This is a genomic window from Alloalcanivorax dieselolei B5, assembly GCF_000300005.1.
In the GTDB taxonomy this organism is placed as follows: Bacteria; Pseudomonadota; Gammaproteobacteria; order Pseudomonadales; family Alcanivoracaceae; genus Alloalcanivorax; species Alloalcanivorax dieselolei.
Genome location: NC_018691.1, coordinates 4,100,001 through 4,155,824, shown reverse-complemented (window position 1 = coordinate 4,155,824; position 55,824 = coordinate 4,100,001). Strand labels below are relative to the sequence as shown.

The window sequence follows — 55,824 nt, the reverse complement described above, 5'->3', positions numbered from 1 at the left end:
TCGGCGACTATTCTCTCCGGGGCGCAAGCCCCGCTGCGTATGCTTCCGGTATATCCGGTTTTTCAAGGCCCCACGGCGGGGCCTTTTTTAATGGTGCTGCGCGGGCGGAAAAGAATGTCTCCATCGGGGCACGGGTCTGAGAGAACTCTCTACCAGTGAATCCCCTTGAACAGCCGCGAGAAGGCCGCCTGCTCGCGGCTGATCCGTTTCGGCGTGCGCTCGCGCCGCCCCACCGCCGCGGCGGAGTCGGAGAACAATTTGTAGCCGGTGTTCATGATCGTTTCCGTGGCCCGGGGGGTAATGAAATGCATCACCTGGCCGAGGATGCCGAGACTGGTGGCGATCCGCTTGGGTTGACGCACGATGGCGTCGCAGATCATATCCGCCGCCTGGCTGGGGCTGATGGTTGGCACGTGATTGTACAGCTTGGTGGGCGCGATCATCGGCGTGCGCACCAGCGGCATATTGATGGTGGTGAAGCGGATGCCCTGGTGAGCCAGCTCGCTGGCGGCGCAACGGGTGAACGAATCCAGCGCGGCCTTGGACGCCACATAGGCGGAGAAGCGCGGTGCGTTGGTCAGAACGCCGATGCTGGAAATATTGATGACGTGTCCGCTGCCCTGTTCGAGCATGCTCGGCAACAGACGCATGATCAGCCGCAATGAGCCGAAGTAGTTCAATTGCATGGTGCGTTCGAAATCGTGGAAGCGATAGACCGAGTTGACCACCGAGCGGCGGATGGAATGGCCGGCGTTGTTCACCAGGATGTCGACCCGGCCGTAATCCGCCAGAACCTCCTTCACCAGATCATCCACGGATTCCAGCTTCGAGACATCGCAACGGTAGGCCCGGGCGATGCCGCCCACCTGCTTGATCTCGTGCAGGGTCTCTTCCAGTTTCTCCGGAGTGCGGGCCACCACCAGCACGGTGGCGCCGGCGCGGGCCAGCTTCAGCGCCGAGGCTTTGCCGATCCCGGAAGTGGCACCGGTGATCAGCACGATCTTGTCTTCCACCTTGTCCGGCAATGACGGCAGCGGCTGCAATTCGTCCTTGCGCTGATCCCGCTCGGGGTCCAGGTGGTTTTCCCAGAAGTCCCACAGCTGCTGGATGTAGCTTTCCAGATCCGGCACGCCAATGCCGCTGCCTTCCAGAGCGGCCCTGGCCCGTTGGTTGTCGTACTGAGTCGGGAATGCCAGGAACTGAACAATGGTGGGCGGGATGTCCAGACTTTCCAGCAGCTGGTTGATCAGTGCTTTCGGGGTCAGCGCGTTGACGCCTTTTTTGACGAAACCAGGGACCGCATTGAAGACGCGGTTATCCAGGCGCACCGGCATACGTGGCGCCTGGGCGGCGCCGGCGATGATATCCATCACCTCGCTGAAGTTATAGCTGCGCTCGGCGGTCAGGTGAAAACACTGGCCGTTCCCCTCCGGCAGATGGGCGATGTGATCCAGGGCACTGGCGACGAAGTCCACCGGCACGATATTGAAATGGCCGCTTTCCACGCCCACCAGCGGGAACCAGTTGGGCAGATAATCCTTGAGCTTCTGGATCAGTTTGAAGAAGTAGTACGGGCCGTCGATTTTGTCCATTTCCCCAGTCTGGGAATGGCCCACTACCAGAGACGGCCGGTAAATGCGCCAGGGGATCCGGCTCTCCTGGCGTACCAGGGCTTCCGATTCGTGCTTGGTCAGCAGGTAGGGATTGTCCAGGCCGGAGGCCTCTTCGAACATGTCCTCGGTGAAGGTGCCGGGATAGAGTCCGCCGGCGGCCACCGAGGAAACATGATGGAAACAGCCGGCCTGCAGCTGTTCCGCCAGTTTCAGGGTTTGGCGGGTGCCTTCGATATTGGTGTAACGCTGGGTGTTCTCGTCGGCATTGAGATCGTAGATCGCCGCGAGATGGAAGAAGTGGTCGATCTGGCCGGCCAGGTCATCCAGGTCCCGCTTGCTCAGGCCCAGGCTCTTTCTCGTCAGATCGCCGGTAATCGGCACCAGACGCCGTTCTTCCACGCCCAGTCGTCGCCGCAGAGCCTCCAGTTTGTATTCGGAGCCTGGGCGAACCAGGGCGAAGACCCGGCTGTCTTCCCGTTTCAGAAGCCGGGCAACCAGAAAGCGGCCGATGAAACCGGTGGCCCCTGTGACGAAATAGTTCATGGCGGTCAATCCCTCGTTAGCACGCACGATGTGTTGTAGAGCCTGTTTATGATCCTGCCGGGCACCTGATCGATGATGCGCCCCTTGCCCGGGCGATGCCAGCACGAGCCAGCTTCGCTTTTACAACTAACAACTGTTCGTTATTTTGTGATCATTATATCTGGATGTCAACATCTGCCCCCGGCTGTTGCAAGAAGCCTGCCTTTTATGGCTATATAGGGGTAATCAATAACTAACAGTTGTTTGTTGAAAATGACGGAAACCCTGCGACAGAAGCAGAAAAAGGAAACCCGCGAACGGATTCTGGGCGCCGCCCGGCAACTGATGGCCGGAGGGCGGGGCCTGGACAGTCTGGGATTGCGCGAGGTGGCCCGCGAAGCTGGCCTGGCCGCCACGTCCCTGTACAACCATTTTTCCGACATGGAAGCGTTGGGGCTGGCATTGATTGACGAAGCCTGCTTTCGGTTGCGTGTCGCCATGTCGGAAGGGCGCCGCAGCATGATTGAGATCGGGCCGCGCCAGGCGATCCAGGAGTTGGTGGGGCGCTTCGGCCGTTTCATTCTGTCCAATGAAGGGGAGTTTCGGCTGTTGCTGCAACAACGGCTCGGACGCAGCCGGCGCTATCGGGCGCGTATTCACAGTGAGCTGCAGTTGCTGGTGGATGAACTGGCCGAGGATATTCGTTCCGTGGTGGCGGCCCTGGGGCGCCCGGCGGTGCCCGCCGAGCGCGAAGCGGAAGCGGCGGTATCGCTGATGTTTGGGCTTGGCGTGGCGATGCTCGACGTCTCCCCGGCGCGGCGTGAGGAATTGGCTGCCAACGCGGTGGAGCAACTGGCGATCCTGGCTCTGGGAGGGCGCCGCTGGGCTCAGGGCGAGCGCCTCTAGCCGTCACCCGGCGGCCCGATGCGGCGCCATCAGCGGGCCGGCGCGATTTGTGCTACAATACGCTTCTTTCCCAATCTATCCCCTGGAGCACAATGGTAATCGTCAAAGGGCTCATTCCGGTGCGGGATGATCTGCGGGATGACGCCTTGGCACTGATTCAGACCCTGGCCCGCGAAGCGCGCCTGGAGGAAGGCTGCGTTTCATACGAAGTCTACGTACAGGCTGATTCCCCCCGGATCATCATGTTATGGCAGCAATGGCGCAATCTGGATGCCCTCGAGCGCCACTTCGATTCCGACCACCTGGATGATTTTCTCGACCGTATCCCCGACATGATCGACGGTGAAGTGCATTCATTGCGTTTCGACGTCACCGGTGAAGAGGAGGATGAGATCGAGGACACCCCGCCACGCCTCGACATGGTATTGGGAGACGATACCGTCCTGCATTGAGGCGGTATGTCGGTTTCGGCCATGGCGGCGTCCATTCCTTCCTGAGACCCTGTCGGTGAATCCCCTACACTGGGGGAACCGGACGTGGATAACCGAGAACAAACGCTCATGAAGACCCGTATCGATTCCGTGGATGACGTGATCGCCAGTTTTGCCCGCCAGGGCTACATATGCGATCAACGCACCGCGCTGGCGGTCTATCTGGCCGCTCAATTGCAAAAGCCGATTCTGGTGGAAGGCCCGCCGGGGGTGGGCAAAACCGAGCTGGCCAAATCCGCCGCCGCCTTTCTGGAAGCGCCGCTGATCCGCTTGCAATGCTACGAAGGGTTGGATGAGAGTCGCGCCCTGTACGAGTGGAAATACGGCAAGCAGTTGCTCTATACGCAATTACTGCGCGACAAGCTCAGTTCCTTGCTGTCCGACACGGAGAACCTGGAACAGGGCATGGCGCGTCTCGGGGACCTGGGGGACGCTTTCTACAGCGATACGTTCCTGGAGCCACGGCCGCTGTTGCGGGCGCTGCGCGCGGAGGAACCGGTGGTGCTGTTGATCGACGAGATCGACAAGGCGGATCAGGAATTCGAGGCCTTCCTGCTGGAGCTGCTCTCCGATTTTCAGATTTCCATCCCGGAACTGGGTACGGTGCGTGCCCGCCATCGTCCCCTGGTATTTCTCACCAGTAACGATCAGCGTGAGCTGTCCGACGCGCTCAAACGTCGCTGCCTGCACCTTTACATCCCCTATCCGGAACCGGATCTGGAGCGGCGAATTGTCGCCGAGCGGGTGCCGGAACTTGGTGATCGGCTGCGTGAGCAACTGGTGAGTTTCATTCAGCATCTGCGCGAGCAGGACATGAAGAAACTGCCGGCCATCTCCGAAACCCTGGACTGGGCCCGGGCCCTGGTGTTGTTGCACGCCGACAGCCTCGAGCCGGAGCTGGTTGAGCAGACGCTGACCCTGATCCTCAAGAACGAGCAGGACGTGACGTTGGCGCGTGGCCTGCTGCCGCACTGGTTCAGCAAACAACGCGCGGGTTGAGGGTCGACCCATGGCCGATCGTCGCTTGCATGAGTTCGTGCGCGCCCTGCGCGGGGCGCAGATTCGTATTTCTCCGGTGGAAGTGGAAGAAGCGCTGCGGGCCGCGGCGCTGATCGGTTATCACCCACGCGAACAGTTCCGGGAAACGCTGGCGCAAACTCTGGTCAAGGCTCAGGTGGACCGGGCCCGCTTTGATCAGTGCTTCGATGATTTTTTCCACTTCGAATCCATTGAAGCGGACGGCGATGAAGACGCCGAGGTGGGGGCTTTGCCCGACACCACCGATGTGGACACCGGGGACCTCTCGGAAGCCACCGCCAATCTGATTGCCCAGTCGCCGGAGCAATTGACTCAGAGTCTTGCCGAGGCCGCCGCCCAGCAGGATTTTACCGCCATGCAAGTGATCACCCAGCAGGGATTGTTCGCCCGGCAGTTGGTGATGAACATGGGAATGGGGTCGGTGGACGACGATATTCTGCGTTTGGCGGCGTCACCGCGCCGTCGGGATCAGAACCGGGCGGAGCAGTTGCGGGATTGGCGCCAGCAGGTACGGGAGCGGGCCAGCCAGTATGTGCGGCGACAATTCGAGTTGCACGGTCGGGCCCATGGTCGTGCGCTCAGAGAGCACAGCATGCGGGCGGCGCCGTTTCGTGAACTGCGCGAATACCACCAGATTCAGGATCTGGTGCGGCGCATGGCGCGCCGCCTTGCCGCTTTGCATCAACGGCGGCAAAAACGCGCCAAACGCGGCGCCATGGATGCCCGCCGCACTTTGGTCTCCAGCCTGCGCTATAACGCAGTGCCGGTGCAGTTGCACTGGCGCGAACGGCGCAAGCTGAAGAGCAAAGTGTATGTGATTTGCGATGTCTCCGGATCGGTACGAGAGGCGGCCCGGTTTCTGTTGCAGTTCCTCTACGCCATGAACGATGTTCTGCCCCAAGTACGCAGCTTTGCCTTCGCCGCCCGCTTCGACGAAGTCACCGATGACTTCCGTCAGTACAATCCCGAGGTGGCGGTAGGGCGCATTCTCGACCGGGTTTCTGGCAGCGGTACCGATTATGGCTACATGTTCGAGTCCTTCCAGGAAGTCTGTGGCCGGGAGATCGACCGGCGCAGCACAGTGATCATTCTGGGAGATGCACGCAACAATGACCTGCCCGCGGGCGAGGAGCATCTGGCGGAAATCTCGCGCCGTGCCCGCCAGGTGTTCTGGTTGAACCCGGAGCACCCGTCACGCTGGAACAGTGGTGATGCCATCATGGCCAAATACGAACCTTACTGTCGGGCAGCCCGCCGCTGCGCCAGCCTGAACGATCTCAGTCGTTTCGTGGATTACTTGTTGCGGGCGCTAAACAATTCACAATAGTTGAAGTGAAACTTTAAAATGCGAACTGCTTCGCTCGCTTTTAACGCCATTTAACCCCGCTCCCGAACTCCCCCGGATAGCATAAGTCACACCGTTGTAACCCGAGTGGTTCAACTCGCAAGTAAGGAGTGACTTATGTTGACCCGGAAATTCGCGACAGCAGTGGCCGTTACTTTCTCGCTCACCGCGGGTGGGGCCTACGCGGCCGGTCCCTTTATCGGTGGCAACTACACTCAAATGCAATACGAAAACGAGGAGTACGACAGCGACACGCTGAAGATTGACTCCGCTGTTTTCCGTGCCGGGTATGAGTTCAACGACTATCTGGGAATGGAAATCCGTGGCGGCGTGGGATTCGATGAGGACTCCCGGGGTATCGTCGACTTTGAAATGGACAACATGTATGGCGCTTATGTGAAATTGTCAGCGCCTCTGGCGGAATCGGTGCATCCTTACATCATCGGCGGCTATACCAAAATGAAAGGCACGGTGAAGGCCGAGGGGAGCCTGGCGGGCATCAATTATCAAGTGGATGACAGCCGCCGTTTCGAGGATCAATCCTATGGCGCGGGCATTGACGTGAACCTTACCGATACCCTGGGAATGAACCTGGAATACATGCGTTACTTCGACAAGGACGAAGAGGAAATTTCCGGAATCAGCGTGGGTTTGCGCTCGGCGTTCTAAATGGTCGTTCTGCGGCAATCTGGAAGGCGGGGTAAGAACCTTGGGCAAGCTGAGGGATTACCCCGCTTTCGATGCCGCCATGCTGGATTGAAGGCGCGGCAAAAACGCCGAGCGAACCCCCAGGGCTTTCATGGTCCAGTAGTGCCCGCTCACCACTCTCTCCACCAGTAATGTCCGGGAAGAGGGCTGAAATGTCAGCAGCGCCGACAGCGGCGTCTTGCGTACCGTTTCCACTATATCCAGGTGGACCCGGGCATCGGCGAAGTTGACCGGCTCGGGAGAAAATCCGCTCAATATCAAAGGCACCCAGCGATCGTAGAACCCCGGTGGTGGATGACTGTCGGGCCGTCGCGCGCCCAGCTCAATCAGGCCGGCATCGAGGTGCTGCCAGTCCCCTTTGGTGGCGGCGTTGATCACCTTGCCGAACAATTCGATATCCTCTTCGCTCAGTTGTTTCACCGCGCCAAAATCGTACATCACGATGCTGCCATCCCGGCGGAAAGCAAAATTGCCGGGATGAGGATCGCAATGCACTGTGCCCAGCTGAAAAATCTCCGCCGCCAGGGCGTCAAACAAGCGCTCGCCCAACTGATTGCGCAGCGGTTGGTCGAAGCCGTTCTCGTCGTTGACCTGGTGTAGAGGGATGCCGTCTTCACGGCTCAGGGTGAGTACTGTCTCACCGGACAGGGAAGCGTAGACCCGGGGAATCACCAGCCAGGGCTGATCACGATGGAACTCGCGCAGGAGATTCAAGTTGCGCGCTTCCTGATGGTAATCCAGTTCTTCGTTGAGTCGTGAACGGATCTCCTGAAACACGGCATCCAGAGCAGCTTCATTTACCTTGAGCAGGCTGCCGAGTTTGAGGATGCGTTTCAGATGGCGCATATCCGAATCGATGGAACGGCGCACGGCCGGATACTGCACCTTGACTACCACGGATTCTCCGTCCCGGGTAACCGCGTCATGGACCTGGCCGATGGAGGCGGCCGCGAACGGTGTTTCGGAAAACTCGCTGAAATGGTCGCCGAGTTTGCCGCCCAGGTGGGTTTCCAATTGCCGCCGGATAACGTGGAACGGCATTGGCGCGGAAGCGTTCTGCAGTACCGCCAATTGCTCACTGATTTCCTTGGGCAGGATGTCTTGCATCTGCGAGGCGATTTGTCCCACTTTCATCACCGCGCCTTTCATCTCTCCCAATGTAACCGCGACCTCCCGGCCAATATGGCGCATCAGGGCTTCGCGGTTGGTCTCTCGCAGAGCGTCATCCTGGAACCAGCTCTTGACCTGATGAGTGGCCACGCGAGTGGCGATGGAGGTGGTCATGCCCGTCAGCTTAAGCAGGCGTCCGCCGCCGGCAAGCGGGTTGCGGATTCGTTTGGCCACGGTGTCCTCCAGGGGATCACGACGGTGTCGGGGCTCCCATGGTGCTCTAATCCGGCGAGGAAGGCGATGGGGGGGACTGGTGCAAAAAAAGGGGCCGATATCGGCCCCAGGTAAGGAGAGAAGTGACAGAAAATCAGATTCAGGCGCGCTCTTTCTCGCCAGCGCTGACCAGCTCATCCAGCAGCTTCTGGCCCTGTTCGCGCACGGTGGAAACGGCGCCCACACCCGCTAACACGAACTCGTTGCTGCTTTCCGCTTTCTCGCCGCGCTCTTCTTTGCCGGCGGCAACCAGGTTTTCGTAAAGCGCCTGGCGTTTTTGCGGTGCCTCGTCGATCAGTTGACGGGCGCTCAGGAGCAAGCCACGGCTGGCCAGAGCCAGTTTTGATTTGCCTTCGGCCTCGTCGCCGTAGGCTTGAGCACCGGCGGACAGATAGTGTCCGTAGAGCGCCTCGGATTTCTCATTGGCCTTGCTGTAAGCACCCAGGCTGGCCAGATAGAGGGTGTTGGCCAGGCTTTTGGCACGGTTGACCAGGTTGGCCCGTTCTTCACGCAGTTCTTTCAACTCGCCCATGGATCGCCTCTCGTCAGCGGGTCTTTTGGGGATCGACAAACGCCTCGGCGTCGTCGGAGAAAAAGGTTTGGCGAGAACGATTCGCCAAAGTATGGGCCTAGAGTAAGGGGCGGCCAGGCACGATAAGGTTTTGATTGTCAGACAATAAAACAACGTCTGTTGCCCGGCCTTGTGATGCGTATCAACCTGGCCCCGCCAAGTCGCCCGTGGCAGAGATTTCAGACCGTCCGTACACTGCCTGAAGAATAAAATGTCGAGATGGATTCCATGAGTGAAGCGTTTATTGCCAAGGTGCCGGAGCGCATCTGGGCGGGGGGAAGGCCGGCTCGAGCCCGGCAATGGGAAGCGGAATTCAACGTGGCCTCCTGGGTGCGGGTGACCGGAGCCCGGGGCCGGGTGGAACTGCGTGTGTGTTGCCTGGATGAAAAGGGCGAGCAGGCGGTGGTGGTCGACTGCGCCGAGGTCCAGGGGGAAGGCAGCGCGCTGCTGTCCGGGGTGGTCAAACTCCGGCTCAGTGACAGCGTGGAGCAGATCCAGGTGACCCTGGGCCTGTCCGATCCGTCCATGCGCTATGTGGTGGAAGAGTTATACATGCAGCGCCGGGGCATGGCATTGGATCCCCAGGACAAGCTGATTTCCAACTACTAAGCCGTGCCGCCCGCGGTACGGCGGGGTTTGGTGCTGGCCGGTCGCGGCTGGGGCCGGGGCGTCTTGCGGTCTTGTTCCAGCAACGACTCCGGCCAGCAGTGGAAATCCAGACCGGTGACCCGGTTCAGGTTTTCCAGGGCGGTTTCGGGGTCGCGCTCTTCGAGGCGTATGACCTTGCTCATGATGTCTCACCTGATCGTCGTCTCCATTGAATAGCGAGAACCGTGCCAGCCTCTTCTTTCTGATTATTTCCTTCTAAATCAGAGGGATATGTTATTTGCCCCGGGCGCCCGATGAGCCGGCGCCGCGCCCTGTGGCAGGATGTGACGGTTTTTGCCAGCCACCCCGGCACTTGCGGACGGCGGCGTGACGGTCAGGAATCCAGGAAGAAATCCGGCAGCAGCTGATCATCGCTCAGCGACGGATCCACCTTGTAGCGGTCCAGGTCCACGCCTTCCGCCGCCAGGACCTCATCATCAATAAAGAAGTTGCCGCTGCACTGGTTCGCCGGCTGGACCAGGATGGCGTGGGCGGCGTCGGCCATGATGCTTGGCTGGCGTGATGCCTGCACCGACTGCTCGCCACCGAGGAGATTGCGTACCGCGGAGGTGTTGATGGCGGTGCGTGGCCACAGTGCGTTGACGCCCACCCGGTTCCGGTACTCATCCGCCAGGCCCAGCACGCACATGCTCATGCCGTACTTGGCCATGGTGTAGGCCAGGTGGCGACCGAACCAGGCCGGGTTCAGATTCAGCGGCGGTGACAACATCAGAATGTGAGGATTCTCCGCCTGGCGCAGCAGTGGCAGGCACAACCGGCTGGCGAGGAAGGTGCCGCGGGCGTTGACCTGATGCATCAGATCATAGGACTTCATGCTGGTGCTTTCGGTGGAAGTGAGCGAAATGGCGCTGGCGTTATTGACCAGAATGTCCAGGCCGCCAAACGTTTCCTCCGCTTGTTGTACCGCGTCCGCCACATCTTCCTCGTGGCGAATGTCCCCCACGCACACCAGGGTCTTGCCGCCGGCCTCCTGCATTTCCTCTGCGGCGGTATAAAGCGTGCCGGGCAGCTTTGGGTGGGGTTCGGCGGTTTTCGAAAACAACACGATATTGGCACCGTCGCGGGCGGCGCGCAGGCCTATGGCCTTGCCAATGCCACGGCTGGCGCCGGTGATGAACAGGGTTTTGCCGCTCAGTGTCGACATGGTGTTCTCCTTTATGCGTGCCAGGGGAGTTTTACAGAGTACGCCTGCTGCCGGAGAGGTGGAAAGAGGGGCGTCACGGTTGACCGCAGGTGCCCGCCCGGCGGGCTTCAGGGGCAATGCCGGCCGGGGAGAGGGCTGGGTATGGTGTGTAGGCCTGTCATTTCAGGCCAATGCAAGAGATCAAGACGGGAACGGCAAGATGACAATTCTAAAAATGAATCCCGAAGAGTACGCGGTGTCCGCGGAGTATCTGATTCCCTTCATGGAGGTGATGAAGAAACGCGGATTCAGCGAAGAGCAGCTGCTGGACGGAACCGGTGTTCGCCGGGGATGCTGGCGCGAGGCGAAATCACGGGTGTCGGCGACGCTGTTGCGGCGGGTGGCCCGGCGCGCCGTGATGCTGACCAACGAGCCCTGGCTCGGGTGGGAGCTGGGAGCGGCGACGCCGTTGTCTTCCCACGGTTTCCTTGGCTATGCGGCGATGAGCAGCGAAACCCTGGGGGACGCCATTGAACTGGCGGTGAAATTCTTCCGTATCCGCAGCACCCTGATTCAGCTCGAATCCTTTGTCGAAGGCGACTGGGCGGTGTTGCAGGTCAATGAAATGCTGTCTCTCGGTGATCTGGCGCCGTTGCTGACGGAGAGCCTGTTCTCCAGTTTCCATTTCATGGGGCTGCAAATGCTGCCGGAAGTGGAACTGTTCGGTGAGCTGCGCTTTTCCTATCCGGAGCCGGATTACTTTCAAAGGCTGCGGCCGCTGATTCCGGTGCCGGTGTATTTCGATTGCGCCTACAGTCAGATGCGCTTTCCCGCGGAGCGTTTGCAGTACCGGCTGCGCTTCGCGGATCCGCGCCTGTCGCGTCTGGCGGAGGTGCAGTGCGAGCAGGAACTGGCCCATATCAAGGCGCCGCCGCCGCTGTTGGGGCAGGTGCGCAGAATCATTCTGGCGCGCTCGGGCCGGTTCCCCGGCGTCGAGGAAGTGGCCAGTGAGTTGCACATGTCCTCGCGCACGCTCAAGCGCAAGCTGCAGCAACTGGGGACCAGCTACCAGACGCTGCTCGATGATCTGCGCAAGGGGCTGGCGGTGGAATACCTGTCACAAAGTCGTCGTTCGGTGGACGACATCGCCGCCGCGCTGGGTTATTCCGATGCCTCCAATTTCGCCCGTGCGTTCCGCCGCTGGACCGGCAAGAGCCCGTCGGACTATCGCGGCTAGGGCGCCGGGACTGTGGGGCGTGGCTGGTAAAACGGCCGCGCTCAATGAAGGATCAATGAGCTGATGGCCCCGCCGAGGGCGCCCAGCAGCAGTGTCAGGGTCGCCAGGAAACCAAGCAGGAAGCCAGTGCCGCGATCACGGGGCTGTTCCAGATAATGATTGAAGTAGAGCTGGCGGCCGATCAGGAACAGGCTGCCCACCACCGCCGCCGCGCGCGGCTCCAGGTACCAGCCACATAACCATAACGCGGGCAGGAACAGCACCAGCTGCTCCACCGTGTTGGCGTGGATCCGGTGACTGCGCTCGAACAGCTCGTGTCCGGCCACGGCCGGCGCGCGGATCTGATATTTGACCCGGGCCCGTCCCACCATAAAACTGAACAGGGCGCATTGCAGCAAGGCAAGCACCGTGACGATGGCCACCCATTCCATAACCGTCCCCCCAGACAGAAAAACATGTGTCGCCGCCAGTGGCGGCACAGCCTTGATAGGCTCTAATAATTTTGGCGTATCATGCTAGCCTGGATGGCGTGGTATAGCGAGCCGTGCCCATACCAAGTGGAGAGGTTATGACAGCGGTGATATTGCACGAACGTCTGGCGGCGGATACCGGCGCCGTGGCGGAGGATGAGTTTTGCTGGATTCGCTGGCTGCGTGACGGCCGCTTCCCCTGGTTGGTGGTGGTGCCGCGCCGGGCGGATATCCGGGAGTGGCACCAACTGGCGGAGGAGGAACAGCACCGTCTGCTGAGGGTGGTCAATGGATTGGCGGCGGAGTTGGAGCGGGTCACCGGTGCCGACAAGATCAATATCGGGGCGTTGGGGAACCTGGTACCCCAATTGCACGTGCATGTGATCGCTCGCTTCCGTGATGACCCTTGCTGGCCGGGGCCGGTATGGGGGCAGGGGGTGCCGCAGCCGGTGGAGCGGACGCCGCGGTGGCTGGCGCGGTTGGCGTTGCCGGAGGGAGTATGGACGCGCTGATCCCGGTACCGGTGCAGTGTCCCCATTGCTGGCAGTATTTCGATGCCCTGGTCGATGTGTCCCAGGGGGATCAGGAATACGTGGAGGACTGTCACGTTTGCTGCCAACCCCTGGTGCTGACCGTCTTCCTGCCGAACCCGGAGACGCCCGAGGTTTCGGTGCGGCCGGAGAATGAGTGATCCGTTTTATGGTTCATCACGGGTGAGCGAGAGGAATGGAGAGCATTCCTCCAGCGGGGGGATCTTCTTCGGAGCTCCGTAGCCGGGTCTTGCGGGTCCCCCGGGTGTCCATGACCCGCCGTAAACACTCCCCTTGCCAGAACAACACCCTTTCGAAAAGAACCTTTATCTGTGTGCCTGATCGCCTAGCGGTCAATATGCCCCAGAGAACGATCCGGGCAAGCGATATCGCGCACCCGGCGCTTTAACTCGGTAATCTCCGGAAAGCCGCCGTCCCGGGCCCGGTCCCAAACCAGGGTATCGTCCACGGTAACCTGGAACACGCCGCCGGTGCCCGGGCGCAGGGCAACCTCATCCAGTTCCTCGGAGAAGGTGGAGAGCAGCTCCTGGGCGTACCAGGCGGAGCGCAGCAGCCAGTTGCATTGGCGGCAGTAGTGAATGCTTACTTGGCCGGCCATGAAACCGTTTACTCGCTATCGCCGGGGAAGTCGGCGCCAGCCAGAAAGGCCAGCATTTCCGGATCCTGCAGCAGGCGCTCGATGGCTTTGGCCAGGATGTCGTTGATCATCTGCCGGTTTTGCGCCAGGGACGGCGTGAACGGCGTCTTGTGCTCCACGCTGCTCTTGTAAGTGCCGGTGTGCGTGGTCGGACCACGGCGGGCTTCCGCCTGCAGCACCAGGTTCAGGTCGACCCGGTTCACCACCGAGCCCGGTTCCGGAATATAGTCCAGCTGTTCCAGGCGGACTTCCAGAGTGGTGGCGTCTCCGCCGGGATTGAAGGCGTTGAAGCCCAGGCTCTGCAGGCCGTTGCGGACGGTGTCGGCGATCGCCGCCTTGATGTCGTTGCTGGGGATCAGCAGGGCGGTTTCGTCGTAAACGCCGCCGCGGCTGCCGAACTCATTCTTGCCGCGGGAATCGACGCCAACAACCTGTACTGAACGGTTATGGCCAACGTTGGAGGCTTTGACCTGCACTTGCGGGTCCACCTCAATGCGCTGCGGGCTCAGGGCACAGCCGCTCACAACCAGGGCGGCAATCAGAACGGTCAGTAGGGAACGCATGAGTCTTTCCTCATCTATCTCGGTTCAGGGCTCTAATGGGTCCGTTTCAGGGATTCCAATGCCAGGGTTTGCAGAGCCTCTTTATAACGGGACTCGGGCACGGTCTCCAGTGCCGCCAGGGCGAGCCGGGTCTGTTCCTCGGCCACCGCCACGGTGTGGCTGAGGCCGCCGGAGTCACGCACGATGTGGATGATGTCCTGCAGGCGGTCCAGACCGCCAGTGCGGATGGCGTCCTTGATCAGTTTGGCCTGCTCCGGAGAGCCGCTGCGAATGGTGTGGATCAGCGGCAGGGTGGGTTTGCCTTCGGCCAGGTCGTCGCCCACGTTCTTGCCCAGTTCTTCCACATCGCCCTGATAGTCGAGCACGTCATCCACCAACTGAAAAGCAATGCCCAGGTGGCGGCCGAAGGTGGCGAAGGCCTCGGCCTGATCCCGTCCTTCGGTGGCGCCCAGCACGGCCCCGGTCTCCGCCGCGGATTCGAACATCTTCGCGGTCTTGTGGTGGATCACCCGCATATAGCTTTCTTCGCTGGTATCCGGGTCGCGGCAGTTGATTAACTGCAAGACCTCGCCCTCGGAGATGGTGTTGGTGCTCAGGGACAGGATTTCCAGCAGCCGCTGATCTTCCAGCGCCACCATCAACTGGAACGAGCGCGAGATCAGGAAATCGCCCACCAGCACGCTGGCAGCGTTGCCCCATACCGCGTTGACGGTGGGGCGGCCGCGGCGCAGGCCGGATTCGTCCACCACATCGTCATGGAGCAGGGTGGCGGTATGCAATAATTCGATGACCGCGGCAACATTGACGTGCTTGTCGCCGGAATAGCCGGCGGCGCGGGCGCAGAGCAGACACACCAAGGGGCGCAGACGCTTGCCGCCGGATTGGATAATGTACTCGCCGACCTCGCGGATCAGGGGAACATCCGTATCCAAATGGTGTTGGATGAAGCTGTTGACCGCCTCGAAATCGTCGGCGACGTTGGAACTGATGGCCTTAAAATCCATGGGGCAGCAATCCAGCAGAATGAGCGCGAACAGCGGGCAATGCTAGCAGGGGGCGGCGGGCAGTCAAGAAAAGCCGGAGGCGGGCAGCCGATGGCCACCGTTCGACGGCGCCGGGCTTGAGTCGCGGCCTGCTTTGACGTACACTTCGCGGCCCTTTTTAGTCATCGTCCAACGGGCCCCCAAAGTGACCCCTGTCTCCTGTCGTATGGACAAGATAGGCAAGTCCGCCCGCGAGGATCATCTGGAGTAAGACGGATGTACGCAGTCATCAAAACCGGTGGCAAACAGTACCGCGTGGAGGAAGGTGATATCCTTCGCGTGGAAAAAATCGAAGTGGGCACCGGTGATACCATCGATTTCGACCAGGTTCTGCTGGTTGCCGATGGCGACGACATTAAAGTAGGTCAGCCGCTGGTGGAAGGCGCCAAGGTCAGCGCCGAAGTGGTCGAGCAGGGCCGCCACAAGAAAATTCATGTGGTCAAGTTCCGCCGCCGCAAGCATCACCGCAAGCAACAAGGCCATCGTCAGTGGTACACGGCGGTGAAAATTACCGGGATCCAGGGCTGATTCTGGTCAAGGCAGGAGGATTGAGACATGGCACATAAAAAAGCCGGTGGTAGTACTCGTAACGGTCGCGATTCCGAAAGTAAACGCCTTGGCGTGAAGCGCTATGGTGGCCAGCTGGTTCAGGCGGGCGAGATCATCGTTCGTCAGCGTGGCACCCGTTTCCATGCTGGTGTGAATACCGGTATCGGTAAAGACCACACCATCTTCGCCAAGGCTGAAGGTCGCGTTAAGTTTCAGGTGAAAGGCCCGAACAACCGCAAATATGTGGTGATCGAACCGGTCGCCTGATCCCCGCGGATCGGCCTGAAAAACCCCGCGAGGTTCACTCCCGCGGGGTTTTTTATGGCCGCCATACAGGTGGCCAGCCTGCGCGCTGTCGCGGCGGTGAATTCACCTTGCGCCTCGCGTTAAACTATCCCTTACGATTTCCAAGAGTCCTTCACCATGCAATTCGTCGACGAAGCCACCATTGATGTCCATGCGGGCAAGGGCGGTGATGGCTGTCTGAGTTTCCGTCGTGAGAAATATGTGGAATTCGGCGGCCCCGACGGCGGCGATGGCGGGGCCGGCGGACATGTGTTCGTGCGGGCCGACAGCAATCTCAACACCCTGGTGGATTACCGCTACGAACGCATTTTCAAGGCGCGTAATGGTGAGCCCGGCAAGGGGCGCCAGATGACCGGTAAATCCGCGGATCACGTGGTTCTCACCGTGCCGGTGGGGACCACCATCATTGATGTGGATACCGACGAGGTGCTGGCGGACCTGGCCGGGGATGGTGATCAGGCGATGGTGGTGCGTGGCGGCCGTGGCGGCCTTGGCAACGTGCACTTCAAGAGCAGCACCAACCAGGCGCCGCGCAAGACCACCAAAGGTACCCCGGGCGAATCTCGGCGTCTGCGGCTGGAGCTGAAAGTGCTGGCGGATGTGGGGCTGCTGGGCATGCCCAACGCCGGCAAGAGCACCCTGATCCGCGCCATTTCCGCGGCCAAGCCCAAGGTGGCGGATTATCCGTTCACCACCCTGGTGCCGAATCTGGGGGTGGTGAAGGTGGACCGCTATCGCAGCTTCGTGGTGGCGGACATTCCCGGCCTGATCGAGGGCGCGGCGGAGGGGGCGGGTCTCGGTATCCGCTTCCTCAAGCATCTGGCGCGTACCCGGTTACTGTTGCATGTGGTGGATATCGCCCCGATGGACGGTGATCCGGCCGATCATGTCGATGCCATCGCCGATGAGCTGGACCGCTTCTCTCCGGCGCTGGCCGAGCAGGAGCGCTGGCTGGTATTCAACAAGATCGATCTGATGGCCGACGACGAGGCTCGTGAGCGGGCCGATGCCATCGTCGAGGAGCTGGGTTGGGAAGGGCCGGTGCATTTGATTTCCGCCGCCGCCGGAGTCGGCTGCGAGGAATTGGTGTACGCGCTGATGAACGCCCTGGAGGATCGCCGGCGGCTTGAGGAAGAGGATCCGGAGTACGCGGCCGGGCAGCGGGAGCTGCGCTCACGCCTGGAGCAGGAGGCGCGCGAACGGGTTCAGGAGATCAAGCAGGAAAACCGGCGCCGCCGTGACGACAATGATGACGACGACGATGACGATGACCACGATGTGGAGATCGTCTACGAGCAATAGATCGTAAACAGGCTCTTAAGGACGACGGTGCACCATGGCGCGACGCGCACGTTGGGTAGTGAAAATCGGCAGCGCCCTGCTGACCAATGATGGCAAGGGTTTGGACCGGCAGCTGATGCAGCAGTGGGTGGATCGCCTGGTGCGGCTCATGGACCAGGAGGTCGATCTGGTGGTGGTGTCCTCCGGCGCCGTCGCCGAGGGAATGACCCGGCTGGGCTGGCAGCGCCGGCCCGAGTCCATTCACGAGTTGCAGGCCGCCGCCGCGGTGGGGCAGATGGGGCTGGTGCGGGCCTGGGAAGCCTGTTTCCGCCGGCATGACCGGCACACCGCTCAGGTGCTGCTGACCCATGATGATTTATCCGACCGCAAACGTTATCTCAATGCCCGTGCCACCCTGTTGACCCTGCTGGGGCTGTCGGTGGTGCCGGTGGTGAATGAGAACGATACCGTGGTCACCGACGAATTCCGCTTTGGTGACAATGACACCCTGGCGGCGCTGGTGGCCAATCTGGTGGAGGCGGAGCGCCTGGTGATCCTCACCGACCAGGAAGGGCTTTATGACGCCGATCCCAGGCAAAAACCGGATGCCAAACTGATCCGCGAGGCCCGCGCCTCGGATCCCGCCATTGTCGGTATGGCGGGCGGTGGCGGTTCCGGATTGGGACGGGGTGGCATGGCCACGAAGGTGCGGGCGGCGCGGCTGGCGGCCCGCTCCGGCACCATTACCACCATCGCTTCCGGGCGCAGTCCCGATGTGATCGAAGCGTTGGGCGCCGGGCAGGCGCCCGGTACCACGCTGATGCCGGACACCTCGCCGCTCAATGCTCGTAAACAGTGGCTGGCCGGGCATCTGCGCATGCGTGGGAGGCTGATTCTCGACGACGGCGCGGTGCGCCGCCTGCGGCAGGCCGGTTCCAGTTTATTGCCGGTGGGTGTGGTGGACGTGTTCGGGCAGTTTTCCCGGGGCGAGATGGTGGTCTGCGAAAGCGAGCAAGGGGAGAGGGTGGCCTGCGGGCTGGTCAACTACGACGCCGCCGACGCACGCCGGATTTGCCGCAAGAAAAGCTCGGAGATCGCCGGGGTGCTCGGTTATATGAACGAGGAAGAGCTGGTGCACCGGGACAATATGGTGGTGTTCGGATAGTGTGGAAATGAGGGGGCGCCAGCAGGGACGGCGGCCATAAAAAAACCGACCGAAGCCGGTTTTTTTATGGAACGCTAGACTCAGGCGGCGGACATGGCCTTGATCTTGGCGTTCAGGCGGCTCTTGTGGCGAGCTGCCTTGTTAGCGTGAAACTTACCCTTACGGGTGGCCTTGTCCAGCACGGAAGTCGCCGTTTTGTAAGCTTCCTGAGCGGCGCCTTGGTCGCCGGACGCAATGGCCGCGTTCACCTTTTTCAGGTAGGTGCGCACCATGGAACGCATCGCTGCGTTATGCTGACGACGCTTTTCCGCCTGACGCGCACGCTTGCGTGCTTGCGGTGAGTTAGCCAAGGTCCTGCTCCTATAAAATCGGTAGTCTGTATTCAGTTCTGTATTCGGTACTGCCCGCGGCTACAAGCGGCCATGGGTTTTAAAGACGCGCAACTATGCCTATCCGAAACGCGCTTGTCAATGGGAACTGGCGCCCCGGCGGTGCATTCGCTACGCTTGCCCGGCTTTTGCGAGGCTGCCGTCCAGGGGGCGGCCTCTCCGCGGATTGTCGCTGCCGCGACGTCGAAACCCGCTCTCGACGATTTTTGAGGCTGATCAGGCTCTTAGGGAGACCATGAATGGAGCAACGGGCGGATCAAGGCGAAGCCGGCGCGCCTGAACCGGGCAGAAAGGGCGGTTTGCTGGCGTCCACCGTGGTGGTCAGCGCCATGACCATGCTCTCCCGGGTGCTTGGGCTGGTCCGGGACGTGGTGCTGGCCCGTCTGCTGGGCTCCTCCGCCGGCACCGACGCGTTCTTCGTGGCCTTCCGGATCCCCAATTTCCTGCGCCGGCTGTTCGCCGAGGGAGCCTTCAATCAGGCTTTCGTGCCGGTACTCAGCGAGTATAAGGCGCGTGGCAGCGCCGCCGCCACCAAGGCCCTGATCGATCGGGTGGCCGGTACTCTCGGTGGCACCCTGGCGGTGGTGACGCTGGTCGGGGTGGTGGGCGCGCCGTTGCTGATCTGGCTGTTTGCCCCCGGTTTTGGTGACGATCCGCAAAAACGGGCGTTGGCGGTGGAAATGCTGCGGCTGACTTTCCCGTACCTGTTCTTTATTGCGCTTACCGCCTTTGCCGGGGCCTTGCTGAACACCTGGAGCCGTTTCGCGGTGCCGGCCTTTACTCCGGTGTTGTTGAATCTGTGTCTGATCGGCAGCGCTCTGTTTCTGGCGCCTCATTTCGCCGAGGGGCGCATGGCCGTGGCGCTGGCCTGGGGTGTGCTGGTTGCCGGCGTCGTACAATTGCTGTTCCAGTTGCCGTTCCTGGCCCGTCTGCATCTGCTGCCGGTACCCCGTATGGCCTGGCGTGACCCCGGAGTGCGGCGCATTCTGGCGCTGATGGCGCCGGCCCTGTTCGGGGTGTCGGTCAGCCAGATCAACCTGTTGCTGGACACGGTGCTGGCGTCGCTGCTGCAGACCGGTTCGGTGACCTGGCTGTATTACTCTGATCGCCTGGTGGAACTGCCGTTGGGAGTGCTGGCCATTGCCATTGGCACGGTGATCCTGCCCAGCCTGTCCGCCAAGCACGCCTCCGCCTCCACCGAAGCTTTCTCGCGAACCCTGGACTGGGCGTTGCGCCTGGTTCTGCTGTTGGGGATTCCGGCGGCTCTGGCGTTGGCGGTGCTGGCCGAGCCGCTGTTGTCGACCTTGTTCCGGCACGGTGAGTTCGGCGTTCGGGACGTGGAGATGGCGGCGCGGTCGCTGCGCGCCTACAGCCTGGGGCTGGCGGCCTTCATGTTGATCAAAATCCTGGCGCCGGGCTATTTCGCCCGGCAGGATACCCGCACCCCGGTCAAGATCGGCATCATCGCCATGATCGCCAACATGGTCTTTAATCTGGCGCTGGTCTGGCATCTGCAGCATGCCGGGCTGGCCCTGGCCACGGCGCTGTCCGCCTGGCTCAACGCCGGTCTGCTGTATCTCGGGCTGCGCCGTTCCGGGGTATATCGTCCCGGTGATGGTTGGGGCTGGCACTGGGCACGGATGCTGGTGGCGGGGCTTGCCATGGCGGCGGTGACCTGGCTGCTGGCGGAGCGCGCCGGCGTCTGGCTGGTCGGCGGGGTGAGTGAAAGAGTGGGCTGGCTCGCCCTGGTGGTGGTGGCCGGGCTGGCGGTTTATGGCCTGGTGCTGCTGGTTCTTGGCCTCAGGCCTCGCCACTTGCGCCGATGATTCCTATAATCTGCCCTCTTTTACCTCTGGGGCATGGCCAATGGGCCGCCGACGGAGGCGGGCAGTGAGGACCGAATGCGACTGATTCGTGGCGTGCACAATTTAAGGCCGGCGCACCGTGGCTGTGTGGCCACTATCGGCAATTTCGATGGTGTGCACCGTGGACATCAGCGCATCCTGGACAAGGTGGTAGCCGAAGCCCGGGCCCGTGGCGCTCTGGCCACGGTGATGTTGTTCGAGCCGCAGCCGCAGGAGTTCTTCCTCGGTGATGAAGCGCCGGCCCGTTTGATGAATCTGCGCGACAAGCTGATCACCCTGGCCCGTTACGGCGTCGATCAGGTGCTGTGCGTGCGTTTCAATGACGCCTTCCGTAACCTGGAAGCCGAACAATTTGTCCGTGACATCCTGGTCGATGGTCTCGCCGTCGAGTATCTGGTGGTCGGGGACGATTTCCGCTTCGGCCGCGGCCGGGTGGGAGATTTTGCCTATCTGGAACAGGCCGGCGAGCGGTTCGGGTTTCAGGTTTGCGATACCGCCACCTGTCAGATGACCGGTGAGCGAGTATCCAGTACCCGGGTGCGCTCGGCGCTGGCGGCCGGTGACTTCGCCTTGGTGGAGCAACTGCTGGGTCGTCCCTATGACATCAGCGGCCGGGTCCGTCACGGCGACAAGATCGGCCGGACCTTGCAACTGCCCACGGTGAATCTGGCGCTCAAGCGGCAGGTCCCGCCGGTGCAGGGCATCTATGCGGTGACGGTGGACGGGGCGGGCCTCGAAGGCCAGCCCGGCGCGGCCAATGTGGGTACCCGGCCCACGGTCAATGGCGTGGAAAACCGCCTGGAGGTCCATCTGCTGGATTTTCAGGGGGATCTGTATGGCGCTCACCTGACGGTGCACTTTCATCACTTCGTGCGCCCGGAAGAGAAGTTCGCCAGCCTGGATGAACTGAAAGCCGCGATTCAGCGGGATGTGCAACAAGTCGAAACCTATTTCCAAGGGACATCATGACCGACTACAAGGCGACACTGAATCTTCCCCACACCGACTTCCCGATGAAGGCGGGTCTGGCCCAGCGTGAACCCCAGCGGCTGGAGCAGTGGGGTCGAATTAACCTGTATCGCAAGATGCGGGCCGCCGCCGAGGGTCGGCCCAAGTTCGTGCTGCATGATGGTCCTCCCTACGCCAATGGCGTGATTCACATTGGCCACTCCATCAACAAGGTGCTCAAGGACATCATCGTCAAAGCCCGTGGCCTGGAGGGCTTCGATGCGCCCTATGTGCCCGGCTGGGACTGCCATGGGCTGCCCATCGAGCACAAGGTGGAGCAAAGGGTGGGCAAAGCCGGCCACAAAGTGGACGCGCGCACCTTCCGTGAGGAATGCCGGTCCTACGCCGCCGAGCAGCTGGAGCTGCAGAAAGCGGATTTCATCCGCCTGGGCGTGTTCGGGGATTGGGAGCATCCCTACCTGACCATGAACTACGACACCGAGGCGAACATCATTCGCGCACTCGGCAAGATCGTCGACAAGGGCCTGCTTACCAAAGGCTTCAAGCCGGTGCACTGGTGCCTGGATTGTGCCTCCGCCCTGGCGGAAGCGGAAGTGGAATACCAGGACAAGAAGTCTCCGGCCATCGACGTCGCCTTCGCCGTGGTGGACCCGGCGGACTTCGCTGCCCGCTCCGGCGTGTCGGCGGAGCAGCCGGCCCTGGTGATCTGGACCACCACGCCCTGGACGTTGCCCGCCAACCAGGCGGTAGCAGTGCATCCGGAGCTGGAGTATGTACTGCTGGACGGCACCCAGAACGGCAAGCGCCGCCAACTGGTGGTGGCCGAGGCCCTGGCCGACGCGGTGATCGAACGCTTTGATCTGCAAGAGGTGACCCGCTCCGCGGTGTTCCAGGGGCAGGTGCTGGAAAACCTGGTGTTGGCGCATCCGTTCCTGGAACGCCAGGTGCCGGTGGTGCTCGGCGAACACGTCACCACCGACGCCGGTACCGGCTGTGTGCATACCGCGCCGGGACACGGTGAGGACGATTTCCTGGTGGGCCAGCGTTATGGCCTGGAAGTGGATTCCCCGGTACAGGACAACGGCGTGTTCCGCGCCGATCTGCCGCTGGTCGGCGGCTTGCATGTGAACAAGGCCAACGGGCCGGTGATCGAGGCCCTGGAAGCCGCCGATGCGTTAATGGCGTTGCAGACCATCACGCACAGCTACCCGCATTGCTGGCGCCACAAGACGCCGATCATTTTCCGCAGCACCGCCCAATGGTTCATCGCCATGGAAAAAGGGGATCTGCTGGAGCAGGCCCGCGCCGAGGTGGATCAGGTGCAATGGATTCCGGACTGGGGCAAGGCCCGCATCGAGGGCATGTTGCGCGACCGCCCGGACTGGTGCATCTCGCGGCAACGTACCTGGGGCGTGCCGATTGCCCTGTTCGTTGACCGCAACACCTCCGAGCCGCATCCGGAAACGCCGCGTCTGATCGAGGAGGTGGCGAAACGGGTGGAGCAGAACGGTATCGAGGCGTGGTTCGAGCTGGACCCGGCGGAACTGCTCGGCGCGGACGCCGAACGCTATACCAAGGTCACCGACGTGCTTGACGTCTGGTTCGACTCCGGCACCACCCATTTCTCCGTGCTCGAGCAGCGCCCGGAACTGACGGTGCCGGCGGACCTGTATCTGGAAGGGTCGGACCAGCATCGCGGCTGGTTCCAGTCCTCGCTGCTCACCAGCGTCGCCATGCGCGGCAAGGCCCCCTACAAGAGTGTGCTTACTCACGGCTTCACCGTGGACGAGCAGGGCCGGAAGATGTCCAAGTCTCTCGGCAATACCATCGCGCCCCAGGAAGTATGGAACGATCTGGGCGCCGATATCCTGCGTCTGTGGATCGCCTCCACCGATTATCGCGGTGAGATGACGGTCTCCAAGACCATCTTCAAACAGGTGGCGGACAGCTACCGGCGGATTCGTAATACCGCCCGTTTCCTGCTGTCCAACCTGAACGGTTTCGATCCGGCCCGGCACCAGGTGGCGCCGCAGGATATGCTGGCGTTGGACCGCTGGGCCGTGGCTCGCACCGCGCAGCTGCAAGAGGAACTGCGCGAGCTGTACGAAAGCTATCAGTTCCATCTGGTCTATCAGCGTCTGCACCATTTCTGTGCGCTGGAACTGGGCGGCTTTTATCTGGATATCATCAAGGACCGCCAGTACACCACCCGGGAAGACTCGGTGGCGCGCCGCTCCTGCCAGAGCGCGCTTTATCTGATCGCCCAGGCGCTGGTGCGCTGGATGGCGCCGATCCTCAGCTTCACCGCCGAGGAAATCTTCGAACACTTGCCCGGCGCCGATCGTCCCGAATCCGTGTTCCTCACCACCTGGTTCGACGGTCTGTTCCCGCTGGCCGGTGACGAGGCCATGGGCATGGCGTTCTGGGAACAGGTCCAGGCGGTCAAGCAGGCGGTGAACAAAGCCATCGAAGAAGCGCGCAACCGCAAGGAATTGCGCGCCAATCTGGCCGCCGAGGCCACCTTGTTCGTGACTCCGGAACTGCGGGCATTGCTGGAGCAACTGGGCGAGGAATTACGTTTCGTCACCATCACCTCCACCGCCACCCTCAAGCCGCTGTCGGAAGCGCCGGAAGGGCTCGAGGCCAGTGCCGTGGAAGGGCTCAAGGTGCAGGTGGTGGCGTCCGCCCACAGCAAATGCGCCCGCTGCTGGCATCATCGCGAGGACGTGGGCAGCCATGCCGAACATCCGGAACTGTGTGGCCGTTGCATCAGCAATGTGGATGGCCCCGGCGAGGAGCGCTCCTATGCATGACGTTGGCGGCGGCCGTGATGCGGACAACGTGAACATGACGAAGAGCGGTGCCAGGAGGCTGCCGGGGCAACTCGGCTGGCTCTGGCTGACCGCGTTGGTCATTGCCCTGGACCAGATTACCAAGCATATGGTGGTGGCTCGCTTCGACTTGTTCGAGCGGTTGGAAGTGCTGCCGTTCTTTAACCTCACTCTGGCCTATAACACCGGTGCCGCGTTCAGTTTCCTGGCCGAGGCCGGTGGCTGGCAGCGTTGGTTCTTCACGCTGGTGGCGCTGGGGGCGTCCGCGCTGATTCTGGTCTGGCTGGCGCGGCTTCGCGATGAGCGTTTGCAAGGCGCGGGGCTGGCACTGATTCTGGCCGGCGCTCTGGGTAACCTGTATGACCGGATCGTGCTGGGCCATGTGGTGGATTTCCTCGATTTCCATTGGGCTGGCTGGCACTTTCCGGCGTTCAATCTGGCCGATACCGCCATCACCATCGGTGCCGGCCTGATCATTCTCGACATGATCGTGGGAGGGCGTGGCCGCCATGAACGATGAGCTGCGTGTCGGGCCGCAAACCCGCATTACCCTGCATTTCGCCGTGCGCCTGATGGACGGTACGGAGATGGACAGTACTTTCGGTGGCGAACCGGCCTCTTTTGTCTGGGGTGACGGCTCCTTGTTACCCGGTTTCGAGCGCGCCATTCTGGGCCTCAAAGCCGGTGACCGGCGCAGTGTCTTCATCGATGCCCAGTCGGGGTTTGGTGAGTACAACGAGCAGAACGTGCAGCATTTCCGCCGTGACACCTTTGCCGCTCCCGATGGCATGGAAGTGGGCACGGTGATGAACTTCGCCGACGCCGCCGGGGCCGAACTGCCTGGCGTGGTCTCCGCCCTGGATGAGCAATGGGTGACGGTGGATTTCAACCACCCCCTGGCCGGCCGCGAACTGACCTTCGAAGTGGAGATCGTCCGTGTCGAACACGATGCTCCGGAGCAAACGGTGAAGCTCAGTTGACAGTTGATAGTGGACAGTTGACAGCGAAAACCAAATTCAAAGAGGCTAAGCCAGGACCTGCGGGCGCGGCCTCTTTGAGTTCAGTTGCGTTGGTTCCCTCTCGCGTGTTTCAGCTATCAACTGTCCACTATCAACTGTAAACTGGCTCTTATGGATATCCGTCTCGCCAATCCCCGTGGTTTCTGTGCCGGCGTCGATCGCGCCATCGCCATCGTCAACCGTGCCCTGGACGTGTTCGGGCCGCCGGTTTACGTGCGTCATGAGGTGGTGCACAACCGCTTCGTGGTGGACGGATTGCGCGACCGGGGTGCGGTTTTCGTCGAGGAGCTGCATGAGGTGCCCGACGACGCCATCGTTATTTTCAGTGCCCACGGTGTCTCCCGGGAGGTGCAGGAAGAGGCCGAGCAGCGGGCTCTGAAAGTGTTCGACGCCACCTGTCCTCTTGTCACAAAAGTGCATATGGAAGTCATCCGTTATGCCCGCGAAGGGCGGGAAGCGGTGCTTATTGGCCATGCCGGCCACCCCGAAGTGGAAGGCACCATGGGACAGTACGACACCTCCAAGGGAGGGCGGATGTACCTGGTGGAAAGCGAAGACGACGTGGCCACGCTGGACGTCGCCGACCCGGACTATCTGGCGTTCGTCACCCAGACCACGCTCAGCGTGGACGACACCGCCCGTATCATCGATGCCTTGCGGGCGCGTTTCCCCAATATCCTCGGTCCCAAACGCGAGGATATCTGCTACGCCACCACCAACCGCCAGGACGCGGTGCGTCAGCTGGCGCTGGAGTGTGACCTGGTTCTGGTGGTGGGCTCGGTGAACAGCTCCAATTCCAATCGCCTGAAGGAACTGGCGGAGCGCTGCGGTACCGAGGCGTACCTGCTGGATAATCCGGCCATGATCGACGCCGCCTGGTTGCAGGGCAAGAAAGCCGTTGGCGTCACCGCGGGCGCCAGCGCCCCTGAAGAACTGGTGCATCAGGTGGTCAGCCGGTTGCGCGAGCTGGGTGGTGAAAGCGCGGAGGAAATCCCCGGCCGCGAGGAGAACATCAGCTTCTCCATGCCCAAGGCATTGCGCGCCTGAAAAAAGGTTTGCGCTTTTTTTGTGTGAACTTCGTCACATATAAAACCCTGATTTTCTCAAGCCCCTGAGCCGTTCGGTACAGGCAGGCGACCGCTTGTCCGAGCGTGCTTGTCGCCCGTTTTACAATCGCTAGAGTGTCGACACCGAGTTCGCTTATTTGGGGGAAGACGTGATCGGCACTCGTGGGGAAAACGGCGGTTTCACCATCATCGAATTGATGCTGGGGATCGTGGTGGCGGGCATTCTGCTGGCCATCGCCGTGCCGTCATTTCAGAACGTCATCGCCAGCAATGCGCTGCGCTCCACCACTTCGGATCTGATCACCGCGCTTAATACCGCCCGTTCCCAGGCGGTGAGTTCCCGTCGTGACGTCAAGCTGAAACCGCTGGGATCTCCGGCGGACTGGAGCAACGGCTGGGAGCTGGATTACGGCGCCGGCGCCGTGGAGCAGAACCAGACCTTTTCCGCCGGGGAAGGCGTCAGCGTCATGGAAAACAATGGCTTGACCGAACTGCTATTCGATCGCTCCGGTCGGGTGGGCAATGACGCCGTCTTTCAGGTGTGTGACGACCGAGCCGGCGAGACCGGCCGGGAAATCTCCCTGGGCCGCTTCGGCGATCTTCAAAACAAACCGCTGACCTGCAGTTAGGGGGCACCATGCACATTTCCCGAAAACGACAAAGCGGCGTCGGCATGGTGGAGATTCTGGTGGCACTGCTGGTACTGGCCATCGGCGTGCTCGGTTATGCCGGGTTGCAGCTCAATGCCCTGAAGAGCACCGAGGACGCCAATATTCGTTCCCAGGCCACGGCACTGGCCCGGGATGCTCTGGAACGCATCATCGCCAATCCGCAAGCCCGCTCCACCTACCTTCAGGAAAACAGCTGGAATACCGGTGCCGGTGCCTTGGGCGAGGCACCGCCTTCCAACCCGGACTGCATGGCAAGCAGTTGCGATAGCGATCAGATGTCGGCCTGGGACCGCAATACCCTGCGCTGGCAGGCCGGCAACCTGCTGCCTGCCGGCAAGATCCGGGTGCAGCCCTGTGACAGCGGTTCCACGCTGACCAGTTGCGTGGTGGTGGCCTGGGGAGATCAGGCGCTGGATGGCTGTGTCGATGGTGGCGACATCAATACCGATGACAGCGCCAAATGCGTGGTGATGGAGGTGACACGATGAGGCGGCTTGGCACACATCAGCAGACCGGCTTCAGCCTGGTGGAACTCATGGTGGCCATGGTGCTGGGGCTGATTATTACCGGTGCCGCGATTTCTCTGTTTTCCACCAACCAACGGACGTTCTCGCTGCAACAGAACATGGCCCGGATACAGGAACAGGGTGATCTGGCCATGCGCTTTATCAACCAGGACGTGCGTCTGGCGGGCAATATGAGTGACGACGTTGCCGCCACTTTTATTCCGGGCATTATTCTGGATGCCAGTAGTGCAGTGACCGGCGGTTCCGCCATTCCTCCCGGTGATGATGGTGGTAGTGACAACGATCGCCTCACTCTTGCCTACCATGGCGAACAGGACTGTCAGGGGAATGGTGGGACTGGCGTAAAGGAGATCGTCAACACCTACTGGGTGGGAGGTGATAACGGCGACGAACTTTACTGTCGTGGTAACCAGAGTGGCAGCTCCGCCGGCGTGGTGTTGTTGCGGGGGATAAAGAGCTTTCAAGTGCTCTATGGCGTGGATCAAAGCACCGACGGTATTCCCTTCGCTTCTCAGTATCTGCGAGCCGACGAAGTGCTGGCCGGCGCCAATGTGGATCAAAGCCGGATCGTGGCGGTGAAGATCGGTTTGCTGATGGAAGCCGATCTGCCGGTGCTGGGCGGCGATGACCAGGATCAGACCTTTTACATACTGGATCAGGAAGTGGACGTCAGTGCGGGCAGAACGCTGCGTCGCCAGTTCTTTTCCACCGTCGCTATCCGGAACTACCCCTGGGATGTGATCTGATGATGCCGATAACACACTATCGTTCGCAGCGTGGGGCCGCTCTTCTGGTGGCTCTGATGATTCTGGTGATCGTCTCGATCCTGGGCATCACCGCCATGAAGACCAGTATGTTCAGCAGCAAAATCGCCACCGGTACCCAGGTGGACGCAATGGCGTTTGAAGGGGCGGAATCGGCGGTGAACGAAGCCTTTACCAGTTTGTATGGCATGAGCAGCGCGCAACTACAGCCGTTTCTGACCGGGTCGGTGGGACAGCGCTGTTTGGTGGGGGGAGCGGCGACCGCGGCATCCCGGGCTTGCGTCAGTGCGGACCGTATGGACTCAAGGGGGCTGGTGCGCGCCGGATCCCGGATTCGTCAGGAGGGAATGAGGGCGGTTTCCGGAGGGCAGTTGAGTATGTCCGGCAACAATACGCTGGTGGTCGATTTCACCTTTGAGATTCTTGGTGAAGCGGAGATCGATGACTTTTCAGTGAACAACCATCACATGCTGGAAGCGCTGAAACGCGGGATGGTGTCGTCGTCCGACTTTAACGTGGACACGGACAACTAAGCACGAGCTGGGGGGGGAGTCATGCTCGAGAATATTTTCAAGTCAGGCCTGTTACTGGTTGCGCTGTTGTTGGCGCCGACGCCGCTTTACGCGGACGACACGGAAATCTATTTCTCCCGCGCCGGTGTCGGCAACGATGAGAACGAACAGATCGCCAACGTACTGTTCCTGATCGATACTTCGGGAAGTATGGAGCAGGGCAGTCCGACCAAAATGTCGCAATTGAAAACCGCCTTCACCCAGGTTATCGATGGGCTGGGTGAAGGGGTTCGCGTGGGCGTTGGCAAGTTCAATGGCGGCTATGATCGCAATGGTTATGGCGGCTATGTGTTCTATCCGGTCAGCGATATGGACAGCACCGCTCGCGGCGAGGTCAAGTCCCTGGTCAATGGCCTCTCCGGCACATCGAATACCCCCACCATGGAGGCGTATTCGGAGATGGCCCGCTACATGATGGGGCTCAGTCCCAGCACTTACGCTGTTTACGGGGAAGCCAGCGAAAACGAACCGAAAACCGCGGTGAACCTGAAATGGGAATGCGGGTATGGTGGGTGCCGTTGGGTCAGCGATGATAGCTATCAGTCACCGATGAATATAAATAACCAGTGCGAAAGCAACCACATCATTGTTATGACCGACGGTGATCCGACTCAGGACAGCGACTACGATTCGGTTAGAAATATCGCGGGAGGGTATTGCAACGGTTCGTACAGTTGTCAGGAACAACTGGCCGGGTGGCTGGCTAGCGAAAGCAATAGTCAGGAGCGTGCGGTAAAGACCTGGCAGGTGGCCTTTGGTGTCAGTGAGACCTCATCCCAAGTAAGGAACATGACGTCAGTGGCTGTTGCCGGTGGCACGGAAAGGGTCCGTCTTGCCAACGACGCGGAGCAACTGGCCGCCGAGTTCAACGACATTCTCAACCTCATAGCGGAAGACTCCCAGACCATCACATCACCGGGCGTGGCGGTAAACCAGAACAACCGGCTGGAGCACCTGAATCAACTTTACTATGCCGTTTTCAAGCCTTCTAAAAATTCGGTCTGGCCCGGCAATCTGAAACGTTACCGCAAGGACGGCCGCGAAGTCGTGGACAAGAATGGTTCCTCCGCGGTGGATGGCAGCACCGGTTATTTCCGCGATTCGGCCTGGAGTTATTGGACCCCCACGGAAGCGGACGGCCCGGATGTCACCAAAGGCGGTGCTCGCGGTAGAAACGATCAATATCAGGACCGCAAGATCTACGTGGGCAATAACAGCGACAACGGTGGCGGCGAATGGCTCACCGAGAATCGTGTGGAAAACATTCTGCAGCCCGCCCAGATGGGGATTCCAGACAACGACCCGGTAGCGGAATTCGACACCAAGTTGAAAGTCCACGATGCGTTGAAGCGCCTCTGGGCCGACCCCATGCATAGTGTGCCGTTGCTGGTGAACTATGAACTGGGTGCCGACGCCAATGACGTGGACGGACAGACCAACTATCTGTTCGTCTCCACCAATGGCGGCATGTTGCACGCCATCGATACCGATGATGGCCGTGAAAAATTCACTTTCATGCCGGACCGCATGCTCAAGAAAGCGTACGATTTTGTCCGCTCTCCTGATTTGCGGGAAGACAATATTCGTGACCCCTACGGCATGGATGGTTCGTGGGTGGCGTATCGCACCGCCAAGGAGAATGGCGATGCCGACAAGGTGTGGATCTTCGCAGGCATGCGCCGGGGCGGAAACGCCTATTACGGTCTGGATGTGTCGTCCATAGACAGCCCGGAACTGATGTGGCGGATCCAGGGTAAGGATGAGAGCGGAGCCAATGCCAGTAGCGGGTTCGATCGACTGGGGCAGACCTGGTCCACGCCGACCATCACCCGGGTGCGTATTGACGGTGAGGTGAAAACGGTACTGGTGTTTGGTGGTGGCTACGACGCCGAGCATCATGATACCGCCGGTCAGCGGGCGGCGAAGGACAGTGTCGGCAACGCTATTTATATGGTCGACGCGGAAACTGGCGACCTGATCTGGTCCGCCGGCGCCGACGCCAATGCCGGCGTCGCTCATACCACCGTGGATAGCATGAAATGGTCGGTGCCGGGAGGCATCGCCGTGGTGGATCTGAAGAACGGCCGGCTGGATGGCCTGGCGGATCACCTTTACTTCGCCGACCTTGGCGGACAGGTGTTCCGGGTCAATCTTGACAATAACAACGATGGCGCCGGTTCCCTGGTGAAAGGCGTGGTGCGGTTGGCCAATTTCGGTGACAGTGAACACCGCCGGTTCTATGAAGCGCCGGCCATTGGTTATGTGCGAGATGGCTTGCAGGAGACGCTGTATGTGGCCGTCGGTTCCGGCTACCGGGCTCACCCCCTGGACGAGGACACCGAGGAAGGCTTCTTTATGTTCGCGGACGGCACTTTTAAAAATACCAATCAACCCGACGTGATTACCATGAGTGAGCTGCACAATGCCCGTAGCAGCGACCCGTCCGCGTCCTCGAAGGGATGGTACGTGACCTTCCTGAATTCCGGTGAAAAGGTAATGGCCTCCCCGAGCATTTATCAGAACTCGGTGATGTTCACCACTTACGTTCCCACCAATGCGGACCAGGACGATGATCCCTGTGTGGTGCGTTACGGTGAGGCTTACGCCTATCGGGCGAACATGATCACCGGGGAGCCGGAATCCTTCACCAACGATGGCGAGGCCTCCTGGGACGGCACCAAGCTGATTACCTCGGCGATCCCGCCGGGCGTGGTGCCGGTGATTACCGGCGGGGGCGGCGGTGATGGTGACGGCGGCGGCGGCGATGATGAGGATGGCAGTGGCGTGTCCTTTAACGTGGGGTTGGAGTTTATTGGCGATGACGGCATGAACTACAATCTGTTCCGCAAGCGCCGCTGGTACCCCATGGAAAAGAACGACGCCAACGCTTACTTCCCGCCTGAGCAAGGGGGGACGACACCATGAACCGAATGACTCGGAATCCCATGGCCGGCTTCACGCTGATCGAACTGATGATCGTGGTGGTGGTGGTGGCGATCCTCGCCGCCATCGCTTACCCGAGCTACACCGAGCAGGTGCGTAGTACACGCCGGGCGGAATACCAGGGCAAGCTGATGGACCTGGCGGCGTCGCTGGAAACCTATCGGGCCCGCCATTTTTCCTATGACGGCGCAACGGCCGGAGGTCTGGCCGGGGATGTCTATTATAGCGTCCAGGTGGCCACCAGCAATGATCATCAGAGCTATCTGGTCACCGCCACGCCCCGCTCCGGGGCGGGTATGGAGGGGGATGGCAATCTCAAGCTCAACAGCGAAGGGCAGACCTGCTGGGTGAAAGGCGGGGATTGCACTCCCAGCGCCACTTCCAGCTGGGAGCGGTGAGCAGATGAAAGCGGCGGGATCACGGTCCGCCTGCTAAAGGCAGTCGCCGCCGCTGATTGGTTCGATGCGAGCAGTGCCCATCACCGACATGACGATGCGTCGCCCCTGCCCCTGGTTGCAGATGACGAAGCTGCCGTTCTGGTAATACAGGTTGCCGCGCCGTTCATAACGCAACGCGGTGCCGCGGAAGCGGCGCCAGGTAAGGGTGGTGCCCTCGGGCAGATCAAGGCGATGGAACACGTCATCATCGGTGACAGCGGCAATGCCATCCCGGTCCCGCGCCAACAGCAGTGAAGAGGTTGTCTGGAAGCGGTCACAATGGCTGTTGCCGTCGCATAAATAGATCGGTCCCCGCGTCAGTGCCTCGGCCCGGGCGTAGTGGATCAGGCCCAGAACCTGGTTGCTGGCCGACACCACCCGATGCCGGGGCAGCGCCTCTTTTTGCCAGTGAACGCCAGCGCTTAACAGGAGCGCCAGCAGCGTCAGTGTGATCAGTAGTTCCACCAGTGTGAATCCACGCACGTCCTTGTCCCTCCGGTGGCCATCCTGGCCTTTGATGTGTGGCAACAAGAGGCCAGTTTACCGTCCCGGCAAGGTGGCCTTTGTGCTACTGTTGCTCTTCTTTCTGTAGTCCATATTCCCTGATTGCTATGGCTGATTTGCTCGTCGTCGGCGGCGGTATCGTCGGATTGTTAAGTGCTTTGGAATTCACCGACCGGGGTTGCCGGGTCACCGTCATCGACGCGCCGGCCCGCTTTCCGCCGGCCTCCTGGGCTGGCGGCGGGATCCTGTCGCCGTTGTACGCCTGGCGCTATCCCGACGCCATGAATCTGCTGACGGTGGATGCGCCGGAGCGCTATCGCAACCTGATCACGCGGTTGCGTGGACGGGCCGGGCTGGTGGACGAGGACCTCAACGAAAGCGGCCTGTGGGTGGCGGTGGAAACGGAGCAGGAGCGTGCCGACGCCATGGCCTGGGCGCGCCGCTGGCGGCTTCCCTGCTCGGCGGAGCGCCTGTCCCAGCGGATGCCGGAAGCCACCGACCGGGATGGGGTGTGGTTTCCGACCCTGAGTAATTTACGTAATCCCCGTATTCTCAAGGCGTTGCGTGCCTGTCTGTCGGCCCGTGGGGTGACGTTTGAAGCAACGCCGGCGGTATCGGTGTCGCCACGTGCCGGAGGCGGGGCGTCAGTAGCGCTGGCCGATGGCCGGGAATGCCGGGCGCCTCGTGTTCTGATCAGTGCCGGCATGTGGAGCCCGCGATTGCTGAGGCCGCTCGGGCTGGATTTGCCGCTGTTTCCTTCCAAGGGAGAAATGCTGCTCTATCGGTTGGCGCCGGGGCGGGTGCCGACCGTGTTGTTGACCGAGCAGGGGTATCTGATTCCCCGTGCCGACGGCGCCGTGCTGGCGGGTTCAACACTGAAGGACGGTGACGACAGCCACTATCCCACGGTGCCGGGGCGCTGGGCGCTGGAGAAAATGGCGGCTTCGCTGTTGCCGGCTCTGGCCGGCGAACGGCCGGTAAGTCATTGGGCAGGCGTGCGCCCCGGCTGTGGCCGGGACTGGCCGTATCTGGGGGAAGTGCCCGGTGTGCCGGGGGTCTACGCCGCGCTGGGACACTATCGCAATGGTCTGGTGTCGGCGCCGGCCAGCGCCGCGCTGCTGGCGGCACTGATGAGTGGCGAGCGCCCCCATCTGGATCCGGCGCTTTACGCGCTGCCTTCCTCCTCTTCCTGATCCAGGGCCAGTTTCTTCAAGCGGTAACGCAGCGAGCGGAACGTCATCCCCAGCTTCTTGGCGGCGGCGGTGCGATTCCAGTGGGTGGCGTCCAGTGCTTTGAGAATTTCCTGCCGCTCGATGTCCTGTAGATACTCCTCCAGCGGCAACGCCGGATCACGGCTGCCGCCTTGGCTGGGTGCATCGCCGCTGCTGGCCTGGCTGGGCAGCCGCAGATGCGCCGGTTCGATGACGTTGCCATCACACAGGGTCATGGCCCGCTCCAGTACATTCTCCAGCTCTCGCACGTTGCCGGGAAACGGATACTCGCGCAGCGCCGCCAGAGTGCCGTCGCCGAGTGTGGGCGGCGTGGTGTCCCAGGCGATGCCGAGTCGGGAGAGGATGTGGTCAACCAGCGCCGGAACGTCGTCCAGGCGCTCGCGCAGCGGCGGCACGTGTGCCTCGATGACGTTCAGACGGTAGTAAAGGTCCTGACGGAAGCGACCCGCCTGCATCTCCTCGCTGAGATCCTTGTGGGTGGCGCAGAGAATACGCAGGTTGACGCTGAACTCCCGTGACTCGCCCACCGGCCGCACGGTCTTTTCCTGAATCGCGCGCAGCAGCTTGACCTGCATGTGCAGCGGCAGATCCGCCACTTCATCGAGAAACAGGGTGCCTCCGTCCGCTTCCCGGAACAGACCTTTGCGGTCTTCCACGGCACCGGTGAAACTGCCCTTGCGGTGACCGAAGAATTCACTTTCCATCAGTTCGGAGGGGATGGCGCCGCAGTTCACGGCGACGAAAGGGTGCTCGCCGCGCGGCCCCAGCGTGTGAATCAGACGCGCCACTTTTTCCTTGCCGCTGCCGGATTCGCCGCTGATGTAGATCGGCGCCTGGCTGCGTGCCAGCTTGCGGATTTGCCGTCGCAAATGCTGCATGGCCGACGACTGGCCAATCAGGCCATCGCCTTCGCCACTACTGCTGTCGGTGGCGCCATGGCGGCTGATGCCGAGGCCGTCCTGTATCAGCTGCCGCAGCCGGTCCAGTGAGACGGGTTTGGCGATGAAATCGTAGGCCCCCAGTTTCATCGCTTCGGTGGCGGTCTCCATATTGCCGAATGCGGTGAGTACCGCGATGGGCAGGTCCGGCGCTTTTTCCGCCGCGTAGCGGATCAGCTGTAAACCGGAGCCGTCGCCGAGGTTCATATCGGTCAGGCACAGATGAAAGGTGTCACGATCCAGCAGACGCTGGGCGGCGGCCAGGGAGTCCGCGGCCGTCGCTTCCAGTTTCATCCGCCCCAGGGTGATGACCAGAAGTTCCCGCAGGTCCGCCTCGTCGTCCACAACCAAAACACGCGGAATTATGTCATTCATCGTTATTGGAACTGTCTATCCGGATGTGCGCAGGTAATCACGAAGCAAGCGCCATGATCAGCCGGTTCATGGCTGAGACTGGCTTGATTGGCCTGGCACAGTTGCTGGCACACGAACAGACCGAGACCGTTTCCTTTGGCGTGCGTGGTGAAGAACGGCTCGAACAAATGCCGCGCCTGTTCCTCGCCGATGCCCGGCCCGTCATCGCTGACCGCGATCCAGGGCAATCGGGTTTTTGAGTGCACTCCGTGGGTCACGCGTACCCGGACCTGTTCCCCCCCATGTCGAAAAGCATTGCCGATCAGATTATCGAGAATCTGAATCAGCTGGCCGCGATCAAAACGCAGCTCGGTATCGGTGGCCAAGTCCATTTGCAGGCGCGTCTTGCGGTCTTCATGGCAATTCGCGGCGACCTCCGCGAGAACGTCCTTGAGGACCAGTCTCTGTGCCTGGCCCCGTGGTCGCCGTGACAAGTCCAACACATCCGAGATGATGCCGTCCACCCGTTGTACGTGGGTACGCACCATATCGAGCAGACGGCGGTCGCTGTCATCGCCGGCATCCTCGCGCAGTAACTCGGTGGCGTGATTGATCGCGCTCAACGGATTGCGGATCTCGTGGGCCAGGGTGGCGGACAGACGCCCCAGGGAAGTCAGGTTCAACTGCTGCGCCTCCTGAGCGATGCGCGCGGTGTCCTCGAGAAACACCAGGGTCAACTGCTCGTGGCTGGTATCCAGGGGCGCGAAGCGCGCGGACAGCTCCGGCGACTGCTTCGAGGCGCGCAATGGCGGCGGCAGAATGTGGGGCGCCTGGCGCCAGGCCTGGTGGCGTTGCCGCAACGGCTCGGGTAACAGCTGGCCGCTCATGGCCGTGGCGAAAGCATTATCCGCCGAGGGGTTGGACTGCAGAATGCGCCCGTGGCGGTCGAATACCAGAATCCCGGTGCGCATACGCTGGACGATTTGCTCATTCAGGGCTTCCAGCCGATCCAGCGCCACCTGCTGGTCGGCGGCGATGGTCTCACTGCGCTCCAGCCGCGTGGCGATCTGCTGAATGATCACCGAGACCATGAAAAAGGCAATGCCGAGCAGGCCGGACTCGGTCAGCGAAAATGGATCCCGCTCGCCGGATTGAGTGGCGAAATAGAATTGCTCGTACATGACCGTCAGTGTCGCCAGGGCGGCGATCAGAAAACCCATGCGGCCGCGCAGCAGAATATTGCCCGCCGCCACCGTAATCAGCAGCAGTACCGCCAGTCCCCCCTCGAGGCCACCGTTGGCGTGCACCACCAGCCCCAGGGCGATAACGTCGACGATCAAGGCGAATGGCTGCGCCCAATTGGGGCGCGGCAGGCGTTCGCTGTATTCGAGCACGGTGGAGACCAGAATCAGGGCCAGATAGGCCATCATGGTGAATTCGAACAGCAGCGGCAGATGCTGGCCCAGCGAAGGCTGCTGGTGGGTGTAGTGGAGGATCAGCAACACCGAGGCGATGGCAATGCGGTAGACATTGTAAATGCGCACCGGGGTCCAGCGCTGTCCGGGAGGTGGCCAGGGAAGGCCGGCCTGATCGTGAGGCGTGGTCATGATGAGCGTCGTTTCCGGGTCAGTCGCCGCTTTCCTGGTGTTCCAGGTATTCGCGGCGGTGTTCGCGGGAGCAGAAGTCCAGCGAGTGGTGGCGGAAGGCTTCGGCTTCCGGTACATGCACCCCGCACAGATGGCATTTGACCATGCGCTCGCTGTCGATGGTGCGAGAGGAGCGGCGCGGATCGCGTCCGCGGGCGGCATGATTGGCGGAGATCCCCATAACCACGCGCCAGACCACGTAAATCAGCGCGGCCAGTATCACCAGCTTGATCAGCCCCATTCCTGTCTCCCCGTAAATCACTCACCGGCTTGTTGTCCCGGTAAGCCTTTGCTTGACTCTGGCCCGAATCCCCGTGCTTTCGGGCGTGCTTTGGAACTTGTTTCGCGTTTCCATACCGTTGAATGTCGCCGAACACGTTACCAGATGCTGAAAGCCGCTAACCTGGATACCCGGAGAGGGCCGGATACAGTAAGGAAAAAGAACTCCGGTGCGGTGGCGCGGAAACTTTAAACAGGCCTTGAGCAGGCTCTTATGTAACCTGGCCGGCTACAGAGTACAATCAGCGCAGCCGAGAGGAAAGAGATCGGCCCAAGGTGGCGGGCAGGGTGGCCGCCGGGGCCCGGACATGATGAAGGCATGCTTCCTATGCGAATAGTGATGGCCCAGCGCAATCCGCTGGTGGGCGATATCGAAGGCAATGCGCGGGCGGTAATCGATGCCGCCCGTGAGGCCCGCACCCTGTTGGGGGCGGAACTGGTGATCTTTCCGGAACTGATGCTGACCGGCTATCCACCGGAGGATCTGTTACTGAGGCCCAGCCTCAACCGGCGTATCGACGACGCTCTGGCCACCATCGGTGCCGCTGTGGAGGTGCCTGTGATCATCGGCTATCCGGCGGTGCGCAATGGTGTGCGCCGCAACGCCGCCGGTGTGCTTTATCCCGGTGACGAGGGGCCTCGTCACGAGTACTTCAAGCAATGTTTGCCTAATTACCGGGTGTTTGACGAGAAACGCTACTTTCAGCCCGGTAACAGCGCCGTGGTGTTCGAGTTCAAGGGGTTGCAACTGGGCATCACCATTTGTGAGGACATCTGGTACGCCGGGCCGGCCGCCGCCGCGGCGGAAGCCGGCGCCGATGCCATTATCAATCTGAATGCCTCGCCGTTCCGCGCCAGCAAGCCGGAGGAACGCTTCGAGCAGGTGGCCGCCCGTGCCCGGGAAACCGGACTGCCGGTGCTCTATTGCAACATGGTGGGCGGTCAGGATGAGCTGGTGTTCGATGGCGCTTCCTTCGCCGTGGACGGAGCCGGGCACCTGTGTCTGCAGGGCGCCAGTTTCGAGGAAGGCCTGGTGCCGGTGGATCTGAGCGGCGAAGGGGCCGTGCTGGCGGTCAGAGGCGAAGTGCTGCCGGTGCCGGTGGGTGAGGAGAGCATGTATCGGGCGCTGGTATTGGCGGTGCGCGATTACGTCAACAAGAACGGTTTCAAAGGGGCCCTGCTGGGGCTGTCGGGCGGCATCGATTCCGCTCTGACGCTGGCGGTGGCGGTGGACGCCCTGGGCCCGGAGCGGGTGGAAGCGGTGATGATGCCGTTCCGTTATACCTCCGCGATGAGCATCGAGGACGCCGAGAGGCAGGCCCGGGCGTTGCGGGTAAAATACCGGGTACTGCCGATCGAGCCAGCCTTCAATGGCTTCATGGACATCCTGGCGGAACCGTTCGCCGGGCTCGATACCGACACCACCGAGGAAAATCTCCAGGCCCGCTGTCGCGGCGTACTGCTGATGGCGCTCTCCAACAAGGGCGGCTCCGTCGTGCTCACCACCGGCAACAAGAGCGAAATGGCGGTGGGCTACGCCACTCTCTATGGCGATATGGCCGGTGGCTTCTCGGTGCTCAAGGACGTATTCAAGACCTGGGTGTTCCGCGTTGCCCGCTGGCGTAACCAGAAGGCCGGCACCGAGATCATTCCGCAGCGGGTGATCGACCGGCCGCCGTCCGCGGAATTGGCTCCGGATCAGGTGGATTCAGATTCGCTGCCCGACTACGACGAGCTGGATGCCATTCTGGAGCGCTATGTGGAACAGGATATGAGCGCCGAAGCGGTGATCCGCGCCGGTTTCGACCGGGACGTGGTGTATCGGGTGGTACGCCTGACCGACCGCAATGAATACAAGCGCCGCCAGTCGGCGGTGGGGCCGAGAGTCAGCCGCAGGGCTTTTGGCAAGGATCGGCGCTACCCGATCACCAATGGCTGGCGGCCGGGGGATTAGAAAGACCGATTACGGTAAGAGAGGGGTGTTTTTAGCTCCCCTCTCCCTTGAGGGGAGAGGGTCGACCCCCCCCCCCCCCCCGCCCTTACAGCAAATCGAAGGTCAGCAGGCTGAGGATGCCGTTGTCCTTGTCCGGCCACCAGGACAGGGTGACCCGGTCGTCGTTCATATAGTCGGAATCCGGCCAGTTCTGCGTCAGTACCCGGCGGCTCTTGTCGGCCAGTTCCGGCTGATTGATACGCTCGTAGCCCTTGGCCATGATCGCCAGCGCTTCCGGTACCGAGGGCGTGCCCTGATAGTGACGCACCACGTATTGAGCCCGGTTGATGGCGGCGATATAGGCGCCGCGACGGGCGTAGTAGCGGGCGGCATGCAGCTCCTGGGCAGCGAACTGGTTGCGGATGAACACCATGCGTGAACGGGCGTCGGGGGCGTAGTCGCTGTCCGGGAAGCGATGCACCAGACGTTCGAAGTCCTCGAAGGCATTGCGGGCCGCGCTCAGGTCACGGGATGACTTGTCGGTGCTCATGATGTTATCGAACAGGCCGCGCTCCAGGTAATAGTTGGACAGCCCATGCATATAGAGGGCGTAGTCCAGGCTCGGGTGGGCCGGATAGGAGCGGATGAAGCGCTGGGCGGCGACCACCGCGGCGGGGTAGTCCTGAGACATGAACTGGGCATAGATCAGGTCCAGCTGCGCCTGTTCGGCATAGGTGCCGTAAGGGAAGCGGGCCTCCAGTTCCTTCAGGCTGTCGATGGCGGTCAGGTAATTTTTCGCTTCCAGCGACTCCCGCGCCTGCTTATATTGCTCGACCTCGGTGCGCTCCGGGCTCTCGACGGGCTTGCTGGAACAGGCGCTCACCATCACGGCGATAATCAGGGGCCAAAACAGACGTGGCATTTTTTCCTCGGTTCGACGCGCTACAATGGAGCGCTATTTAATCACAGGTTGCGATATGGGACATCTCGGCGGGGAGAAAATTCAACGCACCGAGCAGGTAAGCGTGGATCACGCCGGCGCCCGCTTGGATCAGGTGGCGGCGGAACTGTTCGAGGGATTCTCCCGCTCACGGCTGCAAACCTGGATCAAGCAAGGCGCGCTGACCGTCAACGGCCGCAAGGCGCGCCCCAAGGACAAGCTGGTGGGCGGCGAGAGCCTGACCCTGGAGGCGGAGCTGGCGCCGGAGCTGGAGGATCAGCCCGAGGCGATCAGCTTGCCGGTGGTGTACGAGGATGAGGATCTGATCGTCATCAACAAGCCGGCGGGACTGGTGGTGCATCCGGCGGCGGGTCATGCGGATGGAACCTTGCTCAATGGACTGCTCCATTTGGATGAACGTCTCTCAAGTTTGCCCCGGGCCGGCATCGTCCACCGCCTGGATCGGGATACCACCGGTCTGATGGTGGTGGCTCGCTCCCTGGAGGCGCATAACGGGCTGGTGGCGCAACTGCAGGACAAGAGTCTGCATCGTGAGTACGAAGCCATTGCTGTCGGGGTGATGACCGGTGGCGGCACCGTGGATGCGCCCATAGGCCGTCATCCGGTGGACCGTAAACGCCAGGCGGTGGTGGCTCAGGGGGGCAAGCCGGCGGTGACGCACTTCCGTGTAATGGACCGCTACCGGGCCCACACCCGGATCCAGGTCCGCCTGGAAACCGGACGGACTCATCAGATTCGCGTGCACATGGCCCACCGCCACTATCCGTTGATGGGAGATCCGTTGTACGGTGGTCGCCTGAAGTTTCCCGCTGGCGCCACCGAGGCCTTACGCGAGGCGTTGCGCCGGTTCCCCCGGCAGGCCCTGCATGCCCGCCGCCTCGGCCTGGTGCACCCGGTCAGCGGCGAGTATCTGGAATTCGAAACGCCGCTGCCGGAAGACCTGCAGACTCTGATTCGGGTCCTCGAGGAGGACCGGGAGGCGCAATGACGCTGCCGGATGTCAGTCAGTGGCTCTGGCCGGAATGGCACCCGCACCCGCGGGTGCGGTCGGTGGTCACCACCCGCCTGGGGCGCCACTCGCCCCCTCCGTGGGCCGGATTCAATCTCGGCGCCAACTGCGGTGACGAACCCTCCCGGGTAGACGTTGCCCGCCGCCATGTGCACCGGTTGCTGCAAGTGGACCATCCTCCGGCCTGGCTGCGGCAGATCCACAGTGACCGGGTAATTCGTGCCGGTGAACGGGATAATAGCGCTGACGGGGTCTGGACCGACGAGAGTGGCTGGCCCTGTGTGGTGCTCACCGCGGATTGTCTGCCGGTATTGCTGGCGCGTCAGGATGGCAGCGCGGTGGCCGCGGTGCACGCCGGCTGGCGCGGGCTGCATGCGGGGATTGTGCAAAGGGCGGTGTCGATCCTGGCGCCGGAAGGGGAGGCGCTGTCCGCCTGGCTGGGGCCGGCAATTTCCGGGCGCGTCTATCAGGTGGGGGAAGAGGTGCGCCGCGCCTTCATGGACTCCTCGGAATTGTTCGAGCCCGCTTTCACGCGTGACGCCACCCCTGGCCATTGGCGTTTCTCGCTGACCCATGCCGCTACCCTGGTGTTACATCAGGCCGGTGTGGAAGACGTATCCGGAGGCGAACATTGCACCGCCGGGGACCCCACCCACTTCTATTCCTACCGCCAGGAAGGCCAGACCGGCCGCTTTGCTTCTCTTGTTTGGCTTGAGCCCTGATCGGGGCGGGCCCGCCATCTCCGTTTTTCTTAATCTGGATCAATATCGGCGGTTTTTCCGGGATGGGCTGCTTGAATTCCAGGGCGCCGCCCGCATTTATAGATCAGATTTTGAACAGTCGGTAAATTTCGGTGCCGCTGAAACCTTGTGGTTGAGGGCCGGAGTTTTACGCGCAACCAGGAGAAGTCATTCATGCGAATGGACAAACTGACCGCTCGTCTGCAGGAAGCCTTGGGCGAGGCCCAATCGCTGGCGGTGGGGCAGAGCCACAACGCCATTGAGCCGGTGCATCTGATGCTGGCTCTGCTGCAACAACGCGGCGGCGTCGCCACGCCGTTGCTGGAAAAGGCCGGCGCCAATCCGGCCGATGTGATCACCGCCCTGAAGATGGCGATGGACAAGCTGCCCACCGTTGGCCAGTTCACCGGAGACGTTCAGCTCTCCCAGAATCTGGGCCGCCTGTTGAACCTGGCGGACCGGGAAGCTCAACAACGCGGTGATCAGTATATTTCCACCGAAGCGGTGCTGTTGGCGGCCTGTGACGACAACGGTGATGTCGGCAAACTGATGAAAAACGCCGGTGTGCGCAAGGCGGTGCTGGCGGAGAAAATTCAGCAAGTCCGTGGTGGTGAATCGGTGGACGACCCCAACGCCGAGGACCGTATGGAGTCCCTCAAGAAGTACACCACGGACCTTACCGCCCGCGCCGAAAGCGGCAAGCTGGATCCGGTGATCGGCCGGGATGATGAGATCCGCCGTACCATTCAGGTGCTGCAGCGCCGGACCAAGAACAACCCGGTGCTGATTGGTGAGCCGGGTGTTGGTAAAACCGCCATCGTCGAGGGGCTGGCGCAACGTATCGTCAATGGCGAAGTGCCGGAAGGGCTCAAGGAAAAGCGGGTTCTGTCCCTGGATATGGCAGCGCTGATCGCTGGCGCCAAATACCGTGGTGAGTTCGAGGAGCGCTTGAAAGCCGTGCTCAACGAGCTGTCCAAACAGGAAGGGCGGGTGATTCTGTTCATCGATGAGCTACACACCATGGTCGGTGCCGGCAAGGCCGATGGCGCCATGGACGCGGGCAACATGCTCAAGCCGGCGCTGGCGCGCGGCGAGCTGCATTGCGTCGGTGCCACCACGCTGAACGAGTATCGTCAATACATCGAAAAGGATGCGGCTCTGGAACGTCGCTTCCAAAAAGTGCTGGTGGACGAGCCGTCCGTGGAGGACACCATCGCCATCCTGCGTGGCCTGAAGGAACGCTATGAGGTTCACCATGGTGTCGACATCACCGACGGTGCCATCATCGCCGCCGCCAAACTGAGCCATCGTTACATCACCGACCGCCAGTTGCCGGACAAGGCCATCGATCTGATCGATGAAGCGGCCAGTCGTATCCGTATGGAAATCGATTCCATGCCAGAGGAAATGGACCGCCTTGATCGGCGCCTGATCCAATTGAAGATGGAGCGGGAGGCGCTGCGCAAGGAAGAGGACGAGGCGAGCAGGAAACGGCTGGAAAAACTGGAAGCGGACATCGCCGCCCTGGAGAAGGAATACGCCGATCTGGAAGAGATCTGGAACGCGGAGAAAGCCGCGTTGCAGGGTGCTCAGCAGTACAAGGCGGAACTGGAACAGGCCCGTGTGGATATGGAACAGGCACGCCGCGCCGGCGACCTGAACCGCATGTCCGAGCTGCAGTACGGGGTGATCCCGGAGCTGGAGAAGAAGGTTCAGCAGGCCCAGGAACGCGAGGAAGCCGCTCAGGTGGAAACCCAGTTGCTCCGCAACAAGGTCACCGATGAGGAAGTGGCGGAAGTGGTTTCCAAATGGACCGGGATTCCGGTGTCCAAGATGCTGGAGGGCGAGCGCGAGAAACTGTTGCGCATGGAAGAGGCGCTGCATCATCGCGTGGTTGGTCAGGACGAGGCGGTGGAAGCGGTCTCCAACGCGGTACGGCGTTCCCGTGCCGGGCTGTCGGACCCGAACCGTCCGAATGGCAGCTTCCTGTTCCTTGGTCCCACCGGGGTGGGCAAGACGGAGCTGTGTAAGGCACTGGCCGGTTTCCTGTTCGATACCGAGGAAGCCATGGTGCGCATCGACATGTCCGAGTTCATGGAGAAGCATTCCGTGGCCCGGTTGATCGGCGCGCCTCCAGGGTATGTCGGTTATGAGGAAGGGGGTTATCTCACCGAAGCGGTGCGTCGTAAGCCGTATTCCGTGCTGTTGCTGGACGAAGTGGAAAAGGCGCACCCGGATGTCTTCAACGTACTGTTGCAGGTACTGGAAGATGGCCGCCTTACCGATGGCCAGGGCCGCACCGTGGACTTCCGTAACACGGTGGTGGTGATGACCTCGAATCTGGGGTCGGACCTGATCCAACGCATGGCCGGTGAAGGCGATTATGAGGCAATGAAAGCCGCGGTAATGGAAGTGGTCGGCCAGCATTTCCGCCCGGAGTTCATCAACCGGGTGGACGAAACGGTGGTGTTCCATCCGCTGGGGCAGGCTCAGTTGAAAGGCATCGCGGGCATTCAGCTCGACTATCTGCGCAAGCGGCTGGTGGATCGGGAAATGTCCCTGACGCTGTCCGACGCGGCGCTGGACAAACTGGTGGAAGCGGGCTTCGATCCGGTATACGGAGCGCGGCCGCTGAAGCGGGCAATCCAGAGCCAGTTGGAGAACCCGCTGGCGCAGGCGCTGCTCAAAGGCGAGTTTGTTCAGGGCGATGCCATCAACGTGGATGTGGCGGACGGCAAGTTCACCTTCACCAAGGGGTAATTGTCCGCGCCATTTCGGCGGTACAACAACGCCGGCCTTCGGGCCGGCGTTTTGCGTTCAGGAGGAACGTCGGAACGGGAAGGTGAACTGTTGCACCACGCCTTCCGGTACCTGGGTGCTGGCGCGGGTACCGTACCGTGCCGCCAGTTTGTCGGGCATGTGCAGCGTGCCAAACAGTTTGTCGTAGAGCGGCAGGAAAGCGGCGTAGTTCTTGTCCACTGCCTCGTCCTCGGAGGAGTGGTGCCAGTGGTGGAATTCCGGGGTGGCGATGACCCAGCGCAGCAGTGGGAAACGGAAACGCACATTGGCGTGGATGAAAATCGCGTGGAAGGAAATGAACACCAGATAGGCATACACCGCCGATGGCGAGAAGCCGAGGATGAAGATCGGCAAATAACCGACGAAGCGGTTGGCGACGATTTCCACCACGTGCAGCCGTGATGAGGCAAGCCAATCCATGTGCTGGGTGGAATGGTGCACGGCATGAAACTTCCACAACCAGGGCACTTCATGGAACGCCCGGTGAATCCAATAGCTGCCCAGATCCACCACGATCAGAATCTCGATGAACTGCAGCCACAGCGGCTGGCTGGCGATGGCCTGCTGGAAGCCGATGTCGACTTTGTCATGCAGGAACACCTGGATCGGAATCACGGTGAAAAAACTGATCAGTTGCAGCCCGACGTGGCTGAACAGGAAGTACTTCATGTCCGTGATCCAGCCCCGGCGCAGCACTCTTTGTTGCGGATCCTTCGGATAGATCCGTTCCATGGGAATGAACACCAGGGCCAGTACCAGCAAGGTGAGGATGAAATAGTCCAGCCCGGCGTAGAGGCTGCGGCCGTCCATCGGCGGTACGTCGATCCTGCCGGAGCCGAGCAGGGCGGCCATGCAGGCCATGATCATGCCAGCCAGGCCATAGCGTGGATCCTGGTGGCGCCAGACACTGATAAAACCGGCACAGAAAGCAACGGCGATACCGGCGAACAGCACCATGCGCAGCACATCGGCGCTATAGAAAGCACGAAATTCCGGTGTGGTGAGCAGATTCGGAAACAGAAAACAGAAGCCGCCGAGCAGGGAAAGCAGGCCGAGGCCAACGGCGATGGTGGCGCTGATCTTGCCCTGGCCGGGTGTCAGATCCACGTCTTCGAAGCGTTCTCTCAAATAATCCGTCATGTTGCGCTGTCCTTGGATAACCACCAGGCCGGCGGCGTGATACCGGATCATAATATCCGGGGCTCGGGGCATTTTAAGCCTGAAAGCCGGTGAGGGGACCACCCCTGGTAGTAACAAATAGCGTCACGCCCCGCGGCTATCGCAGAATGACACCGCGGCACGGGTCTGTTCCAGGATTTTGGCCCGTTTTTCCTGGTCCAGAACCTCCATTTCGCCCGTATCCGGGTTTTCACGGCGCACCAGCGGCTTTTCCGTCAAGGCCGCCAGATTCCGCCGGTGCTGGTCGCAGGCTGCCCGGGTTTCCTCGCTTACGGCGCCGTCAGCTTCGGTGGTGGCCTCCTCCGCGCCGGGGCGGGCGCGCCGGGCGCGGTCCTGTTCCAGCCTTTCCAGGGCGTCGGCCTGGTCGGAGCTGGCGGAGCGGCGGGTGCGCACTGATTGGGCTTCCTGGCCCTCCGGGGGTTGCACGTCGTAGTGGGTGACGCCCTGGTCGTCCACCCATTTGTAGTAGGTGGCGGCCGGAAGATACGGGCTGGCGATCAGCAAGGCGGCGGCAATGAGTAATGGTTTCATAGTGATCCGGCCCGGAGACGTGATCCGGGATTCCCCTCCGAAAAAAGTATTAGCTGCCCAAGCATGCCAATGAACCCGCCGGCCAGGCAAGGTACTGTGGCCATTAGGGCTTTGAAATCGCCCGCATTTCTGACAATATTAAGACCTTTCCGGAGATCGGGACCCGCAACCACTTACCGGTGGCTGTGTGGCCGGGATTCGGGGCGTCGTTACCGCGGCGTCCGGTGTCAGCAGTATGACTGCACTCTCGTCCCGCTGTGGGAACCTCCGGAGGTTTCTCACCCCGTCGCGGGCACGATTCCTCCAGGTCCCTCTGCCTGTGTCTGTTGCCGGCCAACCGCCGCGACCGACCCCAGGGTGCTTAAATAGGGCGCCCTATTCCACAGGTAAACGTTGTCCTCCGCTCTCGGCGGGGTGATCGCTATTGTTCTGAACTTAGAGGTAGCAACCGTGGAAATGTTATCTGGCGCGGATATGGTTGTCCGCGCACTGCAAGAAGAGGGTGTGGAGTACATCTTCGGGTATCCCGGAGGCTCCGTTCTGCACATCTACGACGCGTTATTCCAGCAGGACAAAGTCAGTCATATTCTGGTGCGCCATGAGCAGGCGGCGACCCACGCCGCCGACGGTTACGCTCGCGCCACCGGCAAACCCGGCGTGGTGATGGTGACGTCCGGCCCCGGCGCCACCAATGCCATTACCGGCCTGGCCACCGCCTTCATGGATTCGATCCCGATGATCGTGCTGTCCGGCCAGGTGCGCTCCGACTGGATTGGCGATGACGCCTTCCAGGAGACCGATATGATCGGCGTCTCCCGTCCGGTGGTGAAGCACAGCTTCATGGTGCGCGATCCCAAGGACATTCCGGAGATCTTCAAAAAGGCGTTCTATATCGCCACCACCGGCCGTCCCGGCCCGGTATTGATCGATATTCCCAAGGACCACACCGCGCCTAACAAGACCTTCCCGTACGAATACCCGAAGAAGGTCAAGCTGCGTTCCTACGCGCCGGTGACCCGTGGTCATTCCGGTCAGATCCGCAAGGCGGTGGAGGAGCTGCTCAAGGCCAAGCGTCCGGTGATCTACGCCGGTGGCGGCGTGGTCCAGGGCGAGGCCAGCGAAGCGCTGACCAAACTGGCCCATAAGCTCAACTTCCCGGTGACCAACACCTTGATGGGGTTGGGCGCTTACCCCGGCACTGATCGTCAGTTTCTGGGCATGCTGGGTATGCACGGGACCTACGAAGCCAATATGGCGATGCACAGTGCCGATGTGATCCTGGCCGCTGGCGCGCGGTTGGACGACCGGGTCACCAACAGCACCAAGAAGTTCTGCCCGGGCGCCAAGCTGATTCACATCGATATCGATCCGGCCAGCATCTCCAAGAACGTGGCGGCGCATATCCCCATCGTTGGCCCGGTGCAGCAGGTGCTGGACGAAATGCTGGCCATGCTCGATGAGCAGGACAGTGAGCCGGACCACAAGGCGCTGGAGCGCTGGTGGCAGGAAATCGACGGTTGGCGGGAGTTTCACGGCCTGCGCTATGAAACCAATGAAAACGGCCCGATGAAACCGCAGCAGGTGGTTCAGGCTCTGTACAAGGCCACCGAAGGCAAGGCCTACGTCACCTCCGACGTGGGGCAGCACCAGATGTTCGCGGCCCAGTTCTACAAGTTCGACCGTCCGCGCCAGTGGATCAACTCCGGTGGTCTGGGCACCATGGGCTTCGGACTGCCGGCGGCCATGGGGGTGCAGTTCGCCTTCCCGGACGCGGTAGTCGCCTGTGTTACCGGTGAAGGCTCGATCCAGATGAACATCCAGGAGCTGTCCACCTGCCTGCAGTACGGCCTGCCGGTGAAGATCATCAACATCAACAACCAGGCCCTCGGCATGGTGCGCCAGTGGCAGGATATGCAGTACGGCGGCCGCCATAGCCAGTCCTATATGGAATCCCTGCCGGACTTCGTCAAACTGGCCGAGGCCTATGGCCATGTGGGCTTCAAGGTGGAGAAATTCGAGGACCTGGAAGGCGCCATGAACGAAGCGTTCTCGCTCAAGGACCGTCTGGTATTCATGGACATCTACGTGGACCCCACCGAGCACGTGTACCCGATGCACATCGCCGATGGCGCCATGCGTGATATGTGGCTGAGCAAGACGGAGCGGACCTGATGAGACGTATCATTTCGATTCTGATGGAAAACGAACCCGGCGCCCTGTCCCGGGTGGTGGCTCTGTTCTCCCAGCGAGGCTATAACATCGAGACGCTCACCGTGGCGCCCACGGAGGACCCGACCCTGTCGCGTCTGACCATGACCACCACCGGTGACGAGTACAAGATCGAGCAGATCACCAAACACCTCAACAAGCTGATCGAGGTGGTCAAGCTGGTGGATCTCACCGAAGGGGCTCATATCGAACGTGAGATCATGCTCATGAAGATCAAGGCCACCGGTGCCCAGCGCGCGGAAGTGAAGCGTACCGTGGATATTTTCCGTGGCCAGATCGTGGACGTCACCGCCACGGTCTATACCGTCCAGCTCACCGGCACCACCGACAAGCTGGAGGCGTTCATCAACGCCATCGGTGAAACCCAGGTGCTGGAAGTGGTACGCTCCGGCGTGTCCGGTATTGCCCGTGGGGAGAAAGTGTTGAGCCTCTGACGGTTCGCGTTTTCGACCGAAAACAACAGACCCCGCCTGGTGCGGGGTTTGTTGTTTTTGCGGAGAGCCTCGGGACGGTGTCTCAAGAGCTGAGGAAAAGTTCGTGATGGTTAGACGGATGAAAGGTGTGCTTTGGGCCCTATTGGTCCTGGTCGTGGCGGGACTGCTGATCCCGGAACACGCTCGCATTCCAGTGCAAGGCGCCACGGCCAGCGATTGGCACCCGCAATCCTTCTGGTTTGAACCCTGGGGCGCTTCCGGGGTGCATAAAGGCATCGATATCTTTGCCGCCCGGGGGACGCCGGTGGTTTCCGCCGTTGCCGGTGTCCGGTTATATCAGGGGGAGTTGCGTCTGGGCGGCAAGGTGGTGGTCGTACTCGGCCCGAAATGGCGCCTTCACTACTACGCGCATCTGAATGAGCCGGCCACTCCGGTGCCCCTATGGGTGGCGAAAGGGCGCCAAATAGGCGGGGTCGGGGATTCCGGCAATGCCAGGGGGAAGCCGCCCCATTTGCATTATTCGGTGCTGTCCCTGATTCCCTTGCCCTGGCGGATGACGACGGAGACACAGGGTTGGAAGAAGATGTTCTTTCTCAACCCTGTCGACATGTTTACCTCGCGGGGGCCCTGAAAACCGCCCATTCTCCACTATGGCCTCCTTGGCGCCGCTGCCTCGTGCGGCCATTCCCCCCTCCCCACATTTATAGCGCTCCATGAAAACCATTCATTGGTCATGCCGGGCCAGCCCCACCTAGGCTAGGGTCGATTTTGTTCAGCCCATGACAACAACAAGGAGCTGCCATGACTGCAAGCCAGGCCTCGGGCCAGGTCAGGGACGCGGCGGTGTTCGCGGCGGAGCCGGTGTATCAAGCACTGGAAGAAACCGCGGCTCGCTTTCCGCAACATCCCGCTCTGTATTTTGAAGGCGTACGGCTTTCCTATGCGGATTTTCATCGTTTGGTAAACCGGGCCGCCCGGGGCTTTCAGGATCTGGGAGTGAAGCCCGGTGTCCATGTTGGCCTGTTTCTAGGCAATACGCCTCACTACGCCATCGCCTTTCTGGGTGTATTGAGAGCCGGTGGCACCGTCGTCAATTATTCCCCTCTGGATGCGGAACGTACTCTGGCGCACAAGATTGAAGACAGCCACAGCGACATTATGGTGACGCTGGATGTGCCGGAACTATTGCCGCGGATCCGGGGATTTCTGGAGACCTCCCGTCTGCGGACTCTGGTGGTGGGTACGCCCACGGACTTCACCGGGGAGGGCACTACCGGTGCCGGATCGGAGGCGGCAATTCTCAGCTTCGCCGACCTGCTCAATAATGAAGGGGACTTTCAGCCCTATGCGGTGGCGGATCCGGAAAATACGCTGGCGGTGCTGCAATACACCGGTGGCACCACCGGCGTGCCGAAAGGGGCGGAGCTGACCCACGGCAATCTCACCCGCGGCTGCCAGCAACTGATGGCGGCTCTGGCCGGTGATTTGCAAACCGGCCAGGAACGGGTGCTGGCGGTGCTGCCGCCGTTTCATATTTACTCGATGACCGTCAACCTGCTGTTCGGTATCCGGCTGGCGGCGGAGCTCTATTTGCACAGCCGCTTTGATCCCGATGCGGTACTGAATGCGGTGCATGAACATCGCCTGTCGGTATTGCCGGCGGTACCCACTATGTTCATCGCACTGATCCATCATCCTCAGGTGACGCAATACGATCTTACTTCGCTGCGACTGTGCAATTCCGGCGGTGCTCCTTTACCGGTGGAAGTGCAGCAGCGCTTTCAGGAGCTGACCGGGTGCCGTCTCGGTGAAGGCTGGGGCATGACGGAGACCACCGCGGTGGGTACCTACACGCCGCTCACCGGAGAACGCCCACCGCAAGGTTCCTGTGGCTGTCTGGTGCCCGGTGTGTCGATGAAGATCGCACCCATGGACGCGGAAGGCTCGCTGGCCGCCGGTGAGCGTGGTGAGATTTGTGTTGCCGGGCCCAATGTCATGCCGCGCTACTGGAACAACCCTGATGCCACCTCGGCCTCGTTCACCGAGGACGGTTACTTCCGCACCGGCGATGTGGGTTACATGGACCAGCGCGGCTATGTGTACATCGTCGATCGTACCAAGGACATGATCCTGTGCAGCGGCTACAACGTTTATCCGAGAGTGATCGAGGAAGCCATCTACGAGCACCCGGACGTGGAGGAAGTGTCGGTGATCGGCGTAAAAGACAGTTACCGCGGGCAGTCTCCGATGGCTTTCGTTCGTTTGCGCCAATCCGCCGCCTCTTTGACATTGGAAAGTCTGCAGGACTTTCTCGCTGATCGTCTTGGCAAGCACGAGATGGTGCGTGCATTGGCGTTGCGCGACGAATTACCGAAGACACCGGTGGGCAAGCTGTCCAAGAAAGAACTCTATGACGAGACGGCGTCTTTCTCATTGTGAAGATGTCACATGATCCTGAATCAGGAGAATAATGATGAAGCTACGAAGATGCCTGGCGTTGCTGGCGTTTGCCGCTGTTTTCATGTCGGGGCCGGGGTACGCCAAGTCCCTGCGTTTCGCTTCCGGTTACCCGCCCAACTCGGTGGCGGAACAGGCCGCTCAGAAGTATACGCAAGTATTGAAGGATGAGACGGATGGCGCGCTTTCCGCCCGGGTCTTTTCGCTGACGCTGCTTAATCTGCTGGAAAGCTCCGCCGGTGTGCGTGACGGTATGGCGGACGCGGCCGTGGTATTGTTCCCGTACTTCCCGGGGGAGTATCCGCGTATCAACATGCTGGCGGAGATCTCCATGTTGCTCAACGCCGGTGGTGAAGATCCTGCCCACGCGGGGCTGATTTTCACTGGCGCTTTCTCCGAGTTTCTGTTCCAGTCCTGCCCGGGGTGTCAGAAAGAGCTGGCAGCGCAAAATCAGGTCTTTCTCGGATCCGGCTCCACTCCGACGCTGCCGCTGCTGTGTACCACGCCGATCCGGGAAGCAAAGGATCTGACGGGCAAGCGGGTGCGCACCTCCGGCGCCCAGTGGGCCCGCTGGGTGGAGAAGATGGGCGCCACGCCGATCACCATGTCGGTGAACGAGATCTACGAAGGGCTGAATCAGGGGGTGGTGGATTGCACCGTACAGACCACCACGGAGCTGTCGATCTTCAAACTGGATGAAGTGGTCACGGACATCACTCTGGGCGTTCCGGGCGGCGTGTTCGGTGGTTCCGGTGTGAACAACATGAACCGTGATACCTGGCGGGGGCTGAGTGACGCCGAGCGGCGCGCGGTACTGAAAGCCTCGGCGGTGTTTTCCGCGGAAGCCTCCTGGGGTTACGACGCCCTTGGTGCGGAGAACCTGGCCGCCGCGAAGGAAAACGGCATCACTGTGCATCAGGCCGGAGAGACTTTCCGTGTCGAAACCCAGGCCTTCATCGATAAGGATGTGGAAACCATCGCGGAGAATTACCGCACGCGCCATGGCGTGGAGAACGCCGCCGAACTGATCGACGCCTTCCGGCCTTTGTTGCAGCGCTGGCAAGACCTGGTGGACGGTGTTGAGAGCCCGGAGCAGTTGGCGCAGCTGTATTGGCGCGAGGTGTTCTCGAAAGTCGATCCGGCCCGTTACGGGATGTGATCGGAAACGGGAGAGCCGTCAGTCCGGATTCTGCTGGTTCCAGAAAGCGTCGATCAGCGGCTCTCCCAATCTCTTCTCCAGGGCGAATAAACCCACCTCGTAAGCTTCCAGCCGTGGCTGCACATCGAGAATGCGGATGCGGCTGGCAAGCGGGCTGTTATCGAGCACGATCTGCGGCACCACGCCGACGCCAAACCCCAGACTGACCATGCTGACGATGGCCTCATTGCCACTGACCTGGGCGTAGATCTGCGGGCGCAGGCCCAGATCCCGAAACCAGCGGTCGGTACGCTCCCGGGCCAGCCCCTCCTCGGACAGAATCATGGGGACGTCCCGCCAGGCGTTGCCGGCGGCCTTGCCGGACAGCCGTTCGGCCAGCTGCGGTTGACTGGCGGGGGCGATGAACAGCAGGGCCGAGCGGGTTACCGGGTGAAAGGCGATGCCATTGGGCATTTGCACCGGACGGGCGCCGACGGCGATGTCCTCGGTGCCGGACAGAACCCGTTCCTCCGCCTGGGCCGGATCGCCGGTGTGTAACTTGATCTCGATGCGAGGGAAGTTGGCGCGGAAGCTGCTGAGCATGTCGTGGAGAAAGCTGTAGCTGGCGGTGACCGAACAATACAGGCTCAGTTCGCCGCGGAGCACCCGCTGGTCATCCTGCAGTGCCAGGCGTACCGTATTCCAGTCGCTCACCGCCTGGCGCGCGTAGTCGCGGAAGCGCTCCCCTTCGCGGGTGAGGCTGACCCGGCGATTGTCCCGATACAGCAAAGTGGTGCCGACCTCCTGCTCCAACTGCCGGATGCTGCGGCTCAGCGCGGAGGGGCTGATGTGGCATAAACGGCTGGTGCGGCCGAAGTGCAGGGTCTCGGCCAGGGTCAGGAAATGTTCCAGAGCGCGGATATCCATCGCGGGGTCCACAGGCAGGGTTTATTGCGAATTTCGGCATACAGCATTGCAAATATATCATTTTACGCAATGCCCTTGATAGCCTATCGTGACCAGCCAGTGCTGGCCTGCCGGGCCGCTTCGCATTCACTCCACAACAGGATTACGACCATGCAAGTCTATTACGACAAAGACTGTGACCTCTCTCTGGTCCAGGGCAAGAAAGTGGCCATCGTTGGTTACGGCTCCCAGGGCCATGCCCATGCCAACAACCTGAAGGACTCCGGTGTGGACGTAACCGTGGCGCTGCGTCCGGGTTCGGCCTCCGCCGCCAAAGCGGAAGCAGCCGGCCTCAAGGTCACCAGCGTTCCGGAAGCGGTGAAGCAGGCGGATGTAGTAATGGTACTGGCGCCGGACGAGTACCAGGCGGCGATCTACCAGAACGAAATCGAACCGAACCTGAAGCAGGGCGCGACCCTGGCTTTCGCCCACGGTTTCTGCATCCATTACAACCAGATCGTGCCGCGTAAGGATCTGGACGTGATCATGATCGCGCCGAAAGCCCCGGGCCACACGGTGCGCACCGAGTTCACCAAAGGCGGTGGTATCCCTGATCTGATCGCGATCTTCCAGGACGCGTCCGGTCAGGCCAAGGACCTGGCACTGTCCTACGCTTGCGGTATCGGCGGCGGCCGCACCGGTATCATCGAGACCACCTTCAAGGACGAAACCGAAACCGACTTGTTCGGCGAGCAGGCGGTACTCTGCGGTGGCTGCGTGGAGCTGGTGAAAGCGGGCTTCGAGACCCTGGTGGAAGCCGGGTACGCGCCGGAAATGGCGTACTTCGAGTGTCTGCACGAACTGAAGCTGATCGTCGACCTGATGTACGAAGGTGGCATCGCCAACATGAACTACTCCATCTCCAACAATGCGGAGTTTGGTGAGTACACCACCGGTCAGGAAGTGATCAACGACCAGTCCCGTGAAGCCATGCGCAATGCCCTGAAGCGCATCCAGAATGGCGAATACGCAAAAATGTTTATTTCGGAAGGCGATCTGAACTATCCGAGCATGACCGCTCGTCGTCGTCTGAATGCGGAGCACCCCATCGAGCAGGTGGGTGAGAAGCTGCGCAGCATGATGCCGTGGATCCAGGCCAACCAGATCGTCGACAAGAGCAAGAATTGATAGCGGCTCTGTGTCCGTGATCGACGAAAACGCGCCTCCGGGCGCGTTTTTTTTGGCCGCCGTCCGTCGCGGGCATCCTGGTCATCCCGGGCGCCGGGGCGAGGTGGCGCCAGGAAATTTTTTGTTGGGGTTGGCTGCGTTAGACTAGGCGCACCTTTTCAGTCGGCGATACATCATGACCAAGCAGCAAGAGGAAGCCCCGCAAAGCGGGACACCGGAAACCTTCGAGGTAGTGGAGGCGGAGCAGCGCACCGGGGCGCGCTACAAGGGGGTGTACCTGCTCCCTAACCTGTTCACCACCGGGGCCCTGTTCGCCGGCTTCTACGCCATCGTCGCCGCCATGAACGGTCTGTTCGAGAACGCGGCCATCGGCATTATCGTCGCCGGCATCCTGGATGGCATGGATGGCGGCGTGGCGCGGCTGACCAATACCCAGAGCAAGTTCGGGGCGGAATACGACTCTCTGTCCGACTGTGTGGCCTTTGGCGTGGCGCCGGGGCTGGTGGCGTACTCCTGGGGGCTGTCGGAGCTGGGCAAGTTCGGCTGGATGGCGGCGTTCATCTATGTGGCCTGTGCGGCGTTGCGTCTGGCGCGCTTCAATGTGCAAGCGGAGACCACCGACAAACGTTTCTTTATCGGCCTGCCTAGCCCCACGGGCGCCGGGCTGGTGGCGACCCTGGTGTGGCTCGGGGCCAGCCGTGGCGTGGACGGTAATGACATCTCCTGGATCGTCGCGCTGGCCGTGGCGGGCGCTGGTCTGCTGATGGTGTCTTCCGTGCGCTACCACTCTTTCAAGGAGTTTCATATCGGAAGGGTACCATTCAAGGTCCTGCTGGGGGTCATTGTTGCTTTTGCCATTGTCTTCCTGGATCCGCCACTGGTGCTGTTGAGCGTGGCAGTGATCTATGTGGTGGTGGGGCTGCTGCTCAATCTCTGGCAACTGCGTAAGCGATCGGATAGCTGATCGGGCTCGAATCCGGATTTCCGCAGGGGCGCCATGGGCGCCCCTTGTTCTTCCCAGGATGAGCCGGGGAGGGCGAAAATGGTTGAAAAACCAGCGCCATGGAGTAAAAAATAGACGTTTGAGAGGGTGTTCGCTTAAAAGGTGACCGTTTGATAAAAAAGAGATGAAAAAGGTGTTG

The 55,824-nt window shown here is 61.3% G+C and carries 55 protein-coding genes; 37 read left to right on the top strand and 18 right to left on the bottom strand.

Translation table 11 applies throughout. The features are described from left to right. Positions 1-149: 149 nt before the first annotated feature. Positions 150-2,156, bottom strand: a complete 2,007-nt coding sequence (locus B5T_RS18535) for an SDR family oxidoreductase (protein WP_014996066.1) — start codon at positions 2,154-2,156, stop codon at positions 150-152. Positions 2,157-2,408: 252 nt separating this feature from the next. Between B5T_RS18535 and B5T_RS18530 the strand changes: the two genes are divergently transcribed. The 5 genes from B5T_RS18530 to B5T_RS18510 all read left to right on the top strand — a co-directional run bounded on the left by B5T_RS18530 (position 2,409) and on the right by B5T_RS18510 (position 6,584). Continuing rightward, positions 2,409-3,041, top strand: a complete 633-nt coding sequence (locus tag B5T_RS18530; RefSeq protein WP_014996065.1) for a TetR family transcriptional regulator — start codon at positions 2,409-2,411, stop codon at positions 3,039-3,041. Positions 3,042-3,133: 92 nt separating this feature from the next. Continuing rightward, the gene (locus B5T_RS18525; protein ID WP_014996064.1) at positions 3,134-3,493 is read left to right on the top strand and encodes a putative quinol monooxygenase; all 360 of its coding nucleotides are present in this window, start codon (positions 3,134-3,136) and stop codon (positions 3,491-3,493) included. A 108-nt stretch (positions 3,494-3,601) separates the two neighbouring features. Then, entirely contained in the window at positions 3,602-4,531 is a 930-nt protein-coding gene (locus B5T_RS18520) for an AAA family ATPase (protein ID WP_014996063.1), read from the top strand. Between the two features lie 10 nt (positions 4,532-4,541). Continuing rightward, entirely contained in the window at positions 4,542-5,897 is a 1,356-nt protein-coding gene (locus B5T_RS18515; RefSeq protein ID WP_014996062.1) for a VWA domain-containing protein, read from the top strand. A gap of 135 nt (positions 5,898-6,032) precedes the next feature. After that, on the top strand, positions 6,033-6,584 hold the full coding sequence (locus tag B5T_RS18510) for a porin family protein (protein ID WP_014996061.1): 552 nt from the start codon (positions 6,033-6,035) through the stop codon (positions 6,582-6,584). 57 nt (positions 6,585-6,641) lie between these two features. On the opposite strand, the gene B5T_RS18505 is transcribed toward B5T_RS18510, so the two are convergent. Beyond that, positions 6,642-7,967 (bottom strand): ABC1 kinase family protein, encoded by a 1,326-nt coding sequence (locus tag B5T_RS18505; protein WP_014996060.1) that lies wholly within the window; start codon positions 7,965-7,967, stop codon positions 6,642-6,644. Positions 7,968-8,106: 139 nt separating this feature from the next. Further along, complete coding sequence (locus B5T_RS18500) at positions 8,107-8,538, bottom strand: hypothetical protein (RefSeq protein WP_014996059.1); 432 nt, start codon at positions 8,536-8,538, stop codon at positions 8,107-8,109. A 267-nt stretch (positions 8,539-8,805) separates the two neighbouring features. Here B5T_RS18500 and B5T_RS18495 point away from each other — a divergent pair, with 267 nt between their 5' ends. After that, entirely contained in the window at positions 8,806-9,186 is a 381-nt protein-coding gene (locus B5T_RS18495; RefSeq protein ID WP_014996058.1) for a hypothetical protein, read from the top strand. Here B5T_RS18495 and B5T_RS18490 read toward each other — a convergent pair. Then, positions 9,183-9,368, bottom strand: a complete 186-nt coding sequence (locus B5T_RS18490; protein ID WP_014996057.1) for a hypothetical protein — start codon at positions 9,366-9,368, stop codon at positions 9,183-9,185. The two genes, B5T_RS18495 and B5T_RS18490, sit on opposite strands and share 4 nt — an antisense overlap. Before the next feature lie 191 nt (positions 9,369-9,559). Further along, a complete protein-coding gene (locus B5T_RS18485) occupies positions 9,560-10,390 on the bottom strand; it encodes an SDR family oxidoreductase (RefSeq protein WP_014996056.1) in 831 nt (276 codons plus the stop codon). 199 nt (positions 10,391-10,589) lie between these two features. Here B5T_RS18485 and B5T_RS18480 point away from each other — a divergent pair, with 199 nt between their 5' ends. Then, positions 10,590-11,606: an AraC family transcriptional regulator gene (locus B5T_RS18480; RefSeq protein ID WP_014996055.1), complete on the top strand. Its 1,017-nt coding sequence runs from the start codon at positions 10,590-10,592 to the stop codon at positions 11,604-11,606. Between the two features lie 41 nt (positions 11,607-11,647). Here the strand turns inward: B5T_RS18480 and B5T_RS18475 are convergent, their stop codons facing one another. Beyond that, positions 11,648-12,037 carry an MAPEG family protein gene (locus B5T_RS18475; RefSeq protein WP_014996054.1) on the bottom strand — a complete coding sequence of 130 codons (390 nt, stop codon included), beginning with the start codon at positions 12,035-12,037 and terminating at the stop codon, positions 11,648-11,650. 137 nt (positions 12,038-12,174) lie between these two features. Between B5T_RS18475 and B5T_RS18470 the strand changes: the two genes are divergently transcribed. Further along, complete coding sequence (locus tag B5T_RS18470; RefSeq protein ID WP_014996053.1) at positions 12,175-12,588, top strand: HIT family protein; 414 nt, start codon at positions 12,175-12,177, stop codon at positions 12,586-12,588. Then, positions 12,576-12,767, top strand: a complete 192-nt coding sequence (locus B5T_RS18465; protein ID WP_014996052.1) for a CPXCG motif-containing cysteine-rich protein — start codon at positions 12,576-12,578, stop codon at positions 12,765-12,767. The genes B5T_RS18470 and B5T_RS18465 overlap by 13 nt, the downstream gene beginning before the upstream one ends. A 185-nt stretch (positions 12,768-12,952) precedes the next feature. Here B5T_RS18465 and B5T_RS18460 read toward each other — a convergent pair whose 3' ends face one another. Genes B5T_RS18460 through B5T_RS18450 form a run of 3 tightly spaced genes read right to left on the bottom strand, consistent with a single transcriptional unit; the run spans position 12,953 to position 14,831 of the window. Next, the gene (locus B5T_RS18460; RefSeq protein WP_014996051.1) at positions 12,953-13,225 is read right to left on the bottom strand and encodes a SelT/SelW/SelH family protein; all 273 of its coding nucleotides are present in this window, start codon (positions 13,223-13,225) and stop codon (positions 12,953-12,955) included. An 8-nt stretch (positions 13,226-13,233) separates the two neighbouring features. Beyond that, positions 13,234-13,827, bottom strand: a complete 594-nt coding sequence (locus tag B5T_RS18455; protein WP_014996050.1) for a YajG family lipoprotein — start codon at positions 13,825-13,827, stop codon at positions 13,234-13,236. A gap of 32 nt (positions 13,828-13,859) precedes the next feature. Next, entirely contained in the window at positions 13,860-14,831 is a 972-nt protein-coding gene (locus B5T_RS18450) for a polyprenyl synthetase family protein (protein WP_014996049.1), read from the bottom strand. 255 nt (positions 14,832-15,086) lie between these two features. Between B5T_RS18450 and rplU the strand changes: the two genes are divergently transcribed. The 4 genes from rplU (at position 15,087) to proB (ending at position 18,171) form a co-directional block, all read left to right on the top strand. Further along, positions 15,087-15,398, top strand: a complete 312-nt coding sequence (gene rplU, locus B5T_RS18445) for a 50S ribosomal protein L21 (RefSeq protein ID WP_014996048.1) — start codon at positions 15,087-15,089, stop codon at positions 15,396-15,398. Positions 15,399-15,425: 27 nt separating this feature from the next. Next, a complete protein-coding gene (rpmA, locus tag B5T_RS18440; protein ID WP_014996047.1) occupies positions 15,426-15,686 on the top strand; it encodes a 50S ribosomal protein L27 in 261 nt (86 codons plus the stop codon). 156 nt (positions 15,687-15,842) lie between these two features. Further along, positions 15,843-17,027, top strand: coding sequence for an Obg family GTPase CgtA (cgtA, locus tag B5T_RS18435; protein ID WP_014996046.1), 1,185 nt, complete (start codon positions 15,843-15,845; stop codon positions 17,025-17,027). A gap of 34 nt (positions 17,028-17,061) precedes the next feature. Beyond that, positions 17,062-18,171 carry a glutamate 5-kinase gene (gene proB / locus B5T_RS18430; RefSeq protein ID WP_014996045.1) on the top strand — a complete coding sequence of 370 codons (1,110 nt, stop codon included), beginning with the start codon at positions 17,062-17,064 and terminating at the stop codon, positions 18,169-18,171. A gap of 80 nt (positions 18,172-18,251) precedes the next feature. Here proB and rpsT read toward each other — a convergent pair whose 3' ends face one another. Continuing rightward, positions 18,252-18,521 (bottom strand): 30S ribosomal protein S20, encoded by a 270-nt coding sequence (gene rpsT, locus B5T_RS18425; RefSeq protein ID WP_026949548.1) that lies wholly within the window; start codon positions 18,519-18,521, stop codon positions 18,252-18,254. 278 nt (positions 18,522-18,799) lie between these two features. Between rpsT and murJ the strand changes: the two genes are divergently transcribed. From murJ to B5T_RS23775, 12 genes are all read left to right on the top strand, one after another. Further along, positions 18,800-20,386 (top strand): murein biosynthesis integral membrane protein MurJ, encoded by a 1,587-nt coding sequence (gene murJ / locus B5T_RS18420; RefSeq protein WP_014996043.1) that lies wholly within the window; start codon positions 18,800-18,802, stop codon positions 20,384-20,386. 75 nt (positions 20,387-20,461) lie between these two features. Beyond that, the gene (gene ribF / locus B5T_RS18415) at positions 20,462-21,394 is read left to right on the top strand and encodes a bifunctional riboflavin kinase/FAD synthetase (protein WP_014996042.1); all 933 of its coding nucleotides are present in this window, start codon (positions 20,462-20,464) and stop codon (positions 21,392-21,394) included. Then, positions 21,391-24,207 (top strand): isoleucine--tRNA ligase, encoded by a 2,817-nt coding sequence (ileS, locus tag B5T_RS18410; protein WP_014996041.1) that lies wholly within the window; start codon positions 21,391-21,393, stop codon positions 24,205-24,207. Before ribF ends, ileS begins: the two co-directional genes overlap by 4 nt. Beyond that, positions 24,200-24,745, top strand: coding sequence for a signal peptidase II (lspA, locus tag B5T_RS18405; RefSeq protein WP_014996040.1), 546 nt, complete (start codon positions 24,200-24,202; stop codon positions 24,743-24,745). Before ileS ends, lspA begins: the two co-directional genes overlap by 8 nt. Then, positions 24,735-25,205 (top strand): FKBP-type peptidyl-prolyl cis-trans isomerase, encoded by a 471-nt coding sequence (gene fkpB / locus B5T_RS18400; protein WP_014996039.1) that lies wholly within the window; start codon positions 24,735-24,737, stop codon positions 25,203-25,205. Before lspA ends, fkpB begins: the two co-directional genes overlap by 11 nt. A 150-nt stretch (positions 25,206-25,355) precedes the next feature. Beyond that, a complete protein-coding gene (ispH, locus tag B5T_RS18395) occupies positions 25,356-26,291 on the top strand; it encodes a 4-hydroxy-3-methylbut-2-enyl diphosphate reductase (protein WP_014996038.1) in 936 nt (311 codons plus the stop codon). A gap of 169 nt (positions 26,292-26,460) precedes the next feature. Next, on the top strand, positions 26,461-26,940 hold the full coding sequence (locus B5T_RS18390) for a GspH/FimT family pseudopilin (RefSeq protein ID WP_014996037.1): 480 nt from the start codon (positions 26,461-26,463) through the stop codon (positions 26,938-26,940). 8 nt (positions 26,941-26,948) lie between these two features. After that, positions 26,949-27,470 carry a type IV pilus modification protein PilV gene (gene pilV, locus B5T_RS18385; protein ID WP_014996036.1) on the top strand — a complete coding sequence of 174 codons (522 nt, stop codon included), beginning with the start codon at positions 26,949-26,951 and terminating at the stop codon, positions 27,468-27,470. Further along, positions 27,467-28,255, top strand: coding sequence for a PilW family protein (locus tag B5T_RS18380; protein WP_014996035.1), 789 nt, complete (start codon positions 27,467-27,469; stop codon positions 28,253-28,255). The genes pilV and B5T_RS18380 overlap by 4 nt, the downstream gene beginning before the upstream one ends. After that, positions 28,255-28,806: a pilus assembly PilX family protein gene (locus B5T_RS18375; protein WP_041717121.1), complete on the top strand. Its 552-nt coding sequence runs from the start codon at positions 28,255-28,257 to the stop codon at positions 28,804-28,806. Before B5T_RS18380 ends, B5T_RS18375 begins: the two co-directional genes overlap by 1 nt. A gap of 21 nt (positions 28,807-28,827) precedes the next feature. Beyond that, positions 28,828-31,770, top strand: a complete 2,943-nt coding sequence (locus B5T_RS18370) for a PilC/PilY family type IV pilus protein (RefSeq protein WP_014996033.1) — start codon at positions 28,828-28,830, stop codon at positions 31,768-31,770. Further along, positions 31,767-32,186: a type IV pilin protein gene (locus tag B5T_RS23775; protein WP_051015541.1), complete on the top strand. Its 420-nt coding sequence runs from the start codon at positions 31,767-31,769 to the stop codon at positions 32,184-32,186. The genes B5T_RS18370 and B5T_RS23775 overlap by 4 nt, the downstream gene beginning before the upstream one ends. A gap of 33 nt (positions 32,187-32,219) precedes the next feature. Here B5T_RS23775 and B5T_RS18360 read toward each other — a convergent pair whose 3' ends face one another. Beyond that, positions 32,220-32,708, bottom strand: coding sequence for a GspH/FimT family protein (locus B5T_RS18360; RefSeq protein ID WP_041717119.1), 489 nt, complete (start codon positions 32,706-32,708; stop codon positions 32,220-32,222). A 128-nt stretch (positions 32,709-32,836) separates the two neighbouring features. On the opposite strand from B5T_RS18360, the gene B5T_RS18355 reads away from it, so the two are divergent. Then, positions 32,837-33,922 (top strand): NAD(P)/FAD-dependent oxidoreductase, encoded by a 1,086-nt coding sequence (locus tag B5T_RS18355; protein WP_014996030.1) that lies wholly within the window; start codon positions 32,837-32,839, stop codon positions 33,920-33,922. Here B5T_RS18355 and B5T_RS18350 read toward each other — a convergent pair. The 3 genes from B5T_RS18350 to B5T_RS18340 are packed head-to-tail and all read right to left on the bottom strand — an operon-like array spanning position 33,895 to position 37,140. Beyond that, a complete protein-coding gene (locus tag B5T_RS18350; RefSeq protein ID WP_041717118.1) occupies positions 33,895-35,274 on the bottom strand; it encodes a sigma-54-dependent transcriptional regulator in 1,380 nt (459 codons plus the stop codon). The genes B5T_RS18355 and B5T_RS18350 overlap by 28 nt on opposite strands. A 2-nt stretch (positions 35,275-35,276) precedes the next feature. Then, positions 35,277-36,860 (bottom strand): ATP-binding protein, encoded by a 1,584-nt coding sequence (locus tag B5T_RS18345; RefSeq protein WP_014996028.1) that lies wholly within the window; start codon positions 36,858-36,860, stop codon positions 35,277-35,279. A gap of 19 nt (positions 36,861-36,879) precedes the next feature. Continuing rightward, positions 36,880-37,140, bottom strand: a complete 261-nt coding sequence (locus B5T_RS18340; RefSeq protein WP_014996027.1) for a PP0621 family protein — start codon at positions 37,138-37,140, stop codon at positions 36,880-36,882. Between the two features lie 366 nt (positions 37,141-37,506). Between B5T_RS18340 and B5T_RS18335 the strand changes: the two genes are divergently transcribed. Then, positions 37,507-39,132, top strand: coding sequence for an NAD+ synthase (locus tag B5T_RS18335; protein ID WP_014996026.1), 1,626 nt, complete (start codon positions 37,507-37,509; stop codon positions 39,130-39,132). 85 nt (positions 39,133-39,217) lie between these two features. Here B5T_RS18335 and B5T_RS18330 read toward each other — a convergent pair whose 3' ends face one another. Then, on the bottom strand, positions 39,218-40,033 hold the full coding sequence (locus B5T_RS18330; RefSeq protein WP_014996025.1) for an outer membrane protein assembly factor BamD: 816 nt from the start codon (positions 40,031-40,033) through the stop codon (positions 39,218-39,220). Positions 40,034-40,088: 55 nt separating this feature from the next. Between B5T_RS18330 and rluD the strand changes: the two genes are divergently transcribed. The 3 genes from rluD (at position 40,089) to clpB (ending at position 44,581) form a co-directional block, all read left to right on the top strand. Further along, positions 40,089-41,060 carry a 23S rRNA pseudouridine(1911/1915/1917) synthase RluD gene (rluD, locus tag B5T_RS18325; protein WP_014996024.1) on the top strand — a complete coding sequence of 324 codons (972 nt, stop codon included), beginning with the start codon at positions 40,089-40,091 and terminating at the stop codon, positions 41,058-41,060. Continuing rightward, complete coding sequence (gene pgeF / locus B5T_RS18320) at positions 41,057-41,803, top strand: peptidoglycan editing factor PgeF (RefSeq protein WP_014996023.1); 747 nt, start codon at positions 41,057-41,059, stop codon at positions 41,801-41,803. The genes rluD and pgeF overlap by 4 nt, the downstream gene beginning before the upstream one ends. A 192-nt stretch (positions 41,804-41,995) precedes the next feature. After that, positions 41,996-44,581, top strand: coding sequence for an ATP-dependent chaperone ClpB (gene clpB, locus B5T_RS18315; protein WP_014996022.1), 2,586 nt, complete (start codon positions 41,996-41,998; stop codon positions 44,579-44,581). A gap of 57 nt (positions 44,582-44,638) precedes the next feature. Here clpB and B5T_RS18310 read toward each other — a convergent pair whose 3' ends face one another. Next, positions 44,639-45,760 (bottom strand): sterol desaturase family protein, encoded by a 1,122-nt coding sequence (locus B5T_RS18310; RefSeq protein ID WP_041717735.1) that lies wholly within the window; start codon positions 45,758-45,760, stop codon positions 44,639-44,641. A gap of 123 nt (positions 45,761-45,883) precedes the next feature. Then, complete coding sequence (locus B5T_RS18305) at positions 45,884-46,330, bottom strand: DUF4124 domain-containing protein (protein WP_014996020.1); 447 nt, start codon at positions 46,328-46,330, stop codon at positions 45,884-45,886. 450 nt (positions 46,331-46,780) lie between these two features. Between B5T_RS18305 and B5T_RS18300 the strand changes: the two genes are divergently transcribed. From B5T_RS18300 to B5T_RS18280, 5 genes are all read left to right on the top strand, one after another. After that, a complete protein-coding gene (locus tag B5T_RS18300; protein WP_014996019.1) occupies positions 46,781-48,502 on the top strand; it encodes an acetolactate synthase 3 large subunit in 1,722 nt (573 codons plus the stop codon). Further along, positions 48,502-48,993: an acetolactate synthase small subunit gene (gene ilvN, locus B5T_RS18295; protein WP_014996018.1), complete on the top strand. Its 492-nt coding sequence runs from the start codon at positions 48,502-48,504 to the stop codon at positions 48,991-48,993. Before B5T_RS18300 ends, ilvN begins: the two co-directional genes overlap by 1 nt. A 106-nt stretch (positions 48,994-49,099) precedes the next feature. Next, positions 49,100-49,624, top strand: a complete 525-nt coding sequence (locus tag B5T_RS18290) for a M23 family metallopeptidase (protein WP_229682999.1) — start codon at positions 49,100-49,102, stop codon at positions 49,622-49,624. A 170-nt stretch (positions 49,625-49,794) separates the two neighbouring features. Beyond that, positions 49,795-51,432: a long-chain-fatty-acid--CoA ligase gene (locus tag B5T_RS18285; protein WP_014996016.1), complete on the top strand. Its 1,638-nt coding sequence runs from the start codon at positions 49,795-49,797 to the stop codon at positions 51,430-51,432. Between the two features lie 34 nt (positions 51,433-51,466). Further along, on the top strand, positions 51,467-52,609 hold the full coding sequence (locus B5T_RS18280) for a C4-dicarboxylate TRAP transporter substrate-binding protein (RefSeq protein WP_041717116.1): 1,143 nt from the start codon (positions 51,467-51,469) through the stop codon (positions 52,607-52,609). An 18-nt stretch (positions 52,610-52,627) separates the two neighbouring features. On the opposite strand, the gene ilvY is transcribed toward B5T_RS18280, so the two are convergent. Continuing rightward, positions 52,628-53,515, bottom strand: coding sequence for an HTH-type transcriptional activator IlvY (ilvY, locus tag B5T_RS18275; protein ID WP_014996014.1), 888 nt, complete (start codon positions 53,513-53,515; stop codon positions 52,628-52,630). Here ilvY and ilvC point away from each other — a divergent pair. After that, positions 53,492-54,682 (top strand): ketol-acid reductoisomerase, encoded by a 1,191-nt coding sequence (ilvC, locus tag B5T_RS18270; protein ID WP_308422527.1) that lies wholly within the window; start codon positions 53,492-53,494, stop codon positions 54,680-54,682. The genes ilvY and ilvC overlap by 24 nt on opposite strands. Before the next feature lie 175 nt (positions 54,683-54,857). Next, positions 54,858-55,646, top strand: coding sequence for a CDP-diacylglycerol--serine O-phosphatidyltransferase (pssA, locus tag B5T_RS18265; protein ID WP_014996012.1), 789 nt, complete (start codon positions 54,858-54,860; stop codon positions 55,644-55,646). The last annotated feature ends 178 nt before the right edge of the window (positions 55,647-55,824 follow it).

What these genes read in the sequence shown, in the direction of transcription:
- B5T_RS18535 (WP_014996066.1), bottom strand. Translation starts at nt 2,156, where the DNA reads ATGAACTATTTCGTCACAGGGGCCACCGGTTTCATCGGCCGCTTTCTG.
- B5T_RS18530 (WP_014996065.1), top strand. Translation starts at nt 2,409, where the DNA reads ATGACGGAAACCCTGCGACAGAAGCAGAAAAAGGAAACCCGCGAACGG.
- B5T_RS18525 (WP_014996064.1), top strand. Translation starts at nt 3,134, where the DNA reads ATGGTAATCGTCAAAGGGCTCATTCCGGTGCGGGATGATCTGCGGGAT.
- B5T_RS18520 (WP_014996063.1), top strand. Translation starts at nt 3,602, where the DNA reads ATGAAGACCCGTATCGATTCCGTGGATGACGTGATCGCCAGTTTTGCC.
- B5T_RS18515 (WP_014996062.1), top strand. Translation starts at nt 4,542, where the DNA reads ATGGCCGATCGTCGCTTGCATGAGTTCGTGCGCGCCCTGCGCGGGGCG.
- B5T_RS18510 (WP_014996061.1), top strand. Translation starts at nt 6,033, where the DNA reads ATGTTGACCCGGAAATTCGCGACAGCAGTGGCCGTTACTTTCTCGCTC.
- B5T_RS18500 (WP_014996059.1), bottom strand. Translation starts at nt 8,538, where the DNA reads ATGGGCGAGTTGAAAGAACTGCGTGAAGAACGGGCCAACCTGGTCAAC.
- B5T_RS18495 (WP_014996058.1), top strand. Translation starts at nt 8,806, where the DNA reads ATGAGTGAAGCGTTTATTGCCAAGGTGCCGGAGCGCATCTGGGCGGGG.
- B5T_RS18490 (WP_014996057.1), bottom strand. Translation starts at nt 9,368, where the DNA reads ATGAGCAAGGTCATACGCCTCGAAGAGCGCGACCCCGAAACCGCCCTG.
- B5T_RS18485 (WP_014996056.1), bottom strand. Translation starts at nt 10,390, where the DNA reads ATGTCGACACTGAGCGGCAAAACCCTGTTCATCACCGGCGCCAGCCGT.
- B5T_RS18480 (WP_014996055.1), top strand. Translation starts at nt 10,590, where the DNA reads ATGACAATTCTAAAAATGAATCCCGAAGAGTACGCGGTGTCCGCGGAG.
- B5T_RS18475 (WP_014996054.1), bottom strand. Translation starts at nt 12,037, where the DNA reads ATGGAATGGGTGGCCATCGTCACGGTGCTTGCCTTGCTGCAATGCGCC.
- B5T_RS18470 (WP_014996053.1), top strand. Translation starts at nt 12,175, where the DNA reads ATGACAGCGGTGATATTGCACGAACGTCTGGCGGCGGATACCGGCGCC.
- B5T_RS18465 (WP_014996052.1), top strand. Translation starts at nt 12,576, where the DNA reads ATGGACGCGCTGATCCCGGTACCGGTGCAGTGTCCCCATTGCTGGCAG.
- B5T_RS18460 (WP_014996051.1), bottom strand. Translation starts at nt 13,225, where the DNA reads ATGGCCGGCCAAGTAAGCATTCACTACTGCCGCCAATGCAACTGGCTG.
- B5T_RS18455 (WP_014996050.1), bottom strand. Translation starts at nt 13,827, where the DNA reads ATGCGTTCCCTACTGACCGTTCTGATTGCCGCCCTGGTTGTGAGCGGC.
- B5T_RS18450 (WP_014996049.1), bottom strand. Translation starts at nt 14,831, where the DNA reads ATGGATTTTAAGGCCATCAGTTCCAACGTCGCCGACGATTTCGAGGCG.
- rplU (WP_014996048.1), top strand. Translation starts at nt 15,087, where the DNA reads ATGTACGCAGTCATCAAAACCGGTGGCAAACAGTACCGCGTGGAGGAA.
- rpmA (WP_014996047.1), top strand. Translation starts at nt 15,426, where the DNA reads ATGGCACATAAAAAAGCCGGTGGTAGTACTCGTAACGGTCGCGATTCC.
- cgtA (WP_014996046.1), top strand. Translation starts at nt 15,843, where the DNA reads ATGCAATTCGTCGACGAAGCCACCATTGATGTCCATGCGGGCAAGGGC.
- proB (WP_014996045.1), top strand. Translation starts at nt 17,062, where the DNA reads ATGGCGCGACGCGCACGTTGGGTAGTGAAAATCGGCAGCGCCCTGCTG.
- murJ (WP_014996043.1), top strand. Translation starts at nt 18,800, where the DNA reads ATGGAGCAACGGGCGGATCAAGGCGAAGCCGGCGCGCCTGAACCGGGC.
- ribF (WP_014996042.1), top strand. Translation starts at nt 20,462, where the DNA reads ATGCGACTGATTCGTGGCGTGCACAATTTAAGGCCGGCGCACCGTGGC.
- ileS (WP_014996041.1), top strand. Translation starts at nt 21,391, where the DNA reads ATGACCGACTACAAGGCGACACTGAATCTTCCCCACACCGACTTCCCG.
- lspA (WP_014996040.1), top strand. Translation starts at nt 24,200, where the DNA reads ATGCATGACGTTGGCGGCGGCCGTGATGCGGACAACGTGAACATGACG.
- fkpB (WP_014996039.1), top strand. Translation starts at nt 24,735, where the DNA reads ATGAACGATGAGCTGCGTGTCGGGCCGCAAACCCGCATTACCCTGCAT.
- ispH (WP_014996038.1), top strand. Translation starts at nt 25,356, where the DNA reads ATGGATATCCGTCTCGCCAATCCCCGTGGTTTCTGTGCCGGCGTCGAT.
- pilV (WP_014996036.1), top strand. Translation starts at nt 26,949, where the DNA reads ATGCACATTTCCCGAAAACGACAAAGCGGCGTCGGCATGGTGGAGATT.
- B5T_RS18380 (WP_014996035.1), top strand. Translation starts at nt 27,467, where the DNA reads ATGAGGCGGCTTGGCACACATCAGCAGACCGGCTTCAGCCTGGTGGAA.
- B5T_RS18375 (WP_041717121.1), top strand. Translation starts at nt 28,255, where the DNA reads ATGATGCCGATAACACACTATCGTTCGCAGCGTGGGGCCGCTCTTCTG.
- B5T_RS18370 (WP_014996033.1), top strand. Translation starts at nt 28,828, where the DNA reads ATGCTCGAGAATATTTTCAAGTCAGGCCTGTTACTGGTTGCGCTGTTG.
- B5T_RS23775 (WP_051015541.1), top strand. Translation starts at nt 31,767, where the DNA reads ATGAACCGAATGACTCGGAATCCCATGGCCGGCTTCACGCTGATCGAA.
- B5T_RS18355 (WP_014996030.1), top strand. Translation starts at nt 32,837, where the DNA reads ATGGCTGATTTGCTCGTCGTCGGCGGCGGTATCGTCGGATTGTTAAGT.
- B5T_RS18350 (WP_041717118.1), bottom strand. Translation starts at nt 35,274, where the DNA reads ATGAATGACATAATTCCGCGTGTTTTGGTTGTGGACGACGAGGCGGAC.
- B5T_RS18345 (WP_014996028.1), bottom strand. Translation starts at nt 36,860, where the DNA reads ATGACCACGCCTCACGATCAGGCCGGCCTTCCCTGGCCACCTCCCGGA.
- B5T_RS18340 (WP_014996027.1), bottom strand. Translation starts at nt 37,140, where the DNA reads ATGGGGCTGATCAAGCTGGTGATACTGGCCGCGCTGATTTACGTGGTC.
- B5T_RS18335 (WP_014996026.1), top strand. Translation starts at nt 37,507, where the DNA reads ATGCGAATAGTGATGGCCCAGCGCAATCCGCTGGTGGGCGATATCGAA.
- B5T_RS18330 (WP_014996025.1), bottom strand. Translation starts at nt 40,033, where the DNA reads ATGCCACGTCTGTTTTGGCCCCTGATTATCGCCGTGATGGTGAGCGCC.
- rluD (WP_014996024.1), top strand. Translation starts at nt 40,089, where the DNA reads ATGGGACATCTCGGCGGGGAGAAAATTCAACGCACCGAGCAGGTAAGC.
- pgeF (WP_014996023.1), top strand. Translation starts at nt 41,057, where the DNA reads ATGACGCTGCCGGATGTCAGTCAGTGGCTCTGGCCGGAATGGCACCCG.
- clpB (WP_014996022.1), top strand. Translation starts at nt 41,996, where the DNA reads ATGCGAATGGACAAACTGACCGCTCGTCTGCAGGAAGCCTTGGGCGAG.
- B5T_RS18310 (WP_041717735.1), bottom strand. Translation starts at nt 45,760, where the DNA reads ATGACGGATTATTTGAGAGAACGCTTCGAAGACGTGGATCTGACACCC.
- B5T_RS18305 (WP_014996020.1), bottom strand. Translation starts at nt 46,330, where the DNA reads ATGAAACCATTACTCATTGCCGCCGCCTTGCTGATCGCCAGCCCGTAT.
- ilvN (WP_014996018.1), top strand. Translation starts at nt 48,502, where the DNA reads ATGAGACGTATCATTTCGATTCTGATGGAAAACGAACCCGGCGCCCTG.
- B5T_RS18290 (WP_229682999.1), top strand. Translation starts at nt 49,100, where the DNA reads ATGGTTAGACGGATGAAAGGTGTGCTTTGGGCCCTATTGGTCCTGGTC.
- B5T_RS18285 (WP_014996016.1), top strand. Translation starts at nt 49,795, where the DNA reads ATGACTGCAAGCCAGGCCTCGGGCCAGGTCAGGGACGCGGCGGTGTTC.
- B5T_RS18280 (WP_041717116.1), top strand. Translation starts at nt 51,467, where the DNA reads ATGAAGCTACGAAGATGCCTGGCGTTGCTGGCGTTTGCCGCTGTTTTC.
- ilvC (WP_308422527.1), top strand. Translation starts at nt 53,492, where the DNA reads ATGTTCCAGAGCGCGGATATCCATCGCGGGGTCCACAGGCAGGGTTTA.
- ilvY (WP_014996014.1), bottom strand. Translation starts at nt 53,515, where the DNA reads ATGGATATCCGCGCTCTGGAACATTTCCTGACCCTGGCCGAGACCCTG.
- pssA (WP_014996012.1), top strand. Translation starts at nt 54,858, where the DNA reads ATGACCAAGCAGCAAGAGGAAGCCCCGCAAAGCGGGACACCGGAAACC.